Annotated in this window: 57 protein-coding genes and 2 tRNA genes (1 of these 59 running past the window's edge); 20 read left to right on the forward strand and 39 right to left on the reverse strand. The window is 35.3% G+C overall.

Annotation, left to right across the window (positions count from 1 at the left end; all coding sequences use genetic code 11):
* The 3 genes from VI621_RS00130 to VI621_RS00140 form a co-directional block, all read left to right on the forward strand.
* The coding region (locus VI621_RS00130; protein ID WP_324216358.1) for a pseudouridine synthase at positions 1-876 on the forward strand (876 nt) is incomplete at its 5' end.
* A gap of 98 nt (positions 877-974) precedes the next feature.
* A complete protein-coding gene (locus VI621_RS00135; RefSeq protein ID WP_324216359.1) occupies positions 975-1,337 on the forward strand; it encodes a nuclear transport factor 2 family protein in 363 nt (120 codons plus the stop codon).
* A gap of 122 nt (positions 1,338-1,459) precedes the next feature.
* Positions 1,460-3,187, forward strand: a complete 1,728-nt coding sequence (locus VI621_RS00140; protein WP_414655476.1) for a DUF885 domain-containing protein — start codon at positions 1,460-1,462, stop codon at positions 3,185-3,187.
* 52 nt (positions 3,188-3,239) lie between these two features.
* Here VI621_RS00140 and VI621_RS00145 read toward each other — a convergent pair.
* Positions 3,240-3,324, reverse strand: a tRNA-Leu gene (locus VI621_RS00145).
* A gap of 112 nt (positions 3,325-3,436) precedes the next feature.
* Here VI621_RS00145 and VI621_RS00150 point away from each other — a divergent pair.
* The 5 genes from VI621_RS00150 to VI621_RS00170 all read left to right on the forward strand — a co-directional run bounded on the left by VI621_RS00150 (position 3,437) and on the right by VI621_RS00170 (position 8,428).
* Positions 3,437-4,825, forward strand: coding sequence for a dipeptidase (locus tag VI621_RS00150; protein WP_324216361.1), 1,389 nt, complete (start codon positions 3,437-3,439; stop codon positions 4,823-4,825).
* A gap of 147 nt (positions 4,826-4,972) precedes the next feature.
* The gene (locus tag VI621_RS00155) at positions 4,973-5,398 is read left to right on the forward strand and encodes a hypothetical protein (RefSeq protein ID WP_324216362.1); all 426 of its coding nucleotides are present in this window, start codon (positions 4,973-4,975) and stop codon (positions 5,396-5,398) included.
* Positions 5,399-5,483: 85 nt separating this feature from the next.
* Positions 5,484-5,855 carry a BlaI/MecI/CopY family transcriptional regulator gene (locus VI621_RS00160; RefSeq protein ID WP_324216363.1) on the forward strand — a complete coding sequence of 124 codons (372 nt, stop codon included), beginning with the start codon at positions 5,484-5,486 and terminating at the stop codon, positions 5,853-5,855.
* Positions 5,852-7,192 carry a M56 family metallopeptidase gene (locus VI621_RS00165; RefSeq protein WP_324216364.1) on the forward strand — a complete coding sequence of 447 codons (1,341 nt, stop codon included), beginning with the start codon at positions 5,852-5,854 and terminating at the stop codon, positions 7,190-7,192. The genes VI621_RS00160 and VI621_RS00165 overlap by 4 nt, the downstream gene beginning before the upstream one ends.
* 135 nt (positions 7,193-7,327) lie before the next feature.
* Complete coding sequence (locus VI621_RS00170) at positions 7,328-8,428, forward strand: DUF4407 domain-containing protein (protein ID WP_324216365.1); 1,101 nt, start codon at positions 7,328-7,330, stop codon at positions 8,426-8,428.
* 61 nt (positions 8,429-8,489) lie between these two features.
* Here the strand turns inward: VI621_RS00170 and VI621_RS00175 are convergent, their stop codons facing one another.
* Genes VI621_RS00175 through ruvC form a run of 6 tightly spaced genes read right to left on the reverse strand, consistent with a single transcriptional unit; the run spans position 8,490 to position 12,547 of the window.
* Positions 8,490-9,224: a PH domain-containing protein gene (locus tag VI621_RS00175; RefSeq protein WP_324216366.1), complete on the reverse strand. Its 735-nt coding sequence runs from the start codon at positions 9,222-9,224 to the stop codon at positions 8,490-8,492.
* Between the two features lie 46 nt (positions 9,225-9,270).
* Positions 9,271-9,642: an MmcQ/YjbR family DNA-binding protein gene (locus tag VI621_RS00180; protein WP_324216367.1), complete on the reverse strand. Its 372-nt coding sequence runs from the start codon at positions 9,640-9,642 to the stop codon at positions 9,271-9,273.
* Between the two features lies 1 nt (position 9,643).
* Positions 9,644-10,084: a GNAT family N-acetyltransferase gene (locus VI621_RS00185; RefSeq protein ID WP_324216368.1), complete on the reverse strand. Its 441-nt coding sequence runs from the start codon at positions 10,082-10,084 to the stop codon at positions 9,644-9,646.
* Positions 10,081-10,845, reverse strand: coding sequence for a cyclase family protein (locus VI621_RS00190; RefSeq protein ID WP_324216369.1), 765 nt, complete (start codon positions 10,843-10,845; stop codon positions 10,081-10,083). The genes VI621_RS00185 and VI621_RS00190 overlap by 4 nt, the downstream gene beginning before the upstream one ends.
* An 11-nt stretch (positions 10,846-10,856) precedes the next feature.
* Positions 10,857-11,990 carry a radical SAM family heme chaperone HemW gene (hemW, locus tag VI621_RS00195; RefSeq protein WP_324216370.1) on the reverse strand — a complete coding sequence of 378 codons (1,134 nt, stop codon included), beginning with the start codon at positions 11,988-11,990 and terminating at the stop codon, positions 10,857-10,859.
* A gap of 2 nt (positions 11,991-11,992) precedes the next feature.
* On the reverse strand, positions 11,993-12,547 hold the full coding sequence (gene ruvC / locus VI621_RS00200) for a crossover junction endodeoxyribonuclease RuvC (protein ID WP_324216371.1): 555 nt from the start codon (positions 12,545-12,547) through the stop codon (positions 11,993-11,995).
* Positions 12,548-12,570: 23 nt separating this feature from the next.
* On the opposite strand from ruvC, the gene VI621_RS00205 reads away from it, so the two are divergent.
* Positions 12,571-13,515 carry a lysylphosphatidylglycerol synthase domain-containing protein gene (locus tag VI621_RS00205; protein WP_324216372.1) on the forward strand — a complete coding sequence of 315 codons (945 nt, stop codon included), beginning with the start codon at positions 12,571-12,573 and terminating at the stop codon, positions 13,513-13,515.
* The gene (locus tag VI621_RS00210) at positions 13,503-14,636 is read left to right on the forward strand and encodes a glycosyltransferase family 2 protein (RefSeq protein ID WP_324216373.1); all 1,134 of its coding nucleotides are present in this window, start codon (positions 13,503-13,505) and stop codon (positions 14,634-14,636) included. The genes VI621_RS00205 and VI621_RS00210 overlap by 13 nt, the downstream gene beginning before the upstream one ends.
* Positions 14,637-14,789: 153 nt before the next feature.
* Here VI621_RS00210 and VI621_RS00215 read toward each other — a convergent pair whose 3' ends face one another.
* The gene (locus VI621_RS00215) at positions 14,790-15,272 is read right to left on the reverse strand and encodes a hypothetical protein (RefSeq protein WP_324216374.1); all 483 of its coding nucleotides are present in this window, start codon (positions 15,270-15,272) and stop codon (positions 14,790-14,792) included.
* Between the two features lie 77 nt (positions 15,273-15,349).
* Here VI621_RS00215 and VI621_RS00220 point away from each other — a divergent pair, with 77 nt between their 5' ends.
* Positions 15,350-15,850, forward strand: a complete 501-nt coding sequence (locus VI621_RS00220) for a DUF456 domain-containing protein (protein WP_324216375.1) — start codon at positions 15,350-15,352, stop codon at positions 15,848-15,850.
* A gap of 47 nt (positions 15,851-15,897) precedes the next feature.
* On the opposite strand, the gene VI621_RS00225 is transcribed toward VI621_RS00220, so the two are convergent.
* The 7 genes from VI621_RS00225 to VI621_RS00255 form a co-directional block, all read right to left on the reverse strand.
* Complete coding sequence (locus VI621_RS00225; RefSeq protein WP_324216376.1) at positions 15,898-18,912, reverse strand: DUF7619 domain-containing protein; 3,015 nt, start codon at positions 18,910-18,912, stop codon at positions 15,898-15,900.
* A 283-nt stretch (positions 18,913-19,195) separates the two neighbouring features.
* Positions 19,196-19,269, reverse strand: a tRNA-Asp gene (locus VI621_RS00230).
* 86 nt (positions 19,270-19,355) lie between these two features.
* On the reverse strand, positions 19,356-20,294 hold the full coding sequence (locus VI621_RS00235; protein ID WP_324216377.1) for a DUF58 domain-containing protein: 939 nt from the start codon (positions 20,292-20,294) through the stop codon (positions 19,356-19,358).
* A 288-nt stretch (positions 20,295-20,582) separates the two neighbouring features.
* Positions 20,583-20,900, reverse strand: a complete 318-nt coding sequence (gene trxA, locus VI621_RS00240) for a thioredoxin (RefSeq protein ID WP_324216378.1) — start codon at positions 20,898-20,900, stop codon at positions 20,583-20,585.
* 194 nt (positions 20,901-21,094) lie between these two features.
* Entirely contained in the window at positions 21,095-25,618 is a 4,524-nt protein-coding gene (gene dnaE, locus VI621_RS00245) for a DNA polymerase III subunit alpha (protein ID WP_324216379.1), read from the reverse strand.
* A gap of 206 nt (positions 25,619-25,824) precedes the next feature.
* A complete protein-coding gene (locus VI621_RS00250) occupies positions 25,825-26,202 on the reverse strand; it encodes an RNA-binding protein (protein WP_324216380.1) in 378 nt (125 codons plus the stop codon).
* A 165-nt stretch (positions 26,203-26,367) separates the two neighbouring features.
* Complete coding sequence (locus VI621_RS00255) at positions 26,368-26,844, reverse strand: DUF6252 family protein (protein WP_324216381.1); 477 nt, start codon at positions 26,842-26,844, stop codon at positions 26,368-26,370.
* A gap of 201 nt (positions 26,845-27,045) precedes the next feature.
* On the opposite strand from VI621_RS00255, the gene VI621_RS00260 reads away from it, so the two are divergent.
* The 3 genes from VI621_RS00260 (at position 27,046) to VI621_RS00270 (ending at position 28,927) form a co-directional block, all read left to right on the forward strand.
* Positions 27,046-27,606, forward strand: coding sequence for a 30S ribosomal protein S16 (locus VI621_RS00260; RefSeq protein ID WP_324216382.1), 561 nt, complete (start codon positions 27,046-27,048; stop codon positions 27,604-27,606).
* Positions 27,607-27,621: 15 nt separating this feature from the next.
* Positions 27,622-28,146 carry a ribosome maturation factor RimM gene (gene rimM / locus VI621_RS00265; RefSeq protein WP_324216383.1) on the forward strand — a complete coding sequence of 175 codons (525 nt, stop codon included), beginning with the start codon at positions 27,622-27,624 and terminating at the stop codon, positions 28,144-28,146.
* A gap of 73 nt (positions 28,147-28,219) precedes the next feature.
* Entirely contained in the window at positions 28,220-28,927 is a 708-nt protein-coding gene (locus VI621_RS00270) for a tRNA1(Val) (adenine(37)-N6)-methyltransferase (RefSeq protein WP_324216384.1), read from the forward strand.
* Here the strand turns inward: VI621_RS00270 and VI621_RS00275 are convergent.
* From VI621_RS00275 to VI621_RS00295, 5 genes are all read right to left on the reverse strand, one after another.
* Positions 28,924-30,219 (reverse strand): HlyD family secretion protein, encoded by a 1,296-nt coding sequence (locus VI621_RS00275; RefSeq protein ID WP_324216385.1) that lies wholly within the window; start codon positions 30,217-30,219, stop codon positions 28,924-28,926. The two genes, VI621_RS00270 and VI621_RS00275, sit on opposite strands and share 4 nt — an antisense overlap.
* A 4-nt stretch (positions 30,220-30,223) precedes the next feature.
* The gene (locus VI621_RS00280; RefSeq protein WP_324216386.1) at positions 30,224-32,416 is read right to left on the reverse strand and encodes a peptidase domain-containing ABC transporter; all 2,193 of its coding nucleotides are present in this window, start codon (positions 32,414-32,416) and stop codon (positions 30,224-30,226) included.
* An 82-nt stretch (positions 32,417-32,498) separates the two neighbouring features.
* Complete coding sequence (locus tag VI621_RS00285) at positions 32,499-32,714, reverse strand: hypothetical protein (protein WP_324216387.1); 216 nt, start codon at positions 32,712-32,714, stop codon at positions 32,499-32,501.
* Between the two features lie 246 nt (positions 32,715-32,960).
* The gene (locus VI621_RS00290; RefSeq protein ID WP_324216388.1) at positions 32,961-33,167 is read right to left on the reverse strand and encodes a hypothetical protein; all 207 of its coding nucleotides are present in this window, start codon (positions 33,165-33,167) and stop codon (positions 32,961-32,963) included.
* A 94-nt stretch (positions 33,168-33,261) separates the two neighbouring features.
* Positions 33,262-34,830 (reverse strand): vitamin K epoxide reductase family protein, encoded by a 1,569-nt coding sequence (locus tag VI621_RS00295; RefSeq protein ID WP_324216389.1) that lies wholly within the window; start codon positions 34,828-34,830, stop codon positions 33,262-33,264.
* A gap of 291 nt (positions 34,831-35,121) precedes the next feature.
* On the opposite strand from VI621_RS00295, the gene VI621_RS00300 reads away from it, so the two are divergent.
* Positions 35,122-35,331, forward strand: a complete 210-nt coding sequence (locus VI621_RS00300) for a hypothetical protein (protein ID WP_324216390.1) — start codon at positions 35,122-35,124, stop codon at positions 35,329-35,331.
* 42 nt (positions 35,332-35,373) lie between these two features.
* Here VI621_RS00300 and VI621_RS00305 read toward each other — a convergent pair whose 3' ends face one another.
* The gene (locus tag VI621_RS00305) at positions 35,374-37,131 is read right to left on the reverse strand and encodes a helix-turn-helix domain-containing protein (protein WP_324216391.1); all 1,758 of its coding nucleotides are present in this window, start codon (positions 37,129-37,131) and stop codon (positions 35,374-35,376) included.
* A gap of 205 nt (positions 37,132-37,336) precedes the next feature.
* Between VI621_RS00305 and VI621_RS00310 the strand changes: the two genes are divergently transcribed.
* The 3 genes from VI621_RS00310 to VI621_RS00320 all read left to right on the forward strand — a co-directional run bounded on the left by VI621_RS00310 (position 37,337) and on the right by VI621_RS00320 (position 40,422).
* The gene (locus VI621_RS00310) at positions 37,337-38,515 is read left to right on the forward strand and encodes an acyl-CoA dehydrogenase family protein (protein WP_324216392.1); all 1,179 of its coding nucleotides are present in this window, start codon (positions 37,337-37,339) and stop codon (positions 38,513-38,515) included.
* 79 nt (positions 38,516-38,594) lie between these two features.
* Positions 38,595-39,377, forward strand: coding sequence for a DUF3050 domain-containing protein (locus VI621_RS00315; protein ID WP_324216393.1), 783 nt, complete (start codon positions 38,595-38,597; stop codon positions 39,375-39,377).
* 148 nt (positions 39,378-39,525) lie between these two features.
* Positions 39,526-40,422, forward strand: a complete 897-nt coding sequence (locus VI621_RS00320) for a serine/threonine protein phosphatase (protein ID WP_324216394.1) — start codon at positions 39,526-39,528, stop codon at positions 40,420-40,422.
* 32 nt (positions 40,423-40,454) lie between these two features.
* Here the strand turns inward: VI621_RS00320 and VI621_RS00325 are convergent, their stop codons facing one another.
* The 4 genes from VI621_RS00325 to VI621_RS00340 form a co-directional block, all read right to left on the reverse strand.
* Positions 40,455-40,787 (reverse strand): ferredoxin, encoded by a 333-nt coding sequence (locus VI621_RS00325; RefSeq protein WP_324216395.1) that lies wholly within the window; start codon positions 40,785-40,787, stop codon positions 40,455-40,457.
* Positions 40,788-40,837: 50 nt separating this feature from the next.
* The gene (locus tag VI621_RS00330; RefSeq protein WP_324216396.1) at positions 40,838-41,896 is read right to left on the reverse strand and encodes an NAD(P)/FAD-dependent oxidoreductase; all 1,059 of its coding nucleotides are present in this window, start codon (positions 41,894-41,896) and stop codon (positions 40,838-40,840) included.
* A gap of 216 nt (positions 41,897-42,112) precedes the next feature.
* Positions 42,113-42,352, reverse strand: a complete 240-nt coding sequence (locus VI621_RS00335) for a NifU family protein (RefSeq protein ID WP_324216397.1) — start codon at positions 42,350-42,352, stop codon at positions 42,113-42,115.
* A 4-nt stretch (positions 42,353-42,356) separates the two neighbouring features.
* On the reverse strand, positions 42,357-43,487 hold the full coding sequence (locus tag VI621_RS00340; protein ID WP_324216398.1) for an Mrp/NBP35 family ATP-binding protein: 1,131 nt from the start codon (positions 43,485-43,487) through the stop codon (positions 42,357-42,359).
* 287 nt (positions 43,488-43,774) lie between these two features.
* Between VI621_RS00340 and VI621_RS00345 the strand changes: the two genes are divergently transcribed.
* Positions 43,775-44,320 carry a hypothetical protein gene (locus VI621_RS00345; protein ID WP_324216399.1) on the forward strand — a complete coding sequence of 182 codons (546 nt, stop codon included), beginning with the start codon at positions 43,775-43,777 and terminating at the stop codon, positions 44,318-44,320.
* Between the two features lie 70 nt (positions 44,321-44,390).
* On the opposite strand, the gene VI621_RS00350 is transcribed toward VI621_RS00345, so the two are convergent.
* The 6 genes from VI621_RS00350 to trmB form a co-directional block, all read right to left on the reverse strand.
* Positions 44,391-44,951, reverse strand: a complete 561-nt coding sequence (locus VI621_RS00350; protein WP_324216400.1) for a YceI family protein — start codon at positions 44,949-44,951, stop codon at positions 44,391-44,393.
* Positions 44,952-45,003: 52 nt separating this feature from the next.
* Entirely contained in the window at positions 45,004-46,377 is a 1,374-nt protein-coding gene (locus VI621_RS00355) for a hypothetical protein (RefSeq protein WP_324216401.1), read from the reverse strand.
* A gap of 45 nt (positions 46,378-46,422) precedes the next feature.
* Positions 46,423-47,010, reverse strand: coding sequence for a YceI family protein (locus VI621_RS00360; RefSeq protein ID WP_324216402.1), 588 nt, complete (start codon positions 47,008-47,010; stop codon positions 46,423-46,425).
* A 217-nt stretch (positions 47,011-47,227) separates the two neighbouring features.
* A complete protein-coding gene (locus VI621_RS00365) occupies positions 47,228-47,560 on the reverse strand; it encodes an MGMT family protein (protein ID WP_324216403.1) in 333 nt (110 codons plus the stop codon).
* 6 nt (positions 47,561-47,566) lie between these two features.
* The gene (locus VI621_RS00370) at positions 47,567-48,202 is read right to left on the reverse strand and encodes a LysE family transporter (protein WP_324216404.1); all 636 of its coding nucleotides are present in this window, start codon (positions 48,200-48,202) and stop codon (positions 47,567-47,569) included.
* Between the two features lies 1 nt (position 48,203).
* The gene (gene trmB / locus VI621_RS00375) at positions 48,204-48,878 is read right to left on the reverse strand and encodes a tRNA (guanosine(46)-N7)-methyltransferase TrmB (RefSeq protein ID WP_324216431.1); all 675 of its coding nucleotides are present in this window, start codon (positions 48,876-48,878) and stop codon (positions 48,204-48,206) included.
* A 209-nt stretch (positions 48,879-49,087) separates the two neighbouring features.
* On the opposite strand from trmB, the gene VI621_RS00380 reads away from it, so the two are divergent.
* On the forward strand, positions 49,088-50,146 hold the full coding sequence (locus VI621_RS00380; protein WP_324216405.1) for a glycosyltransferase: 1,059 nt from the start codon (positions 49,088-49,090) through the stop codon (positions 50,144-50,146).
* Between the two features lie 77 nt (positions 50,147-50,223).
* Here VI621_RS00380 and phoU read toward each other — a convergent pair whose 3' ends face one another.
* From phoU to VI621_RS00420, 8 genes are all read right to left on the reverse strand, one after another.
* Positions 50,224-50,892, reverse strand: coding sequence for a phosphate signaling complex protein PhoU (gene phoU / locus VI621_RS00385; RefSeq protein ID WP_324216406.1), 669 nt, complete (start codon positions 50,890-50,892; stop codon positions 50,224-50,226).
* 41 nt (positions 50,893-50,933) lie between these two features.
* Complete coding sequence (gene pstB / locus VI621_RS00390; RefSeq protein WP_324216407.1) at positions 50,934-51,686, reverse strand: phosphate ABC transporter ATP-binding protein PstB; 753 nt, start codon at positions 51,684-51,686, stop codon at positions 50,934-50,936.
* A 1-nt stretch (position 51,687) separates the two neighbouring features.
* Positions 51,688-52,569: a phosphate ABC transporter permease PstA gene (gene pstA, locus VI621_RS00395; RefSeq protein WP_324216408.1), complete on the reverse strand. Its 882-nt coding sequence runs from the start codon at positions 52,567-52,569 to the stop codon at positions 51,688-51,690.
* The gene (pstC, locus tag VI621_RS00400; protein WP_324216409.1) at positions 52,570-53,727 is read right to left on the reverse strand and encodes a phosphate ABC transporter permease subunit PstC; all 1,158 of its coding nucleotides are present in this window, start codon (positions 53,725-53,727) and stop codon (positions 52,570-52,572) included.
* Positions 53,728-53,977: 250 nt separating this feature from the next.
* Positions 53,978-54,838 (reverse strand): phosphate ABC transporter substrate-binding protein, encoded by an 861-nt coding sequence (locus tag VI621_RS00405; protein ID WP_324216410.1) that lies wholly within the window; start codon positions 54,836-54,838, stop codon positions 53,978-53,980.
* Positions 54,839-54,943: 105 nt separating this feature from the next.
* A complete protein-coding gene (locus tag VI621_RS00410) occupies positions 54,944-56,128 on the reverse strand; it encodes a porin (RefSeq protein ID WP_324216432.1) in 1,185 nt (394 codons plus the stop codon).
* 379 nt (positions 56,129-56,507) lie between these two features.
* Positions 56,508-57,563: a sensor histidine kinase gene (locus tag VI621_RS00415; RefSeq protein WP_324216411.1), complete on the reverse strand. Its 1,056-nt coding sequence runs from the start codon at positions 57,561-57,563 to the stop codon at positions 56,508-56,510.
* A protein-coding gene (locus VI621_RS00420; protein ID WP_324216412.1) for a response regulator transcription factor crosses the window boundary here: on the reverse strand, positions 57,564-57,671 show its 3' portion. It continues 579 nt past the right edge of the window; 108 of the gene's 687 nt are visible here — the last part of the coding sequence; the start codon falls outside the window, past its right edge; its stop codon occupies positions 57,564-57,566. It abuts the gene before it with no gap.

The raw sequence follows: 57,671 nt of genomic DNA on the forward strand, positions 1-57,671 counted from the left end.
GGTCCGAGAGCAAACAGCTCAAGACCAAGTTCTAACAAGCCAAAACCTGCGATGCAAAAAAGGGCACAAGGGCCAAAAAAAGTAAAGACGAACACAAAAGTTGCGGAAGTTGAAACTGATAAAGTAGAGAAAAAACCAAATCAGGCACCAAAAAGACCGAAAGTAAAAGACGAAATTCGTCTGAATAAATATATCGCTAATTCTGGCGCGTGTTCTCGTCGTGATGCTGATATTTATATCCAATCCGGAACGGTAAAAGTGAATGGAATTCCTGTTACCGAAATGGGATACATGGTAAAACCGGGTGATGTTGTGAATTTTGACGGTTCGACTTTGACACCGGAGAAAAAAGAATACATCTTGTTGAACAAACCTAAAAACTTTACGACTGCTTTAGACGAAGGTCAGGAATATCGTAATGTTTTGGAATTGGTAAAAGGTTCTACTACTTCAAAAATTGGAGCTGTGGGAAGAATGGACAAGAATACAACCGGTTTGTTATTGTTTACCAATGACACGGATATGATTCGTAAATTTACCTTACCAAACCAGAAATCATCAAAAATCTATCAGGTTTCCTTGGATAAGAATTTGAAATTCGAGGATTTAGAAAAAATAAACAAAGGATTGGTTCTTGATGGTCACCGCGTATTTGTGGAGGATGTCAGCTATATTGACGATCAGCCAAAAAGTGAAGTGGGTCTGAAATTAAGATCTTCGAATGTAAAGGTGGTTCGAGCAATTTTTGAACATTTCAGTTATGATGTTTTGAGAATTGACAGAGTTGCTTTTGCAGGTTTGACCAAGAAAAATTTACCTCGTGGAAACTGGAGACATTTGACTGAGCAAGAAATCATCAACTTGAAAAATACATAATAAAGTTATAAGACAATAAGTCGTAACTTAACTACGTTATAAAAATAAGAAAAATCCTGCTCTCAATAAAGCGGGATTTTTTTTTAAACACAAAATATATGACCCCGGAAAAATTACAATCTATCGCTTTTAAATGGTTTGAAGCCTTTAACAATCATAATTTGGAACAACTTTTATCATTGTATGATGACGAAGCGGAGCATTTTAGTCCAAAATTAAAAATACGGAAACCAGAAACCAATGGTTTGGTAATCGGGAAACAAGCTTTGCGCGAATGGTGGCAAGATGCGTTTGAACGTTTGCCAAGTTTGAATTACAAAGTCACTTCGCTTACCGCAAATGGTGACCGCGTTTTTATGGAATACATCAGATCCGTTGAGGGTGAGGAAGATATGTTTATTGCTGAAGTTCTTGTAGTAAGAGAAAATTGCATTATCACTTCGCGTGTGTATCACGGTTAGCATTGATTTTTTAATTTTTATTTAACAAAAAATCTCTGTTTATCATTTAGCTTTACTTTCTCATTTATTTTCCTTATTTATTCAGTATGAAAAAAGTAGTAATCCTCCTAATTACATTTTCAATGGCAAATCTCTTAGTAAATTGTAAATCCGAAGAAAAAACACCCGCTTTTGCCGAATTGACCAAAAGTTATTTCGACGGAAAAAACGAGTTAAATCCAATAGATGCAACTTTGAATGGTCAGAATGAATACAACGACCAGTTGCCATTGGAAATGACCGAAGAATACCGGACGAAGCAAAAAGCGTTCTTTGATAAATATGAAACCGCGTTAGGGACTATCGATGAATCTAAACTAAATGACGAAGAAAAAATTAGTTACGAAATCATCAAATGGGAAGTAGGCATTGGACAAGATTTACTGAAACAACCAACCAATTTAATGCCGATTCAACAGTTTTGGGGAACACATTTAACGATGGGACAATTTGCCGGCGGAACTGCAGCGCAACCTTTTAAAACCGAAAAAGATTATACCAATTTCTTGAAAAGAATGGACATTTATGCCATTTGGATGGATTCCGCAATGGTTTATATGAAAAAAGGAATGAAGAATGGAATTGTCCTTCCAAAAGTATTAACGCTAAAAACTATCCCGCAATTTGAAGATATGGTAACGCCAAAAGTGGAAGATAATTTGTTTTACAGTACCATAAAAACCATGCCTGCCAATTTTTCAGATGAAGTCAAGAAAGACATAACTGCAAAATATACCGCTACCATTAATGAGAAATTAATACCCCGTTTCAAAAAAATGGCACAATTCTTAAAAGAGGAATATTTACCGGCATCAAGAGCTACGAGCGGTATTGGAAGTTTCCCGTTTGGCAAAGAATTATATGCTACCTATGTAAAACAATGGACGACAACCGAAATGACTCCGGAAGAAATCCATGAATTAGGCCTGAAAGAAGTTGCAAGGTTAAAACAGGAAATGGAAAAAGTTAAAACCCAAGTTGGTTTTAAAGGAACAATAAAAGAGTTTTTCGACGAAGTTCGCAACAAAAAAGAACTAAAACCATTCAAAAAACCGGAAGAAGTCATTGCCAATTTTGAAAAAATTTACAGCCGCATAAAACCAAATGTAGACAAACTATTCTCGTTACAGCCAAAGACCAAATTCGAAATCAGGAGAACCGAAGCTTTTAGAGAAAAAACGGCCAGTGCCGAATATGTTCAAGGTACAGCGGATGGTACCCGTCCCGGTATTTTTTATGTTCCGATTCCAGATGTAGCCGGTTATAACTTGTATGCTGATGAAGATTTGTTTTTGCACGAAGCGATTCCGGGTCATCATTTTCAAATATCATTGCAACAAGAAAACCAAGAATTACCTGATTTCAGAAAATTCAATTGGTTTGGTGCTTATGGCGAAGGATGGGCATTATATACAGAGAGTTTAGGAAAAGAATTGGGATTATATGAAGATCCATATCAATATTTCGGAATGTTGGGCAGCGAAATGCACCGCGCGATTCGTTTGGTAGTTGATACCGGTTTGCATAGCAAAGGCTGGACCAGAGAGCAAGCCATTAAATATTCATTGGAAAATGAAGCCGAAAGTGAAGCAAGTATTATTTCAGAAATAGAACGATACATGGCCATTCCAGGTCAGGCATTATCGTATAAAATCGGTCAGTTGAAAATCATAGATTTACGTAAAAAAGCAGAAGCTAAAATGGGTACTCAATTTGATATCAGGAAATTCCACGAAAAAGTATTGGAATCCGGTGTCATGCCATTGGCTTTATTAGAAAAGAAAATCAATGCTTGGATTGAAGGAAAATAATATTTCTGTAGGATTTAAAATAAAAAAAGCTTCTCAATTGAGAAGCTTTTTTTGGTGCGGATAATAGGACTCGAACCTACACGCCTTGCGGCACCAGATCCTAAGTCTGGCATGTCTACCAATTTCACCATATCCGCGAAATTGTGAGTGCAAATATAAACATAACTTCCAACTATCAAAGCAATTTTCGTAAAAAATATTCACACTCTTTTTTGTATTTTTGAACTTGTAAAAAAACACAACCAAAATATGGACAATATTAAATCTTATATTCAAGAAAATAAAGATCGTTTCATCAATGAATTGATCGAATTACTTAAAATTCCATCCGTAAGTGCCGATGCAGCCTATTCCCAAGATGTCATTAATATGGCAGATGCGGTAAAAGTAAGTTTAGAAAAAGCAGGTTGCGATTTTGTAGAAATTTGCGATACGCCAGGTTATCCAATTGTTTACGGAGAAAAAATCATCGATAAAAACTTGCCAACTGTTTTGGTTTACGGACATTACGACGTGCAACCGCCAGATCCATTGGACTTATGGACTTCTCCTCCATTTGAACCTGTTATCAAAAAAACGGATATTCATCCCGAAGGTGCGATTTTTGCCAGAGGATCTTGTGATGACAAAGGCCAAATGTACATGCACGTGAAAGCATTGGAATACATGGTAAAATCGAACACTTTGCCTTGCAATGTAAAATTTATGATTGAAGGCGAAGAAGAAGTCGGTTCCAAAAGTTTGAGCTGGTTCGTGGAACGCAATCAGGAAAAATTGAAAAATGATGTGATTTTAATTTCGGATACCGGAATGATTTCTAACCAACAACCGTCAATTACCACCGGATTACGTGGTTTGAGTTATGTAGAAGTAGAAGTTACCGGTCCAAATCGCGACTTGCATTCCGGATTATACGGAGGTGCTGTAGCCAATCCAATTAACGTATTGGCGAAAATGATCGCTTCACTTCATGATGAGAACAATCATATTACAATCCCTGGATTCTATGATAAAGTACAGGAATTATCTCCTGAAGAAAGAGCCGAAATGGCCAAAGCGCCTTTCAACTTAGAAAACTATAAAAAAGCATTGGACCTGAATGATATTTATGGTGAAAAAGGCTATGTAACCAACGAAAGAAACTCCATCCGTCCAACATTGGATGTAAACGGAATTTGGGGCGGATATACAGGCGAAGGAGCTAAAACCGTTATTGCCAGCAAAGCTTTTGCTAAAATTTCGATGCGATTGGTTCCTAATCAGGATTGGGAAGAAATCACTGAATTATTCACCAAACATTTTATGAGTATTGCACCAAGTGGAGTTACCGTAAAAGTAAAACCGCATCATGGCGGACAAGGTTATGTTACCCCAATTGACAGCATTGGTTATAAAGCCGCCAATATGGCTTATTCCGAAACATTCGGCGTGCCGGCCATTCCGGTTCGTTCGGGCGGAAGTATTCCAATTGTGGCCTTGTTCGAGAAAGAACTGAAAAGCAAAACCATCTTAATGGGATTTGGTCTGGACAGCGATGCCATTCACTCGCCAAACGAACATTTCGGAATTTTCAATTACCTGAAAGGGATTGAAACCATTCCATTGTTTTATAAATATTTTGTGGAATTGAGCAAATAAAAAAAAACGCCAGCTGAAAAGTTGGCGTTTTTGATTCCCCAAAATACATGTGAAAATTAATTGAAATATTTTACTGAAAATTTGCATATTTAAATTTTTACTCTACATTTGTAGAAACAAGTCTATTGATGTAGAACAAATTATATTATGCGTTATTCAATTACTATATTATGCTTTTTATTTTTACTGACGGGCTGCAAAATAAAACCGATTAATCAAAAAATAAACAAAAAAAGAGAAGGCCTCTGGATAGAAAAATATAATCAGGACAGTCTCGAATACAAATCAATCGGAAAATACAAAAAAGGAGAGCCCGTAAAAAAATGGCGTTATTTAGTTAACAATGCCATTATTAAAAAAGAAATATATAAACGTGATATCTGCTTTACAACCTTTTATCATAAAAATGGAAAAATTCAATCGAAAGGGAAAACGAAATTTGTTGAAAATAAATTAGAAATGCATTGGTTTTATTTAGGAAAATGGAAATTCTTTGATGAAAATGGGAAAGTAATTTTAATAAAAAAATACGATGAAGGAAAATTAATTTCTGAAACACAAATACGTGATTAAAAACAATTAATTTACCGCTATTAAACTATCTAACATACAAATAAGAACTCCCTGAACTAGAAAAATTAGAAAAAACAAAGAAATAATGCAGCTATCCAATTCAGAAGAACAATTAATGGAGCATCTTTGGAAACTCGAAAAAGCCTTTATGAAAGACTTACTTCAAGCTTATCCGAAGCCCAAACCGGCAACAACAACAGTTGCCACTTTATTAAAAAGAATGATAGATAAAGAGTTCGTTGCTTACAATGAATTTGGGAACTCGCGAGAATACTATCCGTTAGTTAAAAAATCAGATTATTTCTCGAAACACGTAAACGGATTGATAAGAAATTTCTTTAACAATTCGGCGTCTCAATTTGCTTCTTTCTTTACCACCGAAACCAATTTATCGGAAAGAGAATTAGAAGAACTCAAAAAATTAATAGATGTTGAAATTCAAAAAAAGAAGAAATGACAGACTTTCTAATCAGATCGACATTTTGCTTATTCGTCCTGCTCGGGGCGTATCACTTATTTCTTGAAAGAGAAAAAATGCATCATTTTAATAGGTTTTACTTATTATTTAGTCTAATTTTTTCTTTAACAATTCCATTTATAACGATTGAAATCATACAGGAGATTCCAAAATCAAATATAGAAATAGATTCTATAGAAGCAGGTACCTTCGTTGTTGAAGAAGTAACAAATTATTTGCCAACACTACTTTGGAGTTTATATGGTTTGGTCACTTTTCTATTTACAGTCAAGTTTATTAAAAATATTATAAAATTTATTTCCAAAATAAAATCGAACGCGACAATTAATTATAAAAATGCGAAGTTGATTTTGTTAAAAGAGAAAACGTTACCACATACCTTTTTGAACACAATTTTTATCAATGAAAATGATTATCAAAATCGCAATATCGAAGAAGAATTATACACCCATGAGCTTACGCATGTTACCCAAAAACATACATTAGACATTTTATTTATTGAAATTCTGAAAACTATTTTTTGGTTCAATCCAATATTCCATTTTTACAAAAAAGCAATTCAGCTCAATCACGAATTTCTTGCAGACGAAAAGGTCATAAAATCTTATAACAATGTCCCGTTTTACCAAAACCTATTATTGTCTAAAGCAACCGTGAACCATACTTTTTATCTGGCCAGTAATTTGAATTATTTAATAACCAAAAAACGTTTAATTATGATGACAAAAACCACAAAACCATCCATCGCTTTACTTAAAAAATTAGCTGTCACTCCAATTATTATTGCATTATTTTTTATGCTTTGTTTGAAAACTGTTGCGCAGGAAAAAATAACAATTGAAAAACCTGAAAACAACACCTACACAAAGAAAAAAGGAGCTGAAAAAGTTTCAGGGCCCGAAAAACCTCACAGCCTGCCAAAAATCAGTAAATCTCCAATTGCCATTAACAAATATGAGGAAGAAAAAACCAATGAATTAGGAAAAGATTCAGAAGCTACCAAAATTACTGAAATAACAAAACAACCGGAATTTCCGGGAGGAATGGCTGAGTTTTATAAGTTCGTCGGTAAAAATTTTAAATTTCCAAAAGAAGCTATAGACAACAATCTTGAAGGTAAAATATTCATAAAATTCATGATTGAAAAAGACGGAAATCTAACCGATTTTCAAATTTTAAGCGATTTAGGCTTCGGAACCCGAGAAGAAATCATTCGGGTTTTGTCACTATCTCCCAAATGGTTGCCTGGAGAAGAAAATAATAAACCCGTCAGAGTTCAATATTCTTTACCAATTTCGCTAGCTGCAAAATCTTAAATCATTATAAATTAAAATCCACTCCTGACCGAGTGGATTTTTTTTTATAAAACAAAACATACCAATCATTTAACAACATATTCCAAATTTTGGCGTTAATTTTGCAATCAATCATCATCATCAAAATCATCAATCATGTTAAAACAATTTTTCATTCTCTGCTCCGGAGCTGACAAAAACCTCCTCGAAGGTTGTTCCGAAGGCGAACAAACCAAATTCGTGGGCATTGGTGCCACGGTTTTCTTTACCGCTGTTATGGCATTTATTGCCAGTGCTTACGCTCTTTTTACGGTTTTCGACAGCATCTATCCCGCTTTACTTTTTGGATTTGTTTGGAGTTTACTGATTTTCAATCTCGACCGTTTTATTGTTTCCACCATTCGGAAGAGAGACAAATTCGGAAGTGAATTTTTGCAGGCGACACCGCGAATCATTTTGGCGGTAATTATTGCTATCGTAATTTCGAAACCATTGGAAATTAAAATTTTTGAAAAAGAAATCAACACCGTTTTATTGAAAGAAAAAAACGCGATGGCTTTGAATAATAAAAAAGAACTGGCCAATTACTTCAAATCGGATTTAGACAAAAATAAAACGGAAATCGACAGCTTAAAATCGGAAATTACAAAGAAAGAAAAAGAAGTAAATTCCTATTATGAAACCTATATTGCAGAGGCTGAAGGAACTGCAGGAACCAAGAAATTAGGCAAAGGCCCGGTTTTTAAAGAGAAAATTGCCAAACACGATTTGGCTAAAAAAGAGTTCGATACCTTGCAAAAAAGCAACTTGGCAAAAATTGTCGAAAAGGAACAAAAAACCAAAACTTTACAAGCCGATTTAGACAAAAAAGTAACAGAAACCCAACCTATTATTGATGGTTTCGATGGTTTGATGGCTCGAATCAATGCGCTGAACAAACTGCCTTTGCTCCCATCATTATTCATTATGTTATTGTTTTTAGCTATTGAAACTTCCCCAATTATTGCCAAATTATTATCCCCAAAAGGAGAATACGATTTAAAATTAGAAGATTTGGAAACGGCTTTAAAAGCGACTTTAATACAAGACAAATACCAGCGTGATTTGTTAGTAAAAACCAGTGCCACGATGCACGATAAAGTCTATGAAGATATTGCTCAGGACAACGATTTGTACAAACTCCAACGTCGGAAAGCAACTGAATTATTGGAACTGCAAGCCAATAGTTTTGTAGAAAAACAGAAGAAAAACTTATAGAAAAAACAAAGCCCGACAAATTTAAAAATTGGTCGGGCTTGTTATTTATAGAAAAGTCAAATTACATATGACTCAAAATCTCTTTTTTGTAAGCGTCGTATTCGCCTTGCAAAATCAAGCCGTTGTCGAGTAATTTTTTGTAATTCTGTAATTTTTCAAAAAGTTCATCTTGCGATAATTCGCTTAAAGATTTTTCTTTGGAGGTTTCTTGTACAGCATGGAATGGTTGGTTCTCAGCAATGAAATTGGATTGCGTGACAGGAAATATTTCAGCAAAATGCGTCACTTCCTCCGTTTCTATTTCTTCCATCACTTCAACTTCTTCTTCTAATTGTGCCAAAGGAATTTCTTCTATAACTATTGGTTCTTCCACTATTGTGTTTGAAATTGGAGCAACAGGATTTTTCAAAATATCCAATTGTTCTTTAGCATACGTGAAAATCTTTCTTGCCTGTGTCTTCGGAATATAATCAATCGAAACTTGAATATCGGTTTTGGTAGAAAATGAAAATTCGGAACCTAGAATATTTTCTTTTACAAAAGTTCCCACAATATCATCCCAAGTATAATCGGTAAAATCCATTGAAAGTCCCAAATTTTTAGGTTTACAAATGATAATACGTTTGTTCGTCAACACAATGCTATCCGGAAAAACCGTAATTGCAGGTTTTTTTTGAACACCAATATAACCGATTTCTTCATTTTTCATCAACAAATCATTCAGTTTTGAAGTGATTTTTTCAATGGCTTTTGGGTCTTGTTCTTCGTTTAAAAAACTTTTTATATGTTCTTTCATTTTTATAATGGAAATTATTTGCTTTATTTTTTAGCAAAAGTAATGCCTAATTCTCTAATTCAAGAATTTCGTTTTGGATTTTTTTAGTCAAACTTTTGAAAACCAACTCATACGAATGGTCAATCAATTCCTTTATGAGTAAATCCGGAACTTCTTTATTTACATTAATCGTATTCCAATGGATTTTGCTCATGTGATATCCTGGTTTGATGTCATCGTATTGTGCACGCAATTCTTCGGCATGTTCTGGGTCACATTTCAAATTAACTGATGGTTCTCCTTTTTCCCATTGACTTAGCGAGGATAAGGCAAACATTTTTCCACCCACTTTGAACACCAAAGTATCTTCATCAAAAGGAAAATGTTCGGTTACCCCTTTTTTGGATAGGCAATACTCAAAATAAGTTTCTATGTTCATTTTAAAAGTTTTTAAGAACTATCTTTTCCATCATTTTCTCCGGATTTGCCAATGCTGTAAACCCAAATTTTTTGTATAAAAAATGAGCGTCAGAAGTGGCCAATCGCCAAATTTTCACTTCTTTTAATTGAGGTTCTTTCATCATCGTATCAATTAAAATGGACGAATAGCCTTTGCTGCGATGTTCTTCAATAATAAAAACATCCATTAAATAGGCAAAAACGACATAATCGGTTATTACACGGGCAAAGCCGATTTGTTTTTCATCCAGAAAGATTCCAAAACAAAAAGAATGGTCAATAGTCGTTTGCACTTCTTCCAAAGTTCGGCCGGCTGCCCAATACACATCCTTCAGAAATTGCTGGATAAACGGCACGTCTAATTTACTTTTATCTGTTGAAACCGACACGAGCCCATAAGACGAACTGGCGGAGCAAATCATATTTGGTATAAAACGGGTTTACTCGGACTGGCATCATTTTCGAACGAAGCAATTTGCAAATTCAGCAAATAACTGCCGTCTTTTATTTCATTGGAAACAAAAATTAGTTCGGTAATGCTGCAATCTAGTCTTGCATCGTCATTTAGATTATTAACGTCTTTTACATTCCAAAATGCTTTGTGTGCTAATAGTTTCCCTTCGTCATGCTCTTTATCCACACTTGGCAAATCAATCAGCAAATGCTTTATACCGTTTTCACGAATGAAAATTGCTGCTGCCTCAGATAAATAGGGCGGATTGGTGTTCGAATATTTTTTGGATAATTTATCGTTTTCATTTGGCAAAGTTCGGATTACAATAGCTTCCGGAGTTTTGCTCTTTAAACCATTTTCAATCTGGCTTTTGGTTATTACCCAATCTTCTCCTTGTATTTCCGGTTGCACCGAAACCAATTCTGCTAAAAAGAAAAATTGTTTTAGAGATTGATTGATGCTGTAAAATTCCTTTGTAATATGTCCCAAACATTCCGTATGGGTTCCGTGCCCGTGTGGATTGAAAAAAATATTATTGAAATTCGTCGAAGAACTTCCTTCGCTTACCTTTCCTATCCAATCACCAAAAACAACGGGTTCAATGACTGGTTTTTCGATATACCAGGCAATAGGATTGGCATCTGTGTTCGTTAATGGAATGGAAATATCAATTGGTTTTGATAAATCTACTGTTATAGTTTTATTCTTGTGTTGAATTGTTGTTTTCAATAGTTTGGATTTTACTCCAAATTTAACCAAAACAAATCAGATGCAATTCCATCACTGAAAAATTTTCCTTTTTTCGTGGTTCGCAAAATGTCATTCTCTAAAATCAGCTTTTCATCATCCAGATATTTTTGTGCATTTTGCTTCAGATAATCCAGATAGTCATTCCCGAATTCCTTCTCAATTCTTTCTAAAGAAACACCCCAAATGGTTCTTAAACCTGTCATTATATATTCGTTGTAACGGTCGGTAATTGACAAAATTTCCGTTTCATTGGGCAGTTTGTTTTCTTGAATTGATTTCAGATAAATGGCATTATTGGAAACGTTCCAACTACGGGAAATTCCGTTATAACTATGCGCCGATGGACCAATACCAAGGTATTTTTTCCCTAACCAATACGCCGAATTGTTTCTGGAAAAATAATTCTCTTTCCCAAAATTTGATAATTCGTAATGAATGAAATCATTTGCTTCGAGCGTTTCAACCAAAATCATAAAATGTTCCTGAGCCGCTTCATCTTTGGGTTCGGCGATTTTTCCGGTTTCTATTAATTTTTTCAAAGCAGTTTTAGGTTCTACCGTCAAAGCATAACTCGAAACATGCGGAATTCCGAAAGACAAAGCCGTTTCGATGTTTTGTTTCCACTTTTCGTTGCTCATTCCCGGTACGCCATAAATCAAATCGAGAGAAATATTGTCGAAATATTTGGTAGATTCTTCGAGACATCGTTTAGCTTCTTCGGCATTGTGTGCCCGATTCATCATTTTAAGATCTTCTTCAAAAAAAGACTGAATTCCTATGCTTAAGCGGTTGATTCGACTTTTAGATAATTCGATTATTCGATTATTGGATAAGTCGTCCGGATTGGCTTCGAGTGTGATTTCAGGATTTTCGGAAACGGTATAATTTTGATATACTTCATTAATCAGGAAATTAATTTCGTCTGAAGTTAAAACCGAAGGCGTTCCTCCGCCGAAATAGATGGTTTCAACAATTTCGTTTTCAAACTCATTTTTGCGCAGATGCAATTCTTTGGCCAAAGCCAAAACCATCTCGCCTTTCTTTTTCATCGAAGTCGAAAAATGAAAGTCACAGTAATGACAAGCCTGCTTGCAGAATGGGATATGGAGATAGATTCCTGACAATTTTATTTTTTTACACGTTCTTCGTTCTGTTTCACAAAGGCATCCCAGCCCGAATAACTCTTTTCACCAACTACTTTTCCGGAATTGAAAAAATGACAAACCGCAGCGGCTAAACCATCTGTGGAATCAAGATTTTTAGGTAATTCTTTTAATCCTAAAAGTTGCTGCAACATTTTGGCCACTTGTTCTTTGCTGGCGTTTCCGTTTCCGGTAATGGCCATTTTAATTTTCTTGGGTTCATATTCTGTAATGGGAATTCCTCGAGATAATCCTGCGGCCATTGCAACTCCTTGTGCCCTTCCTAGCTTTAGCATCGATTGAACGTTTTTACCGAAAAAAGGTGCTTCAATCGCAATTTCATCGGGATGATGCGTTTCGATTAACTCAATGGTACGTTCGAAAATGATTTTCAGTTTCTTGTAATGGTCGTCATATTTGGATAATTGCAATTCGTTGAGCTGCAAAAATTCCATTTTTTTATTAATGACTTTTATCAATCCAAAACCCATAATGGTCGTTCCCGGGTCGATTCCTAAGATGATGCGTTCGTTTGCCAATTTTAATTTGTTATTTTGTAACCATGATTTCAATATCTCACAAAGCTAAACAATTCCTGATACTCGTCACTAAACTTTTGGTGGTTGGCGGTGCTTTTTATTTTATTTACAACCAATTGGCGAATAATGATAAATTGGATTGGGTCCTTTTTGCCGAAAAATTTAAGAAAAACCAATCCGTTTTAGGGATTTTGTTCATCCTTTTTCTGAGTTTTCTCAATCGGTTTTTAGAGATTTTGAAATGGCAAAATTTGGTGGAAGTCATCAAAAAAATAACTGTCGGAGAAGCGACAAAACAGGTTTTAGGCGCGCTTACGGCCGCGCTTTTTACTCCTAATGGCATTGGCGAATATGCCGGAAAAGCGTTGTTTTTTGAGAAATCAGAAACAAAAAAAGTCATTTTCCTGAATTTGATTTGCAATGGTATTCAAATGGTTTTGACGGTTATTTTCGGAATTTTCGGATTGCTGTATTTCAATGCGAATTACAATGTGATAACCACCAAAACAGTGGCACTGCTTTTTGGACTTTTGTTTTTGGGTTTTGGCGTTTTATTTTTTGTGAAAAAAATCGCTATCAAAGGCTATTCGATCGAAAAACTGATTCATAAGATTAATGAAATTCCAAAACGAATCCATCAGAAAAACATACTATTAGCCATTGGCCGTTATTTGGTTTTCTCGCATCAGTATTATTTTTTGTTTAGGGCTTTTGATGTGGAATTGCCATATTCCCTATTAATGGCAACGATTTTCGCGGTGTATTTTTTAGCTTCGTCCTTGCCTACTTTCCAATTTTTGGACTTTGCCGTAAAAGGAAGTGTGGCGGTTTATTTCTTTGGATTGTTAGGCGTCAACGAATGGATTGTAGTTTTTATCAGTACCTTGATGTGGTTTTTAAATGTGGTTTTGCCTGTCGTAATAGGAAGTTATTATGTATTAAATTTTAAATCGAAATGGAAGCAGTAACAATTTTATTATACCTCAACATTTTTGTTTATGTCCTTTTTATCTTGGGATTGATTTATGGTTTTACAAAAATAAAATCGTTTAAAAATAAGGATTTAACTCCAAAAACCACTTTTTCCATCGTTGTTCCTTTTCGGAATGAAGAAGGAAATTTGCCGCATCTTTTAGCTAGTTTTTCAAAACTTAATTATCCTACCACTTTATTTGAATTGATTTTTATAGACGATGTGTCAGAAGACTATTCCGTAAAAGCAATTACAAAATGGCGCATGGAAAACGGGTTATTCCATACGACCGTTTTAGACAATGTGCGGATTTCAAATTCCCCAAAAAAAGATGCTATTTCGAGAGCCATTCCTATTATTACCAATGAATGGATTATTACAACTGACGCGGATTGTAAGGTTGATGAAAACTGGCTGCTTACCTTAGACCATTTCATTCAAAGTAATGACGTTTCGATGCTGGTTGGCGCGGTAACTTATGATGCAAATCGTTCTTTTTTACATAGTTTTCAGCAAATGGATCTGATGAGTTTGCAGGGCGCCACCATTGGGAGTTTTGGCTTGAATAAAGGTTTTATGTGCAATGGCGCTAATTTTGCCTACACCAAAAAATTATTTCAGGATTTGAATGGCTTCAAAGGAAATGAAAGCATTGCCAGTGGCGATGATGTTTTTTTGCTTCAAAAAGCGGTTTCTAAATTTCCGGAAAAAATACATTATTTAAAATCTGAATCAACCATTGTACATACAAAACCATTGAATGACTGGAAATCTTTGTTTTATCAGCGGGTGCGTTGGGCCTCGAAAACGACTTCGTATGAAAGTGATTACGGGGAAATTTTGGCTATGGGCGTTTTCTTTGGTAATTTGAGTTTAGTGGTGGCTTTTATATTTTGCTTGACTGAATTACTGTATTGGCATCTTCTTCTGATTTTATTCCTGATAAAATTCACTGTTGATATGGTTTTGCTGATTCAAACGGGTCGTTTTTTGAATAAAGGGAAATTCCTGTTTCCAATATTCAGCAGTTTACTATATCCTTTTTTTAGTACGGCTGTGGCTTTGTATACTTTATTTGGAAGCTATGAGTGGAAAGGTCGGAAGTTTAGGATTTAGGTTTTATTTTAGGATAAAGCCTAGCCCCGATTACTTCACTTGATTTTTATTTTCATCGGAGTTCAGTGAACTTCGTTTGCAGTGGAAATCCTTTTCCTTTTTTCTTTAAAAAGGAAAAGATTGCAACGCATAGCGGGAAACAGCTCCTGAAAATTACTCTATTTTTAAAATAACCGGTAAAACGAACTGCGTTTTTACTGGAATTCCTCTTTTGATGGCAGGATTTACTTTTGGAAAATCGACTAGACGGGCATGCAAAATACTATCAATTTTTATGGTATCGTAAGCCACCGAATCTTTTGGAAATTGCGGTTCAAAACGCATCGTAGCATCCGGAAAAACTGTGACTTTTACTTCGATTGTGTCGAGTTCCGGATAAAGGACTGACAATGTATCGATGCTTAATTTTTGCTGAATGGTCTGCGTCAGGAATTCGAAGAAACATTGTTTTCGCATCGCTTCATCTTTGATTTTTTCGCATTCGGAAACTGATGGAAACTCATCGACTTCGTTCCAATTGATGGATTTCAATTCTTTTTTTAATAATTCTTCCTGTGACGGAACTTGCTTGTCGAAATACTGACAAGAGTTAAAAAGCAAGGACAACAGTATTGTTATTAGAATAATTTTTCTCATATTCGTTAACGAAACAAAGGGTTTCTGATGGATTTAAAAGTACAATTTTAATTTTCAAAATTACTAAAAATTAATTTATGGATATTTTACTGCTCCTCGTAGGTTTTACCTGTATGATTATTGGAATCGCCGGTAGTTTTTTACCGGTTTTACCTGGCCCGTCTCTTAGCTGGATTGGATTGCTTTTTCTTTATTTTACGAATGCTGTTACGGCCAATTATTGGGTTTTGGGCATTACCTTACTCATTACTATTGTGGTTACGATTCTGGATTATACCATTCCGGCAAAAGGGACGAAACATTTTGGCGGAACAAAATATGGTGTTTGGGGAACGAATATTGGTTTGGTTCTGGGTTTGTTTTTTCCTCCGATAGGTTTTATTATCGGCCCTTTTGTTGGGGCTTTTATTGGTGAAATGATTTATAATTCCCAAGACAAAAAACAGGCTTTTAAAGCAGCTATAGGTTCATTTATCGGGTTTCTGGCTTCTACTTTTATGAAAGTTGTGGTTTGCATTTCGTTTTTTATTCTGTTTATTTATATTGTTTTGGAAAATAAAGTGCTCTTATTTTCATAAAAAAAAAGCTGTCTTTCGACAGCTCTCTTTTAATATAAATTGAAATTTTAATTCACTACTAATTTTTTCACTACTTTCAAATTGTTATCTGTAGTTACTTCCAGAAAGTAAATGCCACTTGTTGCAGATGACAAATCAATCGTTTCCGTTGCCATTGTATTAGCAGGTTTTTTGGTCATAATCACTTTCCCTATTACATCATAAACCACAATACTTGAAATAGCATTGGCATTGTTTTTTAACGAAATGGTCACGATGTCGTTTACCGGATTTGGATAGAAAACAAAATTTCCGTTTTCAAATTCATCTACTGCCAATTGCGATACAAATTCAGTATTGAACGTATTGGTAATAATTGCCGGATTATAATCGAAATAAATAGAAGCCGTATTTGGTATGATATCACCAACCGCAAAACCTGGTTTAAGTTTCACTTTGAACATTACATATCCTTTTCCTCCTGCCGGGTTTTGAGAAACTGCAGGCAATTGAATATTATCAAATCTCCAAGTCAGATTGTTAACTACTCTATCCATAACATAAGCATGACTGGCATTAATGATCTTTACTGAGTTTTCGTCCAACTTAGCATCTAAAACATCATTAACCCTTACGTTGATGGCACTTGCATTTCCGGTGTTTTCAAAACGGATGGTATAATACAAATAATCATTTGATGAAAAACTGGAAAACAAAATTTGTTCCCCATGGGATTCCATTTTGTCATTCGGATCATAGGCGCCAACAATCATCTGCGTCGCGATAGAACTATTGTTAGAAGGAACGACGTCACCTGCTAAAGGTGTAATTGAGGCATTATTTGTTAGATAATTCCCGATGGTAACCGTTGGAATGGTTGGTACTTGCATCGTCACGGTCATCATTCTCACTTCAAAAGGCATCAAATTAGTAAAATTATAAGTAAACCCACTAGCAGTTGGCGTGGTTCCCGTTTGTGTATTTCCAGTAATGGTAACTAATGCATCGTTGTTGAATGTCAAGGTTCCCGAAGCAATTATTTGATTTCCAAGATTGGCATAAACAATTTTATTTTCATATGTAAAACCTGGTCTTGGCTGTCCAAGAGGGATAATAGTCACTGCTAAATCATTATATGTCTGTGTAACCGTAATAGGGAAATTATAGGTTTGCATTCCCGCTCCAAGCACCACACTAATATTGTTATAGGATGAAGTTGAAATTCCGTAAGAAGCAGCATAACTTGGATCTATAGTATAGCTTACATCATAAGAATTTGCAGCATTGAGGTCGTAAATATTATAAACACCCACCGGTGAAGTGATGTTATGGACATTACCATTATTATTCAATTCATAATGAAATTCTCCCAACGGGAAATTTTGTTCGCCACCATCCTGATTGCCATTGCTGTTGCTGTCTAAAAAGGCATTCAGTCTTATCCCGGAACAATTTATTGCTCCTTGCGTACCTGCTGCTTCAGTAATTGTAATAAAACCTGGTTGATTACTAAAGTTCGTAGTCATAATTAAGTAAAATTGTCCTGGTTGAGCATTAGGAATCACTGGATATTCAATAGCTGCGGCCGAATAACTGCAACTCACAATCATATTAGTGGTAAGTTGTCCGCTACATGGCGTAACTGGATTTGAAAATGGCCCATAAACAATATAATCAACATCTCTTGGCTGACCAGTAATGGAAACTTGAGCTATCTGAAGATTAATGTTTCCAGCCTGACTAACCGGCAAATAAAACCAAGTAGGATTAGGATGAGAACCCAAACAGCCATAACTGGCTCCGACTTCATTAATCGTAATATTTTGCGAATTAGCAAATGGAACGCCTAAAGCATTACACAAAGAATTGGCTAAACCACAAGATGAAGCCAAATTACAATTGGCAAAAGCCCTTACCTGAAAAGTATATAAGGTATCACAAGAGTTGGTCACAATTTCTCTAACAAATATGTTAGTTATTGTAGATTGAGCACCAACAGAAAAAGCAGTTGAATTTGTTATAGCATTAACTTCTAATGTGGCATCCTGAGCATTCAAATAATAAGCCAGTGTATTACTGCTATTGATTTGAGCCTGAATATTAGTCAGATTAAAAATAACGGCTCCATCATTATTATCATCACATTGATCCATATTAGCCAGAATGGTCACATTTGCAGAAACAGTTTGTGATGTTACAGTAAAGGTAAATATCTGAAAAGTCTGATCGGCATTGTTCTTTAATCGAGCGTAAATTACCTGAGAATTATTAACAGTACAATAAGGCGAAGTCAGGGCATTAAAACCGATTTGGGCATTCGCTTGAGTAATATGATACGAAATAGTATAATTCGATGGGTTTAAACTCCCCATAATATTACTGTCATTTGAAGCTAAATCAAAACACGTCTGACCATTATTGATGCATTGCGATAAGTTTACAGGCTGTCCCGCTTGTTGACAATTAGACGTTAAGAGATTAACAGTTCCGACAGAATAGCAACCCGACATTGTGTTTTGAACACGAAAGTAAAGGTTTTGTTGAAATGGTATAATATTAGAATATGGACTAGATAAAGAATTAATTCCCACTTGAGCATCCATTGGTGTTTCATGAAAAGTAACAATCGTATTCGGCTGATTTCCTATAATTCCAACGATCAACGAATCTAGATTGAATGATGCAAATCCATCTCCATTACCATCACATGCAGTTAGCGTTTGTGGATTCGCCATAGGCAAAGGATTTACATGTAAAACATAAGTAAGGTATTGCACTTCACTTGTAATCGTATTGACTACCCGTACAAATATGGATTGCGGATTAGTAAAATTAGTGTAAGCGTTTGGCAAAGGATTAGCGCTATTGGCAGCATCAGCCTGTGTAAGATAATGCATTATAACATAATCATTTGAATTTAGTCCTGCCAGAATCTCAGATGAAATTTCCAGTAGGTTAAATGTTTCAATACCATCATTATTGGTATCACACTGATTATTGAAGACGGAAGGCTGATTTAATCCTTGCGCAAAAAGAACTGAAGTCGAAAAAAACAGAATAAAGAGAAGTAATAGTTTTTTCATAAAGTTTAGTTATTGGTTGGTTTGTATATAGCCTTAGATGAAATTTATTACAAAAGGTTGCGTTCATTTGTAAGAAACTTACGCAAGATACAAATTTTAAACTACTGATAACCAAAAAATAAAACTTCCCTAAATCAAAAAAGCTATCCACAATAAAGTGGAAAGCTTTTCATTGGTCTAACTACTAAACCTGGTACTTGCGTACCGAAACAACACAACTAATCTTAAAAACCTTTTTGGGGCAAAAAAGCCTTTCTTTACGAAAGGCTTCTCCCAATTTAAGCGGTCTGGACGGGACTCGAACCCGCGACCCCATGCGTGACAGGCATGTATTCTAACCAACTGAACTACCAAACCAGCGCTTTATTGCGAGTGCAAATATACAATCTCTTTTGAGTTCTGCAAGCGTTTTTAAAATAAATTTCAAATAAATTTTCGCCTTATTACCCAAAGGTTTGTTTTTCAATTAAATATGTGGTTAATATTTTTTCAAAATTTTCGCCGACGGCAACAGGAACGTACTTAATTTTGTTCTGCGCACAGGTTAAGGCTAGTTTTTTAAAGTACCTTTCTGCCATTTTTTCGTATTCCTGCTTCACATTGTCTGCAAAAATATTGACCTCATCGCCCGTTTCCACATCGATGAATTTACGCGGGGTGTTATCAAAATCGAAATTCAGTTCCGTTTTGCTGTCGATGACATGAAATAAAACGACTTTATGTTTGTTATGCTTCAGATGTTGCAACGCATTAAACAGTGCTTGTTCTCCCGACGTTTCGGGACCGGATTGAAACATATCGGTAAATAAGACAATCATCGAACGGCGGTGCATTTTTTCGGCAATCTGATGCAGAAAGGTAATGGTATCCGTATTCTTTGATGCTTTTTGCGGCACCAGCAGTTGCTCCAGTTTGTTTATTAACATCCTGTGATGTCGATCGCTTCCTTTTTCGGGCGCATAATACTCGTACGTGTCCGAATAAACGCTTAATCCTACCGCATCGCGCTGTTTCTTGAGCAAGTTCATTAAAACGGCGGAAGCCAGGACCGAAAAACCAATTTTACTTTCGTAGAACTGCTGGCTGTCTTTTAATTTCGGATAATGCATCGAGGATGAATTATCGATTATCAGATGACAACGCAAATTGGTTTCTTCTTCGTAGCGTTTGGTATATAAACGATCGGTTTTGGCAAATAATTTCCAGTCGATATGTCTGGTGCTTTCGCCAGCATTGTAGACTTTGTGTTCGGCAAACTCGGCGGAAAAACCATGAAACGGACTTTTGTGCATGCCGGAAATGAAGCCTTCCACGACTTGGTTGGCCAACAATTCGAGATGCTGAAAGCTGGAAATTTTTTCTATTTGAGATTCGATCTTCATCTTTCAAATGTATTAAAAGATTGAATGATTTAAAAATTAAAAGATTGAAAATTTGAGGGTTGCCATCGGGATTTAATCTTGAGGATATTTATAAAAATGCGAATAATTGCTCCTTTAGCCCCGATGGGAGCAAGTATCCTTTTTTTTTTTAAAAAAAGATACTGCGGACAGCGGGAATTGCATTTGTAGATACAAAACCAAATTTCGCTCCTGAAAATGAAAGGCGTTTTATTTAAACAAAAAAAGGTCCAACTTTCGTCAGACCTTTTGTTTATTGTGCTATTTAGATTACAATAATGCGTCTAAACTATCTGCGTATGTTTGTTTTGGAGCCACACCTACTTGTCTTCCTACTACTTCTCCGTTATGGAAAACCAATACTGTCGGGATGTTTCTTACTCCGTATTTTGCTGCGAATTCCTGGTTGGCATCCACATCGATTTTTCCGATGATTGCTTTTCCTTCATATTCTTCGCTGATTTGGTCGATGATTGGTCCAACCATTCTGCAAGGACCGCACCATGCTGCCCAAAAATCTACCATTACTGGTTTATCCGATTTTAAAACTACTTCCTCGAAAGTAGCATCTGTTATTGCTAATGCCATTTTGTTCTTTTTTATAATTGTTAGACAAAAATACTGCTTTTTTTTGGATTGTTTTCCTTTCGAAAATCAGTTTTGATTATGAGTGTATTGTCAATCTTTATTTGAAGCTGTTTCCCGCTGTCCGCTGTATCTTTTTCTTTTTAAACAAAAAAGAAAAAGGATGCCGCTTCCATCAGGGCTAGGGCTTTCGTATATTAATTGAGCTTAAAATTGATTTGCATTTTCTCTAATTCCTGTAATAATTCGTTAGAAATTTTGATTTTCAGCTTTCGGCTAGGCATTTCCAGCCTTGTGATTATTTTTATTTCTTCTACTTCGGTAACCACATTCATTTCGGGTTCTTCTGATTCTGAAATTTCAGCATCTTCATCAAAGGCAACTGCTTCCGTTTCAACAACGATAGGCAGTACTTCAATTGTTTTTTTTGTTTTCTCCAATTCCATAACTTCAAATGTTACGGTATTGTCTCCTTTATTGGCTTGGAAAACGTCGCTCAATTTATGAATAAATTCGGGTTGCAAATCATTAATATTCAGATGAATAATTAATTTTTTAGCAAACGTCGTTAATACATCCTGTAAATACTGCACCAGCATAAACTGCAATCTTGGCTCTCCTTTTTTGCCCGTTTCTTTATCTGCCCAGCCTTCTTTTACCAACACTTTCATAAAGGTAAAATTATTCTGAATCAGGAAATGGCGGTATTTTAAATATTCTTCACCAAAAATTCGGAACTCATAACTTTCGTCATAGCCTTCTAAAGTAAACATTCCCCAGCCTTTTCCGTTTTTGGCCACACGATGCTGCACATTGGTGATTATTCCACCAAAAGTCAGGTTTTTATTGACATGCAATTCCATGTTTTTAAGGGCTTCCAGTTTGGCATTACAGAAATATTTCATCTCAAATTTATAATCATCCAAAGGATGTCCAGAAATATAAATCCCGACGACTTCTTTTTCTTTGGCTAATTTTTCCATCGTGCTCCAGTCTTCACAGGGCGGCACCACCGGTTCTGCAATTTGCACATCACTGCTTTCCCCAAACAAACTCACTTGTGATGAATTTTCGTTTTCCTGAAATTTCGCTCCGTACCGTATCGCTTTTTCATAGAAGGTAATTCCGTCGCCATCGTCATGAAAATATTGCGCTCGGGTGGTTCCTAAAAACGAATCGAAACCTCCGGCTAATGCTAAATTTTCTAATGCTTTTTTATTCGCTGCACGTAAATCAATCCGCTTCGCCAAATCAAAAATCGATTTATATTTTCCATCTTTTCTGTTTTCGACAATCGTGGCTACGGCTCCCATTCCGACACCTTTTACGGCACCGATTCCGAAACGAACGGCGTAATTTTCGTTTACCGTAAATTTATAAAAGGACTCATTCACATCCGGACCCAAAACTTGCAATCCCATGCGCTTGCATTCTTCCATAAAGAACGAAACCTGTTTGATATCGCTCATATTGTTCGACAAAACCGCTGCCATATATTCCGCAGGGTAATTCGCTTTTAAGTAGGCTGTTTGATACGCAATCCATGCATAACATGTCGAGTGTGATTTATTAAACGCATATTCGGCAAAGGCTTCCCAGTCTTTCCATATTTTTTCCAGTTTATCTTCGGCATGCCCTTTTGCGGCGGCCTGACTGATGAACTTGGGTTTCATTTTGTCCAAAACATCCTTTTGCTTTTTCCCCATCGCTTTACGCAAAACGTCGGCATCCCCTTTGGAGAAATCCGCGAGTTTTTGGGACAGAAGCATTACCTGTTCTTGGTAAACGGTAATTCCGTAGGTATCTTTTAATAGTTCTTCGCAGGCTTCAAGATCATAAATGATTTCTTCTTCGCCATTTTTCCTTTTAACAAAACTAGGAATATAAGCAATTGGACCAGGACGATACAACGCATTCATCGCAATTAAATCCGGGAAAACCGTTGGCTTTAATTCCTTCATGTATTTCTGCATTCCGGCAGATTCATATTGGAAAATTCCCACCGTTTCTCCGCGTTGAAAAAGCTCATAGGTTTTTAAATCATCAATAGGAAATTCATCCGGATTAAGGTCTATCCCGCTTCTGTATTTTACTAATTTAACGGTATCTTTTATCAGGGTCAGGGTTTTCAGACCCAAGAAGTCCATCTTTAACAACCCGGCACTTTCTACGACTGAGTTATCAAATTGGGTAACATACAAATCGGAATCTTTGGCGGTAGCCACAGGAACGAAATTCGTAATATCGCTTGGCGTAATGATTACTCCGCAGGCGTGAATTCCGGTATTTCTTAAATTCCCTTCCAGAACTTTCGCTTGCTGGATGGTTTCTCCTCCTAAATCTCCTTCTTTGGCTAGGCCAATTAATTCTTTGATTTTATCAAACTCTTCGGGGCGAACGGCTTTCTTTATCAGATTTTCATCATCACTTAAAAAACGCGCTAAATTCCATTTTGAAGGCATCATGCCGGGAATTAATTTGGCGATCTTATCTGCTTCAAATAAAGGCAAATCCAGTACCCGTGCCGTATCCCGAATGGCCGATTTGGTTGCCATTTTACCATAAGTGATAATCTGCGCCACTTGCTTAGAACCGTATTTTCTAATCACATAATCCATTACGCTGCTACGGCCTTCATCATCAAAATCGATATCGATATCGGGTAGTGACACACGATCGGGATTCAGAAAACGCTCAAAAAGCAGGTTATACATTAGGGGGTCGATATTGGTGATTTTTAAACAATAGGCCACCACCGAACCTGCTGCAGAACCCCGACCAGGCCCAACAGACACGCCCATACTTCGGGCTTCAGCAATCAAATCCTGTACAATCAGGAAATAACCCGGATAACCTGAATTCGAAATGGTCAGTAACTCAAAATCGAGACGTTCCTGAATTTCGGGTGTAATTTCTTTGTATCTTTTGTTGGCGCCTTCAAAAGTAAGATGTCTTAAATAAGCATTCTCTCCTCTTACGCCACCATCCGCATCCTCTGGGTTTTCAAATTCTGTCGGAATTTCAAATTTTGGCAATAAGACTTCACGAGCCAAATCGTAAATCTCTATTTTATCTACAATCTCCGAAATGTTCGTAATGGCTTCCGGCAAATCGTTGAAGATTTTTTTCATCTCGTCACCCGACTTGAAATAATATTCCTGATTGGGCATTCCGTAACGGTATCCGCGACCGCGACCTATCGGCGTAGTTTGTTTTTCACCATCACGAACACACAATAAAATATCGTGCGCATTAGCATTTTCTTTATCGATATAGAAAATATTATTGGTCGCAATGACTTTAACCTCATGCTTATTTGCCAAAGAAATCAATGCGGTATTCACCCGATTTTCATCTTCCTGATTGTGACGCATTACCTCAATATAGAAGTCGGAACCGAATTGTTCTTTCCACCAAATTAAAGCTTCCTCGGCTTGGTTTTCACCTATATTTAGAATTTTACTTGGAATTTCTCCGTAGAGATTTCCAGATAAAACGATAATGTCTTCTTTGAATTCCTCAATAACTTTTCTGTCTATTCGAGGTACATAATAAAACCCTTGCGTGTAGGCAATCGAAGACATTTTGGCCAGATTATGATAGCCTTTCTTCGTTTTTGCTAAAAGGACAATTTGATAGCCGTTGTCTTTTCGGGTTTTATCTTTATGGTCTTCGCACACAAAAAATTCACAGCCTACAATAGGTTTCATAGGAACTTCGGTAGGTTCTTCCCCTTTTTCAATAGCTTCTTTATTCTTGGCAACCGCCGCTTTATTATGATATAAAATATCGCGAACAAAATGAAAAGCACCCATCAAATTGGCGTGATCCGTCATGGCAACCGCGGGCATTTTATGTTGTGCTGCCGCTTTCACCAAAGCCGCAATGCTAATCGTAGACTGCAGCACCGAAAATTGTGTGTGATTATGCAAATGCACGAAATCGGTATCAATTAAAACCTGTTTATTATTGGAAAGTGCCTGTTTTGAAACAGGTGCTTCCTGCACTTTTTGGAAATTTTGACGAATCGTTTCTGAAGCCGCTTTCAGATTAATATGTTTTAATCCTATCAGCTGAATTTCTCCGGTATTATAATTGGCAAAATCCTGAAAATAACCCGACGGAACATCGAGTTGTTCTTTGGTAAAAATCTCACGACGAATTAATTCGAGAAAACAACGCGTAGTGGCCTCGACATCGGCAGTGGCATTATGCGCTTCCGAAAAAGGCTTGTTAAAAAGATAACTATGTAATTCCGTTAAGGTTGGTAATTTGAATTTTCCGCCACGACCGCCCGGTAATTTTAATAACGAAGCGGTTACTTCGGTACAGGTATCAAGAACCGGCATACTGCTCATGGCAGAAGTAACTCCCATTCTGTGGAATTCGCAGCCCATAATATTGACGTCAAAATTTAGATTTTGACCCACAATAAATTTGGCTTTTGATAAAGCGATATTGAATTTTTCTAAAACTTCCGATAATGCGATACCATCCGCTTGTGCCAATTCGGTAGAAATTCCGTGAATACGCTCGGCATCATACGGAATATTAAACCCTTCGGGCTGGATTAAATAATCCTGATGCTCGATGAGTTTTCCCATTTCATCATGCAATTGCCAAGCAATCTGGATACAGCGAGGCCAGTTATTGGTATCGGTGATGGGCGCATCCCAACGCTTTGGCAGTCCGGTAGTTTCGGTATCGAATATTAAATACATAGCTGAATGTGAAGGTTTTGCAATTCTGAAAAATTACAAAATATGAATTTCAAAAGTAGTTTTTTTTGAAGTAAAAAACCGGAGAAGTTATCAACAAAAAAAAAACCATTCATCTATTGACGAATGGTTTTCATATGTGATAAATATAGTGTTATTGCTAACGCTACTTTATGGCATTTGTTTGAATGTTAAATCCAGAAAAGTGATTAGTAACCACCTCTGTTTCCACCACCACGGTTATCTCCACCACGGCTGCTTCCACCACCGTAACCACCGCGTGAATCTCCACCACGTGAATCTCCACCACGACTGTTGCTGTTAAAACTTCTTCTTTCGCCTTCTGGTTTTGGCTCAGATTTATTTACAACAATTGCACGACCTTGAACAGTAGCACCGTTCAATTCATCGATTGCTTTTTGAGCATCGTCATCGTTTGGCATTTCAACAAAACCGAATCCTTTACTTCTTCCAGTAAATTTATCAGTAATAATTTTAACAGAATCAACTGTTCCATAAGCCTCGAAAGACTCTCTTAAATCTGCTTCCTCAATACTGAAAGGAAGGCTTCCAACGAAAATATTCATATGTACGAATTTATAATAATTACAACAAATGTAATCTTATTTTTCCTGTAATCAACTATGTATTAGATTATTTATGATTTTATTTTAAAAATGAAAAATAAAATTACTTTAAAAAACAAAAAACCACCTTAAATAAGATGGTTTTCAATTCATTATATTTTGATTTTATAAAGCTGGTAAAATCCTAACTTTATAAAAAACTCCTTCTTGGAAATTTAATATGTCACCCCCCAATGGGTTATTATTAATGTTCTTTGCATTAAACCTAAAAGTACCTGAAATAGTCATATTCGTTGGGTCAAATTCTGTTATTTTTATTTCTCCATCTCCAATATTTATTCCGGTAGCATAGGTCAATTCTACACCGTCTTTAGAAAATACAAAGGTAGCTTTTTTAGAATCGCTCGTACCTAACGGATAGACACCTACATTTGTTGATGTTGTTTTTAGCGTTAACGTTTCATATTGAGTAAGCGCTTCTATTACTAAAGAATTGTTTGGTCCAAGGGTTGCTCGAGAATCATTGGCTCTCCATAATACATTATCTTTAAGCCCCTGAACAGCGGGATTGTTGAATTTTACATCTTCAGTGCAAGAAGTAAAAACAACCAATAGCATTAAAAGTGATATTAAATTTTTCATTTTTTGGTAGATTTTAATATTACAAAAATAGTTTTTTAAACCAAAAATGCTAAATAAAAATCAATAAAATTCAGGGGAAATGAATTTAAGCGCCTATTTACTTTTAAATATAAAACCCCGATTAGCATCTTTGAAAAAAAATTGTATCTTTGCACCCTTAATTAACAGAGGTCGAGTACCTCAAAATTTAATCACACGATTATGTCTGTAAAAATTAGATTACAAAGACACGGTAAAAAAGGAAAACCTTTTTACTGGGTTGTAGCGGCTGATGCTCGCTCAAAAAGAGATGGTAAATACTTAGAGAAAATCGGTACTTACAATCCAAACACGAATCCTGCAACTATCGAGTTAAACCTTGATAAAGCAGTTCAATGGTTGCACAATGGTGCTCAACCAACTGATACAGCAAAAGCGATTCTTTCTTACAAAGGAGCGTTATTGAAACATCACCTTGACGGAGGAATCCGCAAAGGCGCTTTAACTCAAGAACAAGCTGATTCTAAATTAGCTACTTGGTTAGAAGCAAAAACTGGAAAAGTAGATTCTAAAAAAGAAGGTTTAACAAAAGCGCAAGCTGATGCTAAAGCCAAAGCTTTCAAAGCAGAACAAGATGTAAATGCAAAACGTTTAGCAGCTGCTGCTAAAGCGGAAGCGGATGCTATTGCTGCTGCAACTCCTGCTGTTGAAGAAGAAGTTGCTGAAGTTGAAGCTGAAGAAGCTCCTGCTGCAGAAGAAAACAACGAAGAAGCTCAAGCTTAATTATAAAAGGCGACAATGCGTAAAGAAGATTGTTTCTACTTAGGTAAAATCGCTAAAAAATTTAGTTTCAAAGGGGAAGTTCTTGCCTATTTAGACACGGACGAACCAGAGTTATACGAAAACCTGGAATCAGTGTTTGTTGAATGCAACAAACACTTGGTTCCTTTTTTTATTGAAACCAGTTCCATACACAAGAACGATTTTCTCAGAATTCGTTTTGAGGACATGAATACCGAGGAAGAAGCGGATGCCATCATGGGTAACGCGATTTATCTTCCTTTAAATATGTTGCCAAAACTTACCGGCAACAAATTCTATTTTCACGAAGTAATAGGTTTTGAAGTCGAAGACAAACGTTTAGGTGTTGTCGGAAAAATTGTTTCTATAAACGATTCAACAGCCCAACCTTTATTTGAAGTTGAAAATGGCGAGGTTGAAATCCTCATTCCAATGATTGATCATTTCCTTGTCAAAATTGACAGAGAAAACAAAAAAGTTATCATGGATTTACCGGAAGGACTTATCGAAATGTATCTTTAAAAGTCTATTTGGTTAATCGCTAATTTGGTTATTTGTAAAAAATCAAATCGTTAATCCTCAATCTTACCTCTTCATGTTTACATTCAAACAATTTAAAATTGAACAAAGTCGTTGTGCTATGAAAGTAGGTACCGATGGTGTTTTATTAGGTGCCTGGACTCCGATTGAGAATAATCCCAACAGTATTTTAGATATTGGAACCGGAACCGGATTGATTGCTTTGATGCTGGCCCAACGCAGTTTTGCCGAACAAATTGATGCTCTGGAAATTGACGAAGAAGCTTACGAACAAGCGGTAGATAATTTTGAAAACAGTCCCTGGAGCGACCGATTGTTTTGTTTTCATGCCGGTTTGGATGAATTTGTAGAAGAACCCGAAGACGAATACGATTTGATTGTATCCAATCCTCCATTTTATACTGAAGATTATTATTCCAATAACGAACAACGCGATTTGGCCCGTTTTGCCAATGCCATGCCTTTTGAAGATTTAATCGAAGCGGCCGCCATGTTTCTTTCCGAAAAAGGAGTTTTTGCTGTAATTATTCCCTTTAAAGAAGAAGAAAAGTTTATTGCTTTAGCCGATGAATGTGAATTGTATCCTATAAAAATCACTCGTGTAAAAGGAACGCCAACTACCGAAATCAAACGCAGTTTATTGGCTTTTAGCCGAACAAAATCAGATAGTTTCCCAGTTGACGAATTGGTTATCGAAACCGCCCGTCATCAATATACTGCTGAATATATTTCACTTACAAAAGATTTTTATCTGAAACTTTAATTTGCTTTCAGGATACTTCTGAACTGATACAATATCCTTTCTAACAAACGTAAATCTTCGGTTACAATCTCTGCAGAACCTGTCATTTCCTGTTGAAAAGGAATTGCTTTATTGTAATTTGTTTTCAAATTTTCCGGAAGCGAAATATCTATTAATAGATTTCCATCTTTATCGGGAACTAGAGAAATATTTTTTACTTTCCCTCTCAACACACCAAACTCCCTATCAGGAAAATTTGCCAAACGCATGTTAACTTGCTGTCCCACTTTTATTTTACCCGAATTTTGGGCAGGAGCTTTTACTTTGCCCACATACCCTTTTTCTAAAGTGGGAATTATAGAGAACACATTGTCACCGGCTGTTATGGTTTGATTTTCTGTCCAAATTTGCAAAAAAGAAACCTGTCCGGCAATGGATGATTTTAATACATAAGTCAATTCCCAATCTTTTATCACTTTTTTCAGTTGATAGAAAGACTGCATTTTATTGCTTTCCAAATTAACTTCTTCTTTAGTTCCGCTAATTCTCGTGCCTTCACTATTTCTGTTATTATCAATTAAAGAGGATTTTAATTGTGAAATACTGCTCAACAAATTTTTATAATTTTTTTGAGCCTGAAGATATCCTAGTTTTTTATTTTCAAAATCCTGGACCGACACCACCCCTTTATTCAATAAAATTTCAAATCGATTCACATCATTCTTTTGAAGTAACAATTCCGATTCATTGATACTTTTTTGCTGTTGCAAAAGACTTAAACGTTCTCTGATTTGGGCACTTTCTGAATGCTGCGCGTTATTTTCAATTTGAAAAGGATGCAAATCCTGATTGAGTTCATTTGCTATATAATCTTTTTGAAAAACCGAAAAGGCACTTTCAATATCTCCCAATTGTTTGTTTTTTAATAATTCAAAAGGAAAATCATTATTCGTAGCATTGATATTTATCGTATCGATGATGCTTTTCAATAAAAACACATCTTTATAATTAGCAGGATTTTCGATTACGGCTAAAGGTGTATTTGCTGCAACTTTAATCTTATCCATTATTAAAATAGCTTCAATTCTACCTGAAGTTTTGGCTACCAGTTTTTCGGGCGGGATGTTTGTCGTAATGACCACTTGCGTTGCAATAACATCAGGATATCTAACAAACCAAGAGACAAACAGCAGCATCAGGATGATTCCAAAAATCAAAACGGTACCCCAACGGATCATCCAATGAGGGACACGCGTGAGTATATCTTGAACCTCTTCACTTCTTAATTCGAATGTAGTAATATTTTCTGCCATGTTCTTAATTTCCTAGTTGCAATTGATTTCTAACCAATTCGAAGTAATTTCCTTTTTGTTCTACCAATGCAGAATGGTTTCCCATTTCGATAATTTTTCCTTTATCAAGCACTACAATTTGATCTGCATTCATTACCGTACTTAATCGGTGCGCAATAACTACAACTGTTTTATTTTTAAAGAAAGTGTCCAGTTTACCCATAATCTCTTTTTCATTATTAGCATCTAAGGCCGAAGTAGCTTCGTCAAAAAACAACATTTCCGGGTTTTTATATACGGCTCTTGCAATCAACAATCGTTGCTTTTGACCGGTACTCATTCCCACTCCTTCTGAACCAATTTTAGTGTTATAGCCCAATGGCAAACCAGAAATATATTCTTTTATATTGGCAACATCTGCAGCATAAACCAATCGTTCTTTATCAATATTATCAACTCCAACCGCAATATTATTGGCAATGGTATCATTAAAAATAAATCCTTCCTGCATTACGGCTCCAATATTAGCACGCCAGGATTTTTGGGCAATGTTTTTAAGTTGGGTGTTTCCTAAATTAATTTCGCCTTTATCGGGTTCGTAGAATTTAAGCAATAGCTTCATTAATGTCGTTTTTCCGCTTCCACTCACGCCTACAATGGCAGTAACTTTACGAGCAGGAATGGTTAAATTTAAATTTTCTAAGACCGGAATATCAGAACCCAAATAGCGATAAGACAAATCTTTTATTTCTATCGCACAATCTTTCGGAATATCATGTGTTTGATGGATTTCTTGTTGCGTATCGTCTTCTTTATCATGAATTTCGGATAAACGGGCTAACGATATTTTGGCATCCTGCACTTCGCGAACAAAACCGATAAGTTGTGCAATTGGGCCGTTTAAACTTCCCACAATGGAACTTATTGCCATCATCATCCCTAAGGTGATTGAACCATCGATAACCAATTTAGCAGAAAGAAAAATAATAAAAATATTCTTTAGCTCGTTAATTACTGATGAGCCAATAGTTTGTGTTTGTTCTAAAACCAATCCTTTTATAGAAACCCGAAACAATCTCGCTTGGACATATTCCCATCCCCAACGTTTTTGTTTCTCGGCATTATGCAGTTTTATTTCCTGCATTCCGTTGATGAGTTCCATGACTTTGCTTTGTTCTTGAGAAACTTCAGAAAATCGTTTGTAATCCAACTCTTCTCTTCGTTTTAAAAACAAGGAAATCCATCCGAAATACAATAAACTTCCCGTAAAAAACACGAAGAATATCTGAAGGTTATAATACGCCAAAACCCCTCCCATAACAAACATATTGATTACCGAAAACAATACGTTCAATGATGAAGTGGTCAATATTCGTTCTATACGATGATGGTCGTTAATGCGCTGCATGATATCGCCAGTCATTCGAACATCGAAAAACGAAATAGGCAGATTCATTAATTTGATAAAAAAATCGGAAATTAAGGAGATATTTATTCTTGTCGAAAGATGCAATAATATCCAGCTTCGGATGAATTCCAATCCTATTCTTCCGGCAAACAGAAAAAGCATGGCAAACAGAATCAAATAAACAAAATGTATATTCTGATTTTGAATTCCAACATCCACGATGCTCTGCATTAGAAACGGAAAAATAAGCTGCAATAAACTACTCGCTAATAAACCAATGCTCAACTGTATTAAGAATGATTTGTAACGCAATACATATTGGGATAACAAACCAAATCCCAGCCCTTTTTTATCTTCTTTATCAAATTCCGACTGGAAGAATTTTGGCGTTGGTTCAAGCAATAAGGCAATGCCTTCTTCGGTATTTTCATCTGCATTGTTTCCAATCCAGAATTTTATAAAATCGTTTTGGTTGTATTCTATTAATCCATATCCGGGATCTGAAATAAAATACTTGCCTTTTTTTATTTTGTACAATACTACATAATGCTCTTTATTCCAATGCAAGACACAGGGCAATGGCGCTTCTTCTAATCTTTTCAGATTGAGTTTTACGCCTAAAGTTCGAAAACCTATTTTTTCGGCAGCGTCACTTAGAAACAGTAAATTACTGCCTTCGCGAGTGGTTTCGCTAAAATCACGTAACTCTTGAATGTTAATGGTTTTGTCGTAATGTTTTGCTATTATTTTTAAGCAAGTAGGACCACAATCTTTAGAATCGGCTTGTATATAGTTTGGGAATTTCTTCAATTTTTTATTTTGTTTTCAAAAGTAATTTAAAAAAACTGTCTAAAAATAATTTTAGACAGTTTAGATTTAAAACATGAGAGTACTATGCTTCAGTTAGACAAATAGTAGAACAAATACTTGGGCCGCTTCCACAAGCACTTACTAACACATAATTATCACATTGGCAGTAACCACACCATACTGGCTTACCGCCATTAATTTCTTTTTGCTCAATCTTAGTTAATTGTTGAGCACCTTCCAAGTTTAAAATGTTTTTTAACATGATATTGATTTTAAAATTTGATAAATATTCAATCATTTAAAGACACTTGAAATTATGTCTGTTTTCTACTTATTTAATCGTGTAATTGATTTAAAAAATATTCTACCCAATGAATTTTATAAATTTTAATTATCCAAAATTATAAAATCGCAGAAATAGATGGTATACCATAAAAACGGTATTTTAGGCACAACAATCGATTGTGGGATTATTTGTAACAAAGTTCCCCTAGGACAAAATCTTCAGCAGTTGTGCGACTGTTCCCGATTGTTATAATAATAATTAGTTGGAAGTCCCTTCTCCACCCACACATTTACCCACTCTTTCCCCGTTGCATACAGTAATTTGGCAATAAGCACCGCCAGAACACTCAACATTAGATAGACATTGAGATTCACAAACTTTAACAACTAAACCTCCATTAATTGATTTTTGCTCATTTTTAGTTAATTTTTGAGCACCTTCTAAGTTTAAAATGTTTTTTAACATGATATAAATAATTTAATAAAATTGATTAATAACCCAATCGTTTTAAGACACTTGGATCTTATGTCTATTCTCGCGCAAGAATGTTTTTATATTTTTAAGCCTGAACTAAACTGTTGTTTTCCAAAACTTCTTTTTCTTCTGAAAAATCATTAAGAAAGTATTTCAATTCACTTATTTCATATTCATTAGGGAATAACTTGTCGTTTACAATCTTTATTGGTGTATAATTGAATTCGTTTTCTAAGCACCAAAAATATTGTTGATAAATTTGATCATTCACTTTCATGTCAATGGTATCGACTTCCCATTTTTCTTTCCAGCTTTCTAATCCCATTTTTTTTATATGCCAATCGGATATTGCCTCTTCTACCTTATCAGGATTAGAATTATTAATCGCCAATAAACGCTCCACAACTACTTTGTAGAGATTGTCATTGTTCTCCGGATTAACATTGAACAAGACATTTAAAAAAACTTTTTTTGGAAATTTTGAAACCAGTCCTAAAGCGTCTTGAAATGCAGTATGACAATGTCCGCAACTTGGGCTAATTATTATAGTGAGTTTAATATCTGCCTCACTATTACCAAATCGCAAGCCTTCCAGCCGATTCCATCCGTTTATAACAGGGATTTTATTTGACAGGGAATTAAAAACACTATAATTTCTTTTAAATTTTTTAAGCCCATTTATCTCTTTTTCGGCTTTAATTTTAGTTTCCAAGATTGGCTTTATACCCATCCAAATAGAAGCTAGAATTATGAGTGAAAATAAATATGTGGAAAAAACAGAAAAATCGATTTCAGAAGTAGGCTGCTCTATAAAACTAAAAACCAAACCCTGCATTACAAGTACAAATGAAATGGCTAAACATAATACACACCATTTTTTCAATTTCATTTTTTGCAGCCAAATAGAGTAAACAATTAAAGGGACAGCTAGTACACTTAAAAACCCTACAATTACGCTTGAATAATTCGGTTGTAATAATATTGACAGGGTACTGACGCTAAAAAACAGTAATGGTAAATCTGAAAAGTTAATCCATTTGTTAATTTCGCTTTCATCTGATTTAATAACAGAATCACATGAAGTATTATCACCAATATTGCAAAACTTTGAAACCACTTGATTTTCTATTCCAAGCTTTTCTTGAATAATGAAAATGCTAAATAGTAATCCAATTAATGAAGTTATCAGGAATACAAAATCTTTTAAATCATAATTATTGTAAATTACCGACAATAGAATCAGAACAGTTAATGGCAACAAAACTTTTAGCCATTCCTGGTTTATTTCAAATCGTTTGCTAGGAGCAACCTCATTTGTCTCAATTGCGATAATAACTTCGTTCCAATCTGTAAGGAATTCATTAAAAGACAAATTATGTTTCTCTCCTTTATCTGTCTCTAATCGTATTGAAGCACTTGTTTTTGAAACTAAAACCAAATCCTGATTGAAAATAGCCAAGAAAGAATCGGGCAATTCTACGAACTGTTCTTTCGGAACTTTTATCGCTACATTTTCTATAGATAACATATCTAATGAATCCGTGATCGCAAATACACTTGGGTAATTTGGATGCGAAAGAAATAAATCCTCAAAATGCTCTTTTTGATTTGAAAAATGATTGAGCTCTAAATACTTTTTAACTATGTTTATCATTATCTTTTTTTATAATACTGGCAAAAAAATTATCATGATGAATATCATTCAACAAATAATTCCGGAGCAAAAATGTATAGAAAAAGGGGTTAAAAAAAACGAATAGTCATAGAATATGTAAATAAAAGGACTATAATTCATAAATTATAGCTTACAAATTTATGTTTTAAAACAATAAGTGTCAGCAATTTAAAAATTATATCATCAAATTATATATCATCAAAAAATTAAACGATAATTATTCGACTATAATTTCAATAAATTTGAAAAAATAAATTAATTTAAAAAAAGATGAAAAAAGAAAAATTGAAAATCGAGGATTTCATAAACAATGAACTTAACAAAAAACATGCAATTACTGTACAAGGCGGTGGAGGCAGCGGCACTATTTCAGTTGGATTAGACCCATTTATTGAATCTGACCCTTTAACGGGTAGTAATGTTCCCTCAGGAGATATTGACCCAACCACTAATCCAAACTTACCGATCAATCAGGTGTAAATTTTAGAAATTATATTCATTGGATTAATTAAAAAAAGGGAATTAAATTAACTCCCTTTTTTTAATTTCATTAACAAACCGATAGGGTGTCATCCCTGTTTTTTTCTTGAAAGAACTAGCAAAGGAATCTGCGTTTTTAAACCCTGCACTTTCGGCTATAGCCTGGGTTGTATATTCTCTATATTTTGTGTTATTAATTATCTCGTTGATAACATAATCAATTCTTAACTCATTATAATAAACACTAAACGATTTGTTATAATTTTTATTAACAACATAAGACAAATAGGTAGTGTTGGTTTTTATTTTTTTAGCCACTTCCTGTTGTGTAAATTCAGGCTTTAAATAATACAGCTTATCTTCAAGAAACTTCAGCTGCAGCATCATTTTTTTTTCGCTATCTATACTAATTATTGATGTTCCATTTTTTGGCTTAATCTCATCATTACCAATTAAAGTATTAGTTTTAGAAAATAAATCCTGATTATTCAAATTTGATTTATTTTCCTCCAGTATTTCCGAGACTCTTTTTTCTGCTGTTTTTTTTCCTTGGTTAGTTTTTAAAAAAAGAATTATTAGACCTGCTAAGAAAATACTTAAGAATCCAAGTAACCCATTTTTAAGTAAAACTTTATTTTTATGCTCCTTTTGTAAAACAGTCATCTCTTTTTCTAAATCCTGATTGCCTAATTTATAATTGACTTCTAATGCTTCACTATTCTGTTTGAATTCATTTTTTTCAAAAATATCCAAATAAATTTTTGAATATTTTAATGCGTTTTCTGAATCCTCATAAGAATTATAAATCTTTGCTTGGAAATAATTAGAATAAATATAACATAAATGAACCATATCAGATTCTGAATTATACAAAGAATCTACTTTCTTAAAATAAACTAATGCTTTATCATATTTTTTTTGATTATAAAATAAATATCCTAAATTGAAATTCGCACTATAATACTCTTTTTGAAAATTATTTTCTTTTGCAAAAGTTAAAATATTATAATATACTTTGGAAGCTCTGACGAAATCGTTTTTCAGCAAATAAATGTTTCCAATATTTTTTTGGGCTTTTAATTTGTTTTTAAAAATATCTTTAGAACAAAATATTGTTTTATTATAATAATAAAATGCTGAATCTAACAAATGCTCTTTATCCTTATTTTTAAAATAATATTTCTCATAAAATATCCCCAGATTTAAATTTATATTACTCTTGTTTTGAGAATATTGACTATCTGAGAATAAATATTTATTATTATCTACAATGCTATTTGATTCCCTATACGTTGAAATTGCTTTTTTATAATTTTCAACATCACTATTAATAATCGCTATATTATTATTTATCTTGACAATTTGAACAAGATCACCTATCTCCTCAGAAATTTTTTTTGCAATAAAATATTTATCTAATGCTTTAGAAAACTCCCCATTTTTCCAATCAATAATTCCGCCATAGTTATATATATAGGATTCGTTTTGTGTTTTTAGATATGAATTAGGTGCACTATCAATCAATTTTAAAGCATGAATATAATGTTTTTTAGCATTATTGAAATTTCCTTTTTCAGCATACAGATATCCTTTTACTCCAGACACAAAAGCTTTGTGAACGATGTTATCAGATTTATCAATTTTAGCAGCGTAAAAAAAAGAACTGTCAATATGAGAATTAAAATGAGATCTTACTTTATCTTGCAAAGAAACATACTCCTTATTAGATAAAGTGCCTTTATTTTGAGAGAAAACGGTTTGTGTAATTAAAAAAAGAAGACCGTATGTAAAATATTTCATGGACGTTGTGTTTTTAAGGCCCTGAGCCAATCCGAAAACTAGGTTATAAGAAATTTTAATAAAACAGATAACATCTTATTCGATGAACTTTCACGAATAATTTTATCAAAACCCATTTTATAAAATAATGCCGAAATTATAACAATTGTTCGTAGAATAGTTAAATTTCTTTGCGTAAATTTGCACCGATTAAAAAACTATCCAAATGAGACCAGACTTATTTCAAGCTCCTGATTATTACTTACTAGACGATTTATTGTCAGACGAACATAAATTAGTGCGCGATTCTGCACGTGCATGGGTTAAAAAAGAAGTTACTCCTATTATTGAAGAGTATGCCCAAAGAGCCGAATTCCCAAAACAATTGGTTAAAGGTTTAGCGGAAATTGGTGGTTTTGGCCCTTATATTCCTGTGGAATATGGTGGTGCGGGATTAGACCAAATATCTTATGGATTAATCATGCAGGAAATTGAGCGTGGTGATTCTGGGGTTCGTTCTACTTCATCTGTGCAATCTTCTTTGGTAATGTATCCCATTTGGAAATACGGAAATGAAGAGCAAAGAATGAAATACTTGCCAAAATTAGCGACAGGTGAATTCATCGGTTGTTTTGGTCTGACAGAACCTAATTACGGTTCTGACCCGGGAAGCATGATCACCAATTTTAAAGACATGGGCGACCATTATTTATTGAACGGTGCTAAAATGTGGATTTCTAATGCGCCTTTTGCTGACATCGCAGTGGTTTGGGCAAAAGATGAAACAGGAAGAATCCACGGATTAATCGTAGAAAGGGGTATGGAAGGGTTTACTACTCCTGAAACACATAACAAATGGTCATTAAGAGCTTCTTCTACAGGAGAATTGATTTTTGACAACGTAAAAGTTCCTAAAGAAAATTTGTTGCCAAACAAATCTGGATTGGGCGCGCCGCTTGGTTGTCTTGATTCAGCGCGTTACGGAATTGCCTGGGGTGCTATTGGTGCTGCCATGGATTGTTACGATACCGCTTTGCGTTATGCAAAAGAAAGAATCCAATTCGACAAGCCAATTGCTGGAACACAATTACAACAAAAGAAATTAGCCGAAATGATTACCGAAATAACCAAAGCACAATTGCTGACTTGGAGATTAGGTGTTTTGAGAAATGAAGGCAGAGCTACAACTGCACAAATCTCTATGGCAAAAAGAAATAATGTGGACATGGCAATCAATATTGCTCGTGAAGCACGTCAAATTTTAGGCGGAATGGGAATTACAGGTGAATATTCTATTATGCGTCACATGATGAACTTAGAATCAGTAATTACTTACGAAGGAACGCACGATATTCACTTGTTGATTACAGGTATGGATATTACAGGAATTCCTGCTTTTAAATAAGCTTCAACAAGTATTAAAAAAAGTATAAAAAGCTTCTTGGAAACGAGAAGCTTTTTTAATTTTGTATTAAACTAATGTTATGAATATTAAAACTATAAACGAAAATATCCAGCCCCAAAAGGATATTTTATTGCAACACCCACTTTACAAAAAAGTACAAACTATTGACGATTTACATCATTTTCTTGAAAGCCATGTGTACGCCGTTTGGGATTTTATGTCACTTTTAAAGGCTTTGCAATCCAAACTAACATGCACCACAACGCCTTGGTTTGCCACCAGCAATCCAGAAATTCGTTATTTAATCAACGAAATAGTGCTGGCCGAAGAAACCGATTTGACTATTGACGGTCATCGCCAAAGTCACTATGAAATGTATATTGAAGCAATGGAGGCCTGCGGTGCCAATACATCTGAAGTCGCGCATTTTTTATCTGAAGTACATTCGTTACAAAATATATTTGTGGCTATAAAACAAAGTGCTTTACATCCAAATATTAAAGCGTTTTTAGATTTTACTTTCAGAGTAATCGAAGAAGGCAAGTCGCACAAAATTGCGGCCGCCTTTACCTTTGGAAGGGAAGATTTGATTCCATCAATGTTTACCGAAATTTTGAAAAACTTTGAAGCTAATTTTCCGGCAACCGATTTAAGCAAATTAATTTATTATTTCGAAAGACATATCGAATTGGATGCTGACGAACACGGTCCAATGGCAATGCAAATGGTTACTGAGCTTTGCGGAACCGATGCACAGAAATGGAAAGATGTGGAAAGCATTTCCATTGAAGCGTTAGAAAAACGCATTGGCCTTTGGGATGCTATTGAAGAAACAATTATGATGAATGTAGCATTGGCTTAGAAACAATTCGCCCAAATAAACGTAACTATTATTTAGAAATGAATTAAATCTAATTTCAAAATAATGAAAAACAATTCCTTAAATAGGTACCGATGAAAAAATAGCTTTATTGGCTATTTTTTTTATCTTTATTTTTTAAAATAAATAAATGTCATCCCAAGAACGATTAACCAGGGCTTACAAAGAAGCACAAAGAATTCCTTTTGACAATCAATCAAAATTTATACTTTTTAGTGACTGTCACAGAAGCGACAACAGTTTTGCTGATGATTTTGCGAGCAATCGAAATGTGTATTTTCATGCGATGACCCAATATTATAACGATGGATTTACGTATTGTGAGTTGGGTGATGGCGATGAATTATGGGAAAATATTTTTTTTAAAACCATTTTCGAAGCACACAAAAACGTATATCTTTTGCTTAAAAAATTTCACGATTCCGGCAGATACCTAAAAATTTGGGGGAATCATGAAATGACTTTTAGAGATAAAGATCATGTAGAAAAAACGCTTACGACCTATACAAACACCCAAAATGATAAGCTTGAACCTTTATTCACCGGCATTAAATGCCATGAAGCTCTTGTTTTAGTTCATCGGGAAACCAAACAAGAATTGTTTCTAACCCATGGTCATCAAGCCGATTTTATGAATTATGTACTCTGGAAAATCAACAGATTCATGGTGCGCATTTTATGGAAACCGTTACAAATTTGGGGAATATCCGATCCTACAAGCCCTGCCAAAAATTATTTGGAACGGATAAGAATCGAACTGCGCATTAAAAAATGGATTGAAAACAACAATCGCAAAATTACCATTGTGGGCCATACGCATCGCCCTAGTTTTTCATATCCAAATGAAAAAAGAACCCCTTATTTTAATGACGGAAGCTGCGTGCATCCCAGGAGTATCACTGGAATTGAAATTGTAAATGGAACGATAACACTTATAAAATGGTTTATAGACACTCAGGAAAATGGTATTCTTCAGGTTGTAAGAGAAGTGCTTGAAGGTCCAGCCAATCTAGAAGATTATAAATAAAAAAAGCGTTTGCCTCGGCAAACGCTTTTTCATTAATATTCTGGCGCTAACTCTATTTCCAATCCATTTAAATCTTCGGAAAGGTGAATTTGACATCCAAGTCGGCTACTTGGTTTTACATTAAAAGCTTCCGAAAGCATCGCTTCTTCATCATCGCCCATTTCCGGCAAAGCAACCTCGTTTATAACATAGCATTGACAGGAGGCACACATGGCCATACCTCCGCAAATCCCAATAGTTCCCTCCGGAGCAAGTTCATACATACGAACGAGTTCCATGACATTCATATTCATGTCGGTTGGCGCTTGCACTTCGTGGGTTACCCCTTCTCTGTCTGTAATTTTTATTGTGACGTCTTGTGACATATTATAATAAAATAGTTTTCATAAGTTTTTTTTAAAGCTTATCGAAAAAGTTAATCTATTGATTTTACCACTGCTTTCTCCGCTTCTTTACGGGTTCCGTCAAAACCATCCACGCCTGAAACGGTGGTATATTTCAATACGTATTTTTTTCCTGGATTCATTCTTTGATACACGCTTTGAACCATTAAAGTGGCTTCGTGAAAACCACAGAGAATCAGTTTTAATTTTCCTGGATAGGTATTTACATCGCCAATGGCATAAATTCCCGGTATATTGGTTTGATAATCCAATGCATTATCGACTTTGATGGCATTTTTTTCGATTTCTAATCCCCAGTTTGCGATAGGTCCCAATTTTGGAGTTAATCCAAAAAGCGGAATAAAATAATCGGTGGGCACGTTCATACGCGCACCATTGATTTCGACATCAACAGACTCTATTCTTTCAGAACCTTTAAAGCCTATCACTTCACCGGGCGTGATTAATTTGATTTTGCCTGATGCTTTTAATTCCTGTACTTTTTCTACAGAATCCAATGCGCCACGGAATTCGTTTCTTCTGTGAATTAAGGTCACTTCAGAAGCTACATTAGCCAGGAAAACACTCCAGTCTAAAGCTGAATCTCCGCCGCCTGAAATCACGACTCTTTTATCTCTGAATTTTTCCGGGTCTTTAATAAAATATTCTACGCCTCTATTCTCTTTTTCATAGAATTCTATGTCTTTTAGAATAGGCTTTCTTGGTTCGAAACTCCCCAAGCCTCCTGCAATTGCAATGGCTTTGGCATGGTGTCTCGTTCCTTTATTGGAGGTAACTATAAACGTTTCGTCTTCTAATCTTTCTATTTTTTCGGCTACTTCGTTAAGGGTAAAGCCGGGTTGGAATTGTTTGATTTGTTCCATTAGGTTGGTCACCAAATCGCCCGCTAATACGGAAGGGAATCCGGGAATATCGAAAATAGGTTTTTTGGGATACAATTCGGTTAACTGTCCGCCGGGTTGTGGTAAACCATCGATGATGTGGCATTTTAATTTTAAAAGTCCTGCTTCAAAAACAGTAAAAAGCCCCGTAGGACCTGCGCCAATGATTAGTATATCTGTTTCAATCATTTTTTTAAGTTCAAAGTTGTAAAATTTCTGAAGTTCAAAGGTCTTGAAACTGCAGTCCTTTTTTTATGACATTTATCAGTTTAAAACAATTAAAGTTGTTTTGACCGATATGGCGTTTGCGTGAGGGATTGCAGTGGAAATCCTGCCGATTTTTCATCGGGAGATTGCAACGGAAAGCCCGACCCAGCTTTTTCAGCTGGGTCACGCCCTGATTATTTATAATATATTGACTACGGTTTCGATTTGTGGAGCGAACTTTTTGATGGTGGTTTCCACGCCTGCTTTGAGTGTCATTTGGTTTACGCTACAGCTGATGCAAGCGCCTTCGAGACGAACTTTGACATGCTTACCATCTTCAATCGAGATTAAAGTGATGTCACCTCCGTCGGAATTCAGAAACGGTCTGATTTCTTCGAGTGCTTTTTGTACGTTCTCTAATAATTCTTCTGTTGTCATAATATTATTTTTTTACTGCTGAACAACCCGCCATTGTTGTAATTTTAATGGCTTCGGTGGCAGGTAAACTTTCATTTCTGTTTACTACTTCCTGAACGATATTTTGCGTGATGGTTTCGAATACACTTTCGATAACCGAACCGGTTTGCATCGCTGCAGGACGTCCGTAATCGCCGGCTTCACGGATGGACTGTACGATTGGCACTTCCCCAAGAAATGGTACATTTAAATCTTCGGCTAAGTTTTTGGCACCTTCTTTTCCGAAGATGTAATATTTGTTGTTTGGCAATTCTTCGGGTGTGAAGTACGCCATATTTTCGATGATTCCGAGAACGGGAACATTGATGTTGTCTTGCATGAACATGGAAACTCCTTTCTTGGCATCGGCCAAAGCTACTGCTTGTGGTGTACTCACGATAACAGCGCCGGTGATTGGCAGCGATTGCATGATAGATAGGTGAATATCGCCTGTTCCTGGCGGTAAATCGATTAGCATGAAGTCTAGTTCTCCCCAATCGGCATCAAAAATCATTTGGTTCAACGCTTTGGAAGCCATTGGACCTCTCCAGATTACGGCTTGACTTGGTGCGGTAAAGAATCCGATGGATAATATTTTTACTTCGTAGCTTTCTACAGGTTTCATTTTTGACTTTCCGTTCACTTCAACTGAGATCGGTTTTTCGCTTTCGACATCGAACATGATCGGCATCGAAGGTCCGTAGATATCAGCATCCAGAACACCAACGGAGAAACCCATTTTGGCTAAAGTCACCGCTAGATTTGCGGTAACGGTAGATTTTCCTACGCCTCCTTTTCCTGAAGCTACGGCAATGATGTTTCTCATTCCTGGAATAGCTTTCCCTTTGATTTCGTTCGGATTCTCTTTGGCTTCTATTTTGATATTGACTTTGACTTTGGCATCAGGAGAAACCAAATCGTGAATGGTTTTTTTGATGTCTTCTTCGGCACGTTTTTTAATATGCATTGCCGGTGTGTGTAATACTAAATCGACTACTGCCTCATCTCCAAAAGTAACTACATTGGTAACGGCTCCGCTTTCGACCATGTTTTTTCCTTCTCCGGCTATAGTAATCGTTTCTAAAGCTTTAAGAATATCTTTTCTATCTAATTTCATTGTGAGTGTGCTGTTTTTAAGATACCGGTTTCCCGTTTTATTGTTATCTTTATTTAAACTGATTTTAGATTACAAATATACTATGAAAAGTTCTTATTATAAAGATTTTGGATTGGATTTATTGATGTTGTAATTGGTTATGGCTATTTAATAATTCTGAGAATTCGATAAAAGATCACTTTTAAACATAAAAAGACTAAATTCGTAATTCACATTCATCAGCATTGGTTATGGGATTAAGTTTTCATTTTAAAGGCGCTTTAAAAAATCCTCTCTCATTAAAAAAAATGATTGAAGAAGTGACCGATATTGCGCAAACCAACCTGTGGAGCCACCATATTTTTGAAGATCAGTTTCCAAACGATGTTTTTACTATTGAACCTAATTACAATACTGTTTACGGCATTTGTTTCAGTCCACCCAATTGCGAAGTGGTTTGCCTGACTTTCCTTTCTAATGGAAAGCTGAGTCCCTTTTGGGAGATTGAACAACCAAAGATTCCGAAAAATGATTTAAACGAGGATTATCTGTCCGTAAAAACCCAGTTTGCCGGTCCGGAAATCCACAAACAGCTGATGGTGTTTTTTGATTATATCAACAAAAAATATTTGGAGAATTTTGATTTAAACGACGAAGGCAATTATTGGGAATCAAAAAACGAGCAATTGCTCGAAGACACTTTTACGAAATACAGCAATTTTATTGAAGGTTTTGATAGTTTACTGGAGAACATTCCCATTGGAGAAAATGAATCTATCGAGGACTATCTGTTGCGAATTGCCGAAATGAATCGTAAGAAAAACGATGAAAATGAAAGCGATAATGGAGATTAACAGGGCATCATATAATAATAAAAGAGCACATTAAAAAAGTGCTCTTTAAATTGAATAAAAAAACTAATCATTAATATTGCAAAAACAAATTAAAATTAATGGCAACATTGTCATTAAGTGCGACAATGCCTAATAACTTTTTGGGTGATTTTAAATTAAAATCTTTGATATTGATTTTTAATATTCCTTTTACATTAAGCTTTTTTTGGTCAAAAGTAACAGGTACTGCGTATTGTTTTTTTACTCCTGCAATTTCAACACAAATTTTTGCTGTAATTTCGTTTTTATTGGTCACTAATTCTTCCAGATCAATATCAATATGGGAATAATCGTCTGCTTTTAATATTTTTTTGAAATCCTTGGTAATCATTTTATGTCTGCAATCAAAACCTTTACTTTCTATCGCGATTTTCGCACCGTCAAAAAGTATTTTTGCATTACTTCTTGTTATAGTAACCGAAATTTCATCTTCGATACAATCTGAATCATATTTACATTCAAAAGAATTGACATTTGATTTACCTTTAATGGTTACCTCACTTTTAGATGTAATTTTAACTTTGGTTTTAATGGGATTAAGACCAAAACTTAAAAGGACGAAAACTAATATTATAATGCTAACTACTCTCATGGCTTTTTATAAAAGAGAAAGACTTTCGCCTTTCTCTTCATTTATTCATTACTTAAAAACTGATAACGGCTTCAAACATCACTCCATTGAAACTTCCTCCATATAAATCATTTGGATTTCCGTTGGTAAATTGACTGTAATCTTCATAATTTTGATTAACGTAGGCTACTTTAGCTAAAATGTTTTTGGTCATAAACCAACCCAATCCGGTTTCAAGTCTGTTTACAGTTACCTCTTCAGCATCGGCATTTCTTAGTTTTCCTGTTACCACATTGTATTTTGCTCCAACATAAAAGCTTTCATTTTTACCGAATCTGTACAATACATCTCCAACGTATTGGTTTACTGAACGTGATTCATCAATACCTTTTGCATCTCCTCCTGAAGTAAATTCTAAAGTACCAAAGAACTCAAATCCTTTAAATTTCACAAACGGGTTAATCATATAAGAAGTCGCCCAGTTTCCGTATCCTGGATTGAATCTACCGGTGTCTTTGTTTGCAGCCGGATCAAAATTGTCAGCTACTGCGCCAGAAGCTCCAGTATATGCAGCGTGAGACATCACACCATAAAAACGGCTTCCTGCTCTGTCAGAAGTGTACAAGTTTGAACTAGAATTTGAAGTGTGGTATAAAGACCCTGTAATTCTCACTCTCAAATCTTTATCAATTTGTTTATCGTATCCTAATTTAGCCAAAATAGTTGGGCTAATGGTAGTGTTTTGATCTGGAGCAGCTACAGTAGGAGTTGCCTGAACTATTTCTTTAACATTTTGGTTTAATTTTGAATTGGTTACTCCTAACATACTTACAAAACCGCTTCTGTTATAATAAACTTCAGCTCCCATTTCTGTGATGAATGCATCCATGATGTTATTTCCAATAAATGGATTTGTTAAAGCATTTCCATTGTCTGATCTTCTAAAATGGGCATCACCATAGTTGTTTTCCATTTGTCCAATTTTAATAGTAGCATATTTCATAATGCCTGACATGAAATCCTTTTTTATAAAGTCCAACTTGTCAATTTGTAAATATCCTCCTTTAACCCATGTTTCATTATGGTGTCGTGATGCTAGGTAAAGATCTAAATTTACACGAACGCCATCATACAACTGAGCTCCAATGGTTAAATTCGCTGTAGGCAAATTGAAATTATTTTCCAGATTATTTAATCTATAGTTTGCAATTGGCGCTGCTAAATTCTCTTGATTATTATATGATTTTACGCCTTGAAATTGCAATGCGAAAGCAGCACCCAAATCTACACTAATCCCTTTGTATTCTACCGAGTCTTTTTTTACATCAAATTGATTAATTCCGTTTTGATCTCTTGAAATTTGGTTCTGTATATGCCCAAAGGTATTTTGAGCATTAACCGCTACCATACTTAATAAAGCAGCAGTTATAAGATAAATTCTTTTCATATTAATTGATTATTTTAGTTATTATTTTGTTTGATTTTATTCTTGTTAGTTATATGTTACTTTAAAATCTACCGTTACTATCGCTCCGGTTTTTATGGTGCCCATTAAGGCTTTTGGAGGTTTAATGTTATAGTGCGTCATATCAATTTTTGTTTTTCCGGAAAAAATTGTTCTTCTTCCTGACACTTTAACCTCAAAAGTTTGATTTATTCTTTTTGTCACGCCAGATACGGTTAAATCGCCTTTAGTGTCCACTGTATAATTGTTTTCAGAGGTTTTAGTGATTTTTGTAACATTTATCAACTTAAAATTTATTGTTTTATACGTTTTGCTTTTTAAAGCTTTAAAAGTGTTTGCATCCATGCCTTTTCTACCGCTTATCAATTGCTCTGCCTCAACTGCAAAATCCAAACTTTTAATTGCTTTTAAATCTCCCGATTCAATCTTAACAACGGACTTCCCGCTCATTGCTTTGGCTTCAATTTCCCAATCATGAACATTTGAGGTTCCTAAAACTGTTAATTTACTTTCTGCCAGCACAACTTTAGACTCTTGAGCTTTTAATGTATAGATTGAAGAAAATAATAGCAGGAATACCAAAAAAATGTTGCGATTTATTTTTAACTTTTTCATTTTGTTCTGTTTTAATTATAGGACAAATTACGGGCAAAAATAAAGCGAACAACATGACATATATCAGGTATATAAATAAAAGATAGAAAATTTTATGAAGAAAAAACGGGCGAAAACGTTGTAGTTCTAAAGGAAAAGTTTAAAAAACAAGTTTAAATTTTAATGAGTAAATGTTTTTTTTTGCAACAGAAAAATTAAGATCTGAATACAAAATCCATTACTGAATACTTTTCGGTTCCCAAAAATGCTTTTCAAAATCCATAATCTGATTATCGACTACTTCAATTCCTTCGCTTTCGAGTAATTGTTGCATCAAATTCGTCCCGTCGAAATGGTGTTTACCAGTAAGCAAGCCTTTTCTGTTCACGACACGATGGGCAGGAATATCTTCGCTATTGTGCGATGCATTCATGGCCCAACCGACCATTCTGGCAGAACGGGCAGCTCCAAGATGTTTGGCAATGGCGCCATAGGTGGTGATTTTTCCGTAGGGAATTTGTCGCGCGACAGCATAGACTCTTTCAAAAAAGTTATCGTTTGGTTCTGCCATTTTAGTTTAAAACCAATACGGTCTGAGGAGTTTAAAAAGAGTAATCAACGAAACCAATCCGGTAATGGAACCAATAATATAATTCCCGTTATTCATCAGAAAAGAGGATTTCCCTTCTTGTTTTTTGAAAAATAAAATATATAGGTAAAACACTGAAAAAGAACCTAAAACCACTCCTGAAACAAAGGTAAAAACGAATGATTTACTAAAAGAAAAATAACCGTAAGAAGACAAAGTGATGCTTATAAAAGCATAATAAGGAATTGGGAATAAATTCAACGCTGAAAGCAGCATTCCGAGAAAAAAACGATTGGTTTTACTTCTTATTTTGAGTTCTTCCTTTGGGATTTTTGGTTTTCCGGCCGTCCAAAAAAAGTAAACGGTCAACAGACTAAAAATAACCAATCCGATTTCCTGAAGGATATTAATGACATTCGGGGTCCTGTCTATAAATTCCGCAAATAATAAGGCTAAAATAGTTTGAAAAAAAACAATAACAGTCGCTCCAATGGCAAAAGAAATCGCTTCATTTCTTCCGTCTTTCAAGCTCACTTTGGCTGCCGTCATATTAATTAACCCTGGTGGCGTGATGCCAACAGCAGCTGTTAAAAAACCCAAAAATAACGGCAAAGTGAAAACCATTCTATTTTATTTTGAAACGAATATACGTAATTGCTTTGTTAATTTCCAAATATTGTTTCTCATAAAACGTCTGAATAGCAGTTACTTCCTCCGGAGAACCTTCGTTTACATACACATTATGATTGGCATACAATACTTCGTGACCTTCGCCATGAAGCAATCCCAAAGTATATCCGTGCATGAATTCGCTGTCGGTTTTCAGGTTCATCACCCCATCCGGTTTCAGGATTTTTTTATATAATTGCAAAAACTCGGAATTCGTCATTCGGTGTTTCGTGCGTTTGTATTTAATTTGCGGATCCGGAAACGTAATCCAAATTTCATCGACCTCATTTTCACTAAAAATATGATTGATCAATTCGATTTGCGTGCGAATAAAAGCCACATTATGCAAACCGGTATCAACCGCCGTTTTAGCACCACGCCAAAAACGGGCCCCTTTAATATCAATTCCTACAAAATTTTTGTTCGGATATTTTTCGGCCAGACCAACGGAATATTCTCCTTTTCCACAACCCAACTCCAAAACTAACGGATTGTCATTTTTGAAAAAATCTGAATTCCATTTCCCTTTCAAAGGAAATAAATCACCCACCACTTCTTCTCTCGTTGGTTGAAAAACGTTTTCAAATGTCTCGTTTTCCCTGAACCTTTTTAATTTATTTTTACTTCCCACGACGTTTCTTAATATTTTGGCAAAATTAAGGAAATATAAATGATTTGAAATGTTTTTATCTTTACATTCTGAAAAGCATAATTTAGGAACAGCATTTCCGGCTTTTTTAGCCATGCAATTCCTGCTGTACATTGCAATCCACGCAAAAAAGCGTGGGATTTCCATTGCCATCAGGGTTGGCTAACCAATCATTTGAATATCAATTAATTTTGGGAGAAACAAAAAAAAACATACTCATCACACCGTTAAATTGGGGCTTAGGCCACGCCACGCGCTGTATTCCGATTATTCGAGAGCTCGAAAATAACGGATTTACGCCCATTATTGCTTCCGACGGAATTGCTTTGGAGATGCTACGCAAAGAATTTCCGCATCTTCAAACCCTGGAATTGCCTTCGTACCAAATTGAATATGCAAAAAACGGCGCCCTTTTCAAATGGAAAATGATTCAGAATAGTCCAAAAATGATCCGGGCCATTCTCCAGGAAAAAAAAATCGTTTCGAAATGGATTGAGGAATATACCCTTAAAGGAATTATTTCAGACAACCGTCTGGGCGTGTTCAGTAAAAAGGTTCCGTCCGTTTTTATCACCCACCAACTGAATGTTTTAACCGGAAATACTTCCTGGATTACCAGTAAACTCCATCAGAATATCATTAAAAAATATACAGAATGTTGGGTTCCAGATGTGGCCGGAACACCAAATCTAACCGGAAAGTTAGGGCATCTTGATAATCCTTATCTCAAAATAAAATACATCGGACCATTAAGCCGACTGCAAAAAAAATTAGTTCCTAAAAAATACGACTTACTCGTAATGCTTTCCGGACCCGAACCTCAACGCGGCATTTTGGAAGACCGATTAAAAACCGAAGCAGCCCGATTTAAAGGTCAAGTGATTTTCATCAAAGGAAAAGTAGAATCCGAACAAAAAACGGAAATCATCGAAAATGTCACTTACTATAATTTCATGAATTCATCAGAACTGGAACAGGCTTTTAACGAAAGTGAACTCGTGCTTAGCCGTTCGGGCTACACCACCATTATGGATTTGGCACAATTGAGAAAAAAAGCCTTTTTCATCCCGACTCCCGGGCAATACGAACAGGAATATCTGGCAAAAAAATTAAAAAGAGAAGGTTTGGTTCCCTTTGCAAAACAAGACAATTTCAAAATTGAAAACCTGCTTGAAACAGAATTATACCGAGGTTTGCAAACTTTTAATAATAATGTGGATTGGGAAAATCTATTTCTTATTTTTAAATAACAATTTGTGGTCATAAAAAAACTGGCTTTCACTTCTTAATCAGAAACAAAAGCCAGTTTAAAAATTTATTTATAGAACTATTTCTTATCCAAATTTTTCTCGTGTTTGATTATTTTAGCATTAATCATAAAATAGACCGATTCGGCTATATTCGTGCAATGCTCTCCCATTCTTTCCAAATGTTTCAAAACCATAATAAGATTAGTCCCTGAAACCACTGATTTGGAATTGTCTTTCATTTCGCCAATGATATTTTGAATGGCGGCTTCCCCTTTCAGCTTAATGCTGCTGTTCAAACCAAAAATTTCTCCTATCGCCTTTTCATCCAAAGTCTGAAAGCAAAGATTTGTCTTTATTACAATGGATTCTACTTCTTTGGCTATTTCTGTAATATTAAATTTGGCTATTAATTCGTGTTTCGCATTAATATTTTTCGATAATTTTATCACGCTCATTGCCAAATCTCCAATTCGTTCTATCTCATTGCTCATTTGCATGGCAGACATGATAAATCTTAAATCCGAGGCCACCGGCTGTTGCAAAGCAAAAACACCCTGACAGATATCTTCGATTTTTACATCCAATTTATCGATTTTACTTTCCGTTTTCTTTACTTCTTTCTTTTCGGAAATAGGCTCGGAAAGCAACACGCCCATTGCTTCAAAAACTTGGTTTTCTGCAAGATTGCTTATTTTTATAATTGCGCTTTTAAGCTTCGCTAATTCTGTTTCTAATTGTGATGCCATTTTTTTAATTTAAAGATTAGAATATTTTGAAATTGAAAAAATTATCCAAATCTACCTGTTATATAATCTTCCGTTTGTTTTTGTGCCGGTTTTGTAAATATAGTCTTTGTTTTATCATATTCAATCAATTCGCCCATATAGAAAAAAGCGGTAGTATCGCTCACACGACCCGCTTGTTGCATGTTGTGCGTTACAATGACGATGGTATATTTATTTTTTAATTCGAAAATCAGCTCTTCAATTTTGGAGGTAGAAATCGGATCCAAAGCAGAAGTAGGCTCATCCATCAACAATATAGAAGGCTGAATCGCCAACGCACGTGCAATACACAAACGTTGTTGTTGCCCACCTGAAAGTTCAAAAGCCGACTTCTTCAGTTTGTCTTTTACTTCTCCCCAAAGCGCCACTTGTTCTATAGAAGTAATTACGCGTTCTTCGATGATCTTTTTATCGGTAATTCCGTTTACTTTTAGGCCATAAGCCACATTTTCAAAAATGGATTTTGGAAACGGATTTGGTTTTTGAAATACCATACCCACATTTTTACGCAAATCATCCACATTGGTGTTTTTGTCATAAATATCCTGACCGTCAATCAAAATTGAACCACTTAAATGCGTATTATCAATCAAATCATTCATCCGATTCAGCAAACGCAGGTAAGTCGATTTCCCGCAACCTGAAGGCCCGATTAATGCCGTAACCGTATTCTCTTTCATAGACAGCGAAACATTATGCAAAGCCTGACTTTCCCCGTAATAAAAATTGATATCTTTTGATTCTATTTTGTTCATGCTAATTCATTTTTACTTTTTTTCCAAAATATTTACGAAGTGAATTCGCCAATAAATTAGAAATTAATACGATTATAATTAAAATAAGTGCCGTTCCGTAAGCCATTGCCCGAGACGCTTCTATATTTGTTCCACTGGTTGAAATCACATACAAATGATACGGTAACGCCATCGCCTGATCGAAAATCGAAGTGGGTAATTTTGGTAAAAAATAAGCCGCAACGGTAAATAAAATAGGGGCTGTTTCTCCGGAAACTCTTCCTATAGAAAGGATTAATCCTGTAATAACATTTGGAAACGCAATAGGAAAAACTACCTTACTGGTGGTTTGCCATTTACTTGCGCCTAAACCTAAACTGGCTTGCCTGAAGGTATCATCAACTGACTTCAATGATTCTTCGGTTGTTCTGATTACCACTGGCAAAACCAACAATCCTAAGGTTAAAGACCCCGCCAAAAGGGAATCTCCAAATTCAAGTTTATTAACAAACAACGCCATACCGAAAAGTCCAAATACTATCGATGGAACTCCGGCCAGATTGTTGGTCATTTGTTTGATGATTTTTTTCATCCAGCCATCTTTTACATATTCATTCATGTAAATAGCGGCCAAAACACCTACTGGAAAGGCAAAAATCATACTGCCAAAAACCAGACAAAGGGTTCCTACGATTGCAGGAAAAATTCCTCCTTGGGTCATCCCCTCTTTTGGCATTTCTGAAATAAACTCCCAACTGATAACGCCAATTCCTTTTATTACTATGAAAGCCAATATTACAAATAAGAGCCCCACTACGGCATAGCTGGTGAATTGAAATAGTCCAAAAGCAATTTTTTGGTTTCTTCTTTTTTGTTTTGCTAAACGAATTTCTTTAGTCATCATTTAATGTTTTTTATGAGATCCTCTGTTGGTGACCAATTCCACCAACATATTTATGCAGAACGTGATTAGGAATAAAATACATCCCAAAGCAAACAACGATTGATAATGCAATCCGCCATTTGCAGCTTCGCCCAATTCGGCCGCAATGGTAGCGGGAATGGTTCTTAACGGAGCTAAAAGGGTATGTGGAATTATGGCAGCATTACCCGTTACCATCAAAACTGCCATCGTTTCACCGATAGCGCGACCAATTCCTAAGATGGCTCCTGCTGTTATTCCGGAAGCAGAATAAGGTATGGTTACTTTATAAATCGTTTGCCAATGGCTCGCGCCCAAAGCTAAACTGGCTTCTTTCATAGCGCGTGGCGTGGTGCGCATCGCATCTTCTGAAATGGTGATAATCGTTGGCAATGCCATGATTGCCAAAACAATGCTTCCTGCTAAACCTGTTTCTCCGACAGGCAATCCGAAAACACTTTGAATTAAAGGTACGATAACCACTAAGCCAAAAAAACCATAGACCACCGATGGAATACCTGCCAATAACTCGATGAGCGGTTTTAAAATATTACGGGTTCTTTTTCGGGCTATTTCACTCAAATAGATGGCTGCTGCCAAACCAATGGGCAATGCTATTAATATTGCTCCAAAACTCACCCACAGCGTACCGTAAATTAATGCCTTAACGCCCATTTGCGCAATAGGCTGTGCAGTTGGAAACCATTCTTCTCCGGAAAGAAATTCGAAAATTTTAATTTTATTGATTTCCAATTCTTTTCCATGAAAGTTTTTGGCTTTGTATTTATCTGAAAAGAACGCAATTACGCCAGGGGTTTTTGAAACATACTCATCAATTTTCGCTGGGAAATGTTCGAAGTTTTCTCCCAGCTCCTCATCGGAATAAAACTCGGTAATATCTTCGGTTCTAAATAAAACGATGGGTTCGTCTTTTCCGCCTAACTGTTTCCAATTGGTGATTTTTTGATCGAAAATATCCTTTACTTGGGAAGGCTCTAATTTTTTTATTGGATTGGTCGAATGTACTGCCAATAAAAAACCTTCTTCAATAGGCTTTTTGGTAAAAACTCCTGCGCCTTCAATAAATAGAAAAAAAACAATCAGAACAACGGTAATACTGGTAGCGGCGCTACTTAGCATCAATATTGTTTCTATTATTTTTTCTTTTATTTTTTTAAAATTTGTTTTCAAATCTATAGTTTATTTAGCAGCAAAAGTACATGAGCCTTGTATTCCGAATGTGTTTTATACATTAACCTTATGTTAATTTAAAGTTAAGTATAAAAGTACGCAAATCGTTTCTGCTTTCTGTAAAAAAAAATATGAAAATGAAATAACAAAAAAGGCTGCCTAAAACAGACAGCCTTTTGTAACTTAAAAATAAACTTTATTATAATGGTACGTAACCCACTTCAGAAACAATTTTTTGACCTTCTGGAGACAAAGCAAAATCTACAACCGCTTTTACTTTTGCAGCATTTACTTTATCAAAAATATAGAACAATGGTCTTGAAATTGGATAAGTTTTATCTTTTGCAGAAGCTACACTTGGAGCAACAAAAGTTTTCCCTTGGTCGTAAGAAACAGAAAGTTTTTTTACTTCTTTAGTTTCATAAGCCAGTCCAACATATCCGATAGCTCCTTTTGTCTGGCTTACCGCCTGAACAATAGCTCCTGTTGCTGGCATACTCAAGATATCAGCAGCATAATTTTTTTTATCCAATACTTCTTCTTTAAAGAACTCATAAGTTCCAGAAGAAGATTCTCTTGAATACGCTACAATTTTAGCATCTTCGCCACCAACTTCTTTCCAGTTTTTGATTTGTCCTGTATAGATTTTTTCTAATTGCTCACGTGTTAACTGGCCTACTTTGTTAGCAGGATTAACAATAACCGCTAAGGCATCAAAGGCAATTGTCACTGTTTCGATATCTTTTTTTGCTTCAGAAAATTTTAATTTTTCTTCCGTTTTCAAATCTCTGGAAGCCATCGCGATATCGGTAGTTCCATCTAATAGCGCCGTAATACCAACTCCGGTTCCTCCTCCTACAATAGTCACACTAACATCAGAATTGGTTTTCATCATTTCCTCAGCCTCTTTTTGTGCTAATGGCAAAACGGTATCACTTCCTTTGATTGTAACAGAAATAGCAGCTGCTTTGTCTTCAGTTCCTTTATCTTCGTTTTTTGCTTTACCACAACTTAACAAACCTATTAAAGGTAAGATTAAGAATAATTTTGTTTTGGTCATTTTATAGGTTTTTAAATTTTGTACAAAAATACATACTCTGTATTAACAATATGTTAAGCCAACATTATACTATGTTTATGATATTATAATCTTGTTGGTTAATTATTAAAAATTGAACTGGGCTTGTAATCTTAATAAATTACCTTGCTGTCTATTATTTGGAAGCGCACTGTCTTCAAAAGTTCTGTCGGCAATTACCCATGTCGCTACTAATTCAAATGCTTTAATAGGCTGCCATTCTATTCCAAGTTCATAATCTCTTACCGTATAACTTCTGGCGTCTTTCTCAAATTTTTTCCCTCCGTCATAATATTGAAATTTAGCAAACGGATAAATCAATTGATGTTTTGGTAAATCTAATTTATAATTTAGGGTTACATAACCTCCTTCTAAATCAGAAACGTCAACAGTATTAGTCACTTTATTATAACGAGGTCCTTTCCCGATATTGTATTCGGCCTGAACCCCAAATGGTTTTGGATAAAGTACGAAAGAAGCAGCAACCCTTTGATCTTTTGTATATTGCTTGTCCGCAGTAGTTACTCCTGTAGAAAGTTCATTTGTAAAAGCCCATTTCCCAGTATAAGCTTGTAGTCCCGGCTCTATGATTTGACTTCCAATTACAAAAGGATAACTTACTCTTGCTACCACATGTAAGTTTTTGTTCGCTTCCGATTTGTTGGCAGTTTGCCCATTATAAACCCCAAACCCAAATACACCGTAATCTCCGGTACCTTTATACCCATCTTTTACCAACATTGCAAAACGATCTCTGATTTTGCTTGGAGCCCAGTAAAAAAATGCTCCTAAATCTCTTTCGTTTAAAACGCCGCTATTCAAAGCATCATTACGATCTAAAGTTAATCTATTTTGACTTGATTGTAAATTTTCAAATCCAAAAGGCACTTTACTTTGTCCTACTCTTACGCGATATTCTTTTTTAGAATCAAAAGACAAATCAAAATATGCATCTCTGATTTGAGCAAAATTATTAACTCCTGATGTTGGCGAACTTGCAAAATCCGGTTGGATGTAAAAATACACATTGGGATGAATTTGACCGGAAAACACGATACGGGCTCTTCTTAAGAAAAGGCCATTATTCGATTCTGCATCAACAGCTGTAGATGTTGTTCCCCAAGATTTATCACATTGGTCGCAAGAAACTTTATCATTAGAAGAAAATAAGCCGTTGTATCTCACCTGAACATAACCTCTTATGCTGATTTTATCATACCACTGTTCTTTTTTTTCTTTAGTTTTTTCTTGGACTTTCTTGATGGAATCCATAACCTGAACTATAGACTTAGTAAGTTCCTCTTTACTGGTAGTGGTAACTGTTTGTGTAGCATTTTCCGTTTTTTTGGAATTGTCTACAACTGGAGTAACTTGTGCAGATGCTTGATTTGCTACAAATATACTTGCGATAATTAATAATACTTTTTTCACGATTAGCTGTTGTTTGTTTAGTGCAACAAAGGTGATTGCGTAATGTTAACTAAACATTACGCAAGTGTTAAATAATAAACTAATGTTAATATAACGTTATAAACAAATCATACTTCATTGTTTATTAACGCATTATAAAGATATGCTTTTTATATCAAACAACAATCTTTACGTCATTTTAAAAAATAATCAAACTTTAAAATGACATTTGACTTTATATTTATTTACCGGATTTACTAGCTTTTTCGAGGGTAAAAGAAAATTCAGATCCAATTCCGAATTTACTGTTGACATAAATTTTCTCGTTGTGTGCTTCGATAATGTGTTTTACGATGGACAATCCTAAACCGGAACCGCCTTCGGTTCTTGCGCCACTTTTATCGACTCGGTAAAAACGTTCAAAAAGCCTCGGAATATTTCGTTTCTCAATCCCTTCACCATTATCGGTTATTCGAACGATGACTTTATCATCCGTCAAATTTTCGATACTTACTTCTGTCGAACCTTTTAGTTTTCCGTATTTAATTGAATTTACGATAAGGTTCATCACTACCTGCTGGATTTTTTCCTGATCGCCAACAACCATAATGGGTTTGTTGTATTTCATATCAAACATCAAAAGGATATCCTTTTTTGAGGCTTTCATTTCGAGTAAATCAAAGACATTCTGGATTAGTTTTACGATATCGAATTTAGCTATCTCTAAGTTTAAATCTCCGATTTCGAGTTTGGTAATCATGTCTAAATCCTGGACAATATATATGAGTCGTTCTACGCCTTTTTCGGCACGTTCTAAATATTTTTTTCGGATTGTTTTGTCATTCATCGCTCCGTCAAGCAGTGTGGATAAATAGCCCTGAACGGTAAAAAGCGGGGTTTTTAATTCATGGGAAACGTTACCCAGAAACTCTCTTCGGTATTCTTCACGGACTTTTAGCGTTTCTATTTCCAGTTTTTTATCGGTGGCAAATTTCTTTACCTCAAGGGTAAGCGTAGCCATATCGGTAGTTATGGGTTGATTCCTGAACGTGCTGGATTCTAATAATGAAACGTCATCGTAGATTTTTTTTACTTTCTGATAAATGAAACGCTCCACTCGATATTGTATGACAAAAAAAGAAAAGAAACCGATAGACAGCGCAAAAACCAAGCAAAATAAAATGGAAAATGTAAAAAACAAATAGGTTAAAACACCCACTAATCCTGTAGAAAAAAAGGTGATGTAGAGGGCTGATTTTACAGCAAATTTGTATGTTTTTTTATAAATTATCGCCATTTATACTTCAAACTTATATCCGACTCCTTTGATGGTTTTGAATAAATCTTCTCCTATTTTTTCCCGTAATTTCCTGATGTGAACGTCTATGGTTCTACCGCCAACAAC

The organism is Flavobacterium sp. (assembly GCF_035292545.1).
In the GTDB taxonomy this organism is placed as follows: Bacteria; Bacteroidota; Bacteroidia; order Flavobacteriales; family Flavobacteriaceae; genus Flavobacterium.

Excerpts from the sequence above, each read along its gene's own strand:
- VI621_RS00135 (WP_324216359.1), top strand. The coding sequence starts at position 975 with ATGACCCCGGAAAAATTACAATCTATCGCTTTTAAATGGTTTGAAGCC.
- VI621_RS00140 (WP_414655476.1), top strand. The coding sequence starts at position 1,460 with ATGGCAAATCTCTTAGTAAATTGTAAATCCGAAGAAAAAACACCCGCT.
- VI621_RS00150 (WP_324216361.1), top strand. The coding sequence starts at position 3,437 with ATGGACAATATTAAATCTTATATTCAAGAAAATAAAGATCGTTTCATC.
- VI621_RS00155 (WP_324216362.1), top strand. The coding sequence starts at position 4,973 with ATGCGTTATTCAATTACTATATTATGCTTTTTATTTTTACTGACGGGC.
- VI621_RS00160 (WP_324216363.1), top strand. The coding sequence starts at position 5,484 with ATGCAGCTATCCAATTCAGAAGAACAATTAATGGAGCATCTTTGGAAA.
- VI621_RS00165 (WP_324216364.1), top strand. The coding sequence starts at position 5,852 with ATGACAGACTTTCTAATCAGATCGACATTTTGCTTATTCGTCCTGCTC.
- VI621_RS00170 (WP_324216365.1), top strand. The coding sequence starts at position 7,328 with ATGTTAAAACAATTTTTCATTCTCTGCTCCGGAGCTGACAAAAACCTC.
- VI621_RS00175 (WP_324216366.1), bottom strand. The coding sequence starts at position 9,224 with ATGAAAGAACATATAAAAAGTTTTTTAAACGAAGAACAAGACCCAAAA.
- VI621_RS00180 (WP_324216367.1), bottom strand. The coding sequence starts at position 9,642 with ATGAACATAGAAACTTATTTTGAGTATTGCCTATCCAAAAAAGGGGTA.
- VI621_RS00185 (WP_324216368.1), bottom strand. The coding sequence starts at position 10,084 with ATGATTTGCTCCGCCAGTTCGTCTTATGGGCTCGTGTCGGTTTCAACA.
- VI621_RS00205 (WP_324216372.1), top strand. The coding sequence starts at position 12,571 with ATGATTTCAATATCTCACAAAGCTAAACAATTCCTGATACTCGTCACT.
- VI621_RS00210 (WP_324216373.1), top strand. The coding sequence starts at position 13,503 with ATGGAAGCAGTAACAATTTTATTATACCTCAACATTTTTGTTTATGTC.
- VI621_RS00215 (WP_324216374.1), bottom strand. The coding sequence starts at position 15,272 with ATGAGAAAAATTATTCTAATAACAATACTGTTGTCCTTGCTTTTTAAC.
- VI621_RS00220 (WP_324216375.1), top strand. The coding sequence starts at position 15,350 with ATGGATATTTTACTGCTCCTCGTAGGTTTTACCTGTATGATTATTGGA.
- VI621_RS00225 (WP_324216376.1), bottom strand. The coding sequence starts at position 18,912 with ATGAAAAAACTATTACTTCTCTTTATTCTGTTTTTTTCGACTTCAGTT.
- VI621_RS00235 (WP_324216377.1), bottom strand. The coding sequence starts at position 20,294 with ATGAAGATCGAATCTCAAATAGAAAAAATTTCCAGCTTTCAGCATCTC.
- trxA (WP_324216378.1), bottom strand. The coding sequence starts at position 20,900 with ATGGCATTAGCAATAACAGATGCTACTTTCGAGGAAGTAGTTTTAAAA.
- dnaE (WP_324216379.1), bottom strand. The coding sequence starts at position 25,618 with ATGTATTTAATATTCGATACCGAAACTACCGGACTGCCAAAGCGTTGG.
- VI621_RS00250 (WP_324216380.1), bottom strand. The coding sequence starts at position 26,202 with ATGAATATTTTCGTTGGAAGCCTTCCTTTCAGTATTGAGGAAGCAGAT.
- VI621_RS00255 (WP_324216381.1), bottom strand. The coding sequence starts at position 26,844 with ATGAAAAATTTAATATCACTTTTAATGCTATTGGTTGTTTTTACTTCT.
- VI621_RS00260 (WP_324216382.1), top strand. The coding sequence starts at position 27,046 with ATGTCTGTAAAAATTAGATTACAAAGACACGGTAAAAAAGGAAAACCT.
- rimM (WP_324216383.1), top strand. The coding sequence starts at position 27,622 with ATGCGTAAAGAAGATTGTTTCTACTTAGGTAAAATCGCTAAAAAATTT.
- VI621_RS00270 (WP_324216384.1), top strand. The coding sequence starts at position 28,220 with ATGTTTACATTCAAACAATTTAAAATTGAACAAAGTCGTTGTGCTATG.
- VI621_RS00275 (WP_324216385.1), bottom strand. The coding sequence starts at position 30,219 with ATGGCAGAAAATATTACTACATTCGAATTAAGAAGTGAAGAGGTTCAA.
- VI621_RS00285 (WP_324216387.1), bottom strand. The coding sequence starts at position 32,714 with ATGATTGAATATTTATCAAATTTTAAAATCAATATCATGTTAAAAAAC.
- VI621_RS00290 (WP_324216388.1), bottom strand. The coding sequence starts at position 33,167 with ATGTTAAAAAACATTTTAAACTTAGAAGGTGCTCAAAAATTAACTAAA.
- VI621_RS00295 (WP_324216389.1), bottom strand. The coding sequence starts at position 34,830 with ATGATAAACATAGTTAAAAAGTATTTAGAGCTCAATCATTTTTCAAAT.
- VI621_RS00300 (WP_324216390.1), top strand. The coding sequence starts at position 35,122 with ATGAAAAAAGAAAAATTGAAAATCGAGGATTTCATAAACAATGAACTT.
- VI621_RS00305 (WP_324216391.1), bottom strand. The coding sequence starts at position 37,131 with ATGAAATATTTTACATACGGTCTTCTTTTTTTAATTACACAAACCGTT.
- VI621_RS00310 (WP_324216392.1), top strand. The coding sequence starts at position 37,337 with ATGAGACCAGACTTATTTCAAGCTCCTGATTATTACTTACTAGACGAT.
- VI621_RS00315 (WP_324216393.1), top strand. The coding sequence starts at position 38,595 with ATGAATATTAAAACTATAAACGAAAATATCCAGCCCCAAAAGGATATT.
- VI621_RS00320 (WP_324216394.1), top strand. The coding sequence starts at position 39,526 with ATGTCATCCCAAGAACGATTAACCAGGGCTTACAAAGAAGCACAAAGA.
- VI621_RS00325 (WP_324216395.1), bottom strand. The coding sequence starts at position 40,787 with ATGTCACAAGACGTCACAATAAAAATTACAGACAGAGAAGGGGTAACC.
- VI621_RS00330 (WP_324216396.1), bottom strand. The coding sequence starts at position 41,896 with ATGATTGAAACAGATATACTAATCATTGGCGCAGGTCCTACGGGGCTT.
- VI621_RS00335 (WP_324216397.1), bottom strand. The coding sequence starts at position 42,352 with ATGACAACAGAAGAATTATTAGAGAACGTACAAAAAGCACTCGAAGAA.
- VI621_RS00340 (WP_324216398.1), bottom strand. The coding sequence starts at position 43,487 with ATGAAATTAGATAGAAAAGATATTCTTAAAGCTTTAGAAACGATTACT.
- VI621_RS00345 (WP_324216399.1), top strand. The coding sequence starts at position 43,775 with ATGATTGAAGAAGTGACCGATATTGCGCAAACCAACCTGTGGAGCCAC.
- VI621_RS00350 (WP_324216400.1), bottom strand. The coding sequence starts at position 44,951 with ATGAGAGTAGTTAGCATTATAATATTAGTTTTCGTCCTTTTAAGTTTT.
- VI621_RS00355 (WP_324216401.1), bottom strand. The coding sequence starts at position 46,377 with ATGAAAAGAATTTATCTTATAACTGCTGCTTTATTAAGTATGGTAGCG.
- VI621_RS00360 (WP_324216402.1), bottom strand. The coding sequence starts at position 47,010 with ATGAAAAAGTTAAAAATAAATCGCAACATTTTTTTGGTATTCCTGCTA.
- VI621_RS00365 (WP_324216403.1), bottom strand. The coding sequence starts at position 47,560 with ATGGCAGAACCAAACGATAACTTTTTTGAAAGAGTCTATGCTGTCGCG.
- VI621_RS00370 (WP_324216404.1), bottom strand. The coding sequence starts at position 48,202 with ATGGTTTTCACTTTGCCGTTATTTTTGGGTTTTTTAACAGCTGCTGTT.
- phoU (WP_324216406.1), bottom strand. The coding sequence starts at position 50,892 with ATGGCATCACAATTAGAAACAGAATTAGCGAAGCTTAAAAGCGCAATT.
- pstB (WP_324216407.1), bottom strand. The coding sequence starts at position 51,686 with ATGAACAAAATAGAATCAAAAGATATCAATTTTTATTACGGGGAAAGT.
- pstA (WP_324216408.1), bottom strand. The coding sequence starts at position 52,569 with ATGATGACTAAAGAAATTCGTTTAGCAAAACAAAAAAGAAGAAACCAA.
- pstC (WP_324216409.1), bottom strand. The coding sequence starts at position 53,727 with ATGCTAAGTAGCGCCGCTACCAGTATTACCGTTGTTCTGATTGTTTTT.
- VI621_RS00405 (WP_324216410.1), bottom strand. The coding sequence starts at position 54,838 with ATGACCAAAACAAAATTATTCTTAATCTTACCTTTAATAGGTTTGTTA.
- VI621_RS00410 (WP_324216432.1), bottom strand. The coding sequence starts at position 56,128 with ATGGATTCCATCAAGAAAGTCCAAGAAAAAACTAAAGAAAAAAAAGAA.
- VI621_RS00415 (WP_324216411.1), bottom strand. The coding sequence starts at position 57,563 with ATGGCGATAATTTATAAAAAAACATACAAATTTGCTGTAAAATCAGCC.